Source organism: Paenibacillus sp. DMB5 (assembly GCF_001517085.1).
Classification (GTDB): Bacteria; Bacillota; Bacilli; order Paenibacillales; family Paenibacillaceae; genus Paenibacillus_AQ.
In genome coordinates this window covers 57,672-101,111 of the sequence record NZ_LRAC01000125.1, presented here as the reverse complement: position 1 = coordinate 101,111, position 43,440 = coordinate 57,672, and the positions used below count along the sequence as shown (strand labels likewise).

The following is a 43,440-nucleotide window of genomic DNA, read 5'->3' as shown; positions in this document are numbered from 1 at the left end:
CCGGATGGCAGCCTCCGCCCCAGCGCCTCCCGTCCCCGCTCCCCGCTACTAAGCCGTAAAAATCCCCGTGCCACTCTTCACGCGCCGCGCCTCGATGACCTCCTCATAGTCCCTGATGAGCCGGTCAAAAATCTCATCCCATGAGCGGCTGAGCGCCAGCCGCCGCCCCTCCCGGCCCATCGCCAGGCGCAGCTCCGGCTGTTCTGCAAGCCGGCAGATGGCTTCGGCCATCGCCTCCGGCTGCTGTGGGCTAAGCAGGATGCCGCTCCGGCCGGGGGCGACCAGCTCGCTTGGGCCGCCTGCATCTGCGGCGATTACCGGCAGGCCGGAGGCCATGGCCTCCAGCACGACGTTGCCGAAGGTTTCCGTGCTGGACGGAAACACGAACAGGTCGCCGGAGGCATACAGCTCTGCCAGCTCCCCGCCATGCCGGCTGCCGGCGAAGCTGACACTCTGGGGAGCGTCAGCCCGCAGCTCCGGCAGCAGCGGACCATCGCCCACGACGAGCAGATGGACGGCAGCGGCAACGGATTCCGGCAGCTGGCGCATGGCCGCCATGAGCGTGGGCAGATCTTTTTCCGGAGCCACCCGTCCTACATAGAGCAGGAGCAGCGGAGCTTCAATCCCGTAACGCTCCCGCACATCAGCTGAGCGTTTTGCCGGATCGTACAGCACGCAGTCCACCCCTCTCGACCATTGCCGCAGGCCGGACAAGCCGTGTGCCCGCAGGACGCCTGCTGTCTCCTGAGAGGGGACAAGCACTGCATCGCAGGTGCGGTGAAACCATTTCATGTATTTCCAGTAGAGCGGAATCAGCCCCCGCATCCGGTAATAGTGTAAATAACGGTCGAAATGGGTGTGGTAGGAGGCGATGTGCGGGAGGCTGTGCTTTTGGGCGTACCGCAGCCCGCATAGGCCGAGGTTAAAGGGAGTGGCCATATGAAGCAGGTCGGGACGGAAAGAACGCAGCTCTTGCTGAATCGATGATATACCCGTCAGCGCCAAACGGCATTCCGGATACAGGAAGAAGGGGATACTGGAGATTTTACGCACCGGATCATCGCATTCTTCCTCTGAGGCCGATGTCGGGGTGAACAGCAAATGTTCGATTCCGCGGCGGTGCAGATGGCCGGTCAGACGGTGAAGCGTACGGGCGACGCCGTTGGTCTGCGGAAGATAAGTGTCTGTAAACAGGGCAAGACGCATAATATCCCCTCCAGAGCTCTGATTGCCCTGATCATAACAGGTGAATATTTGAGCGGAGTCAGCGGAATGTTAAGGCTTTTTTCGGGATATGCCGGCATGTCCCCGCACTTTACGCTCCGTTGATACAAATCAGCATAACCGCAAATACTCGTCCACTATAGTTATTTAAAAAATAAACTATAGGAGTGACAACGACTTGAAAAGATCAGGCACAACCTTACTCTCTCTGCTGCTTGCAGCAGAAATCGCACTTGTTCCCGCCTGGAGCGCGGCCCCTGCAGCGGCGGCTGCAGGACAGCTGACGGGCACTCCGTATAATGCTGACGGCACTTATAATGTAAATGTTCCTCATATTATTGTGAATCAGGTTTATGGCGGAGGCGATGCAGATACTACCGGCGGCTATTTTTCAAACGGCTATATTGAGCTGTATAATCCTTTGGACACTGATGTTGACCTGAACGGCTGGTCGCTGCAATACTCCGATCCGGCAATGAACGGGGCATGGAGCAGGCTGGAGCTAAGCGGCACTATCAAGGCACACTCCTCTTACCTCATTACCGACAGAAAAAATAACCCCACCTTCCAGAGCGACATCAGCGCCAAAGGAGATCAGGCGTGGGGCGGACTTCTTTTCAATAATAAAGGCATGAAGGTTGTGCTGCTGAGCAATACGGACCTGCTGACTGCAGTCAACCCGTTCGCGAGCAAAACGGCGGCTTATGTGGACATGATCGGTACAGCAGGAAATGACAAAGGCTCCGTCATCGACGGCTACGAAGGAGATTATCCGACCGGTAAGGAGGAGGGAACCTCCAAGCAGAAGTCCGTGCGCCGTGCAGACTTTACCGATACGGACAACAATAAAAGCGATCTGAAGCAGATCGGCTTCGACAATCTGGATGCAGCGGGCATGAATCTGATGAAGCCGCACAGCAGCGCAGACGGAGCGTGGGGCATCAAAGCACCGGCCCTCGGCGTAGCAACCACCGAACTGCCAGCGGCGGCAGCAGGCACACCGTATACGGTTGCGCTGTCGGTGTACGGCGGCGTTCAGCCGTATTCCTTCACTGCAGACGGGCTGCCGGAAGGCCTTAAGCTTGATGCAGCAACCGGTACGATCAGCGGGACTCCGCTGGCGGCAGGCACATCAACTGTGAGCTATACCGTATATGACAGCGCCGCAACGCCTGCCAAAGTTACAGGCATCCTCAAGCTGGAAGTGGGCAAGCCTGCTGCTGATCCCAAACAGGACCTACTCAGCATTACCAAAATAGGAGGCTATTCCGTAGGCACGACGAATAAGGACGGCGGTGTAGCCGAGATTGTCAGATACAACCGGGATAACGGTAAGTTTTATCTGGTTAACGGGTCAACGCAGCCTGCGACTGTAGATGTGGTTAACCTCAAAGACGGCGCTCATCCGGAAAAAGAGTCCAGCATCAACGTAGAGGCACTGTCCGAGACAGGCGGCTTTGTTTACGGTGATTTGACCAGTGTGGACATTAATACGGCAACCAAGCGGATTGCTGTAGCGGTGCAGGAAGCCGATGCCATGAAGAACGGCAAGGTGCTTGTACTCGATTATGACGGCAAGCTGCTGGAAACCTTTGAGGCCGGGGTTCAGCCGGACATGGTTAAATATACGGCAGACGGCCGGTATATCCTGACTGCTGATGAGGCAGAGCCGCGCACGCTGGCCGGCGATCCTGAAGGCAGCGTGACTATTATCGATACTGTGACCAAAGCGGTTAACCAGGTGAAGTTCGGTAACCCTGCAGTTATTGATGACCTTGTGCACATCCGCGGGGCTGTAGACCCGGAGACGAAGCTGATTACCGGTGAAGGCGCCAAAGAAGACGCTGTGCGTGACCTGGAACCGGAATTTATCGAGCTGTCCGAAGACCAGAAAACGGCCTACGTCAGTCTTCAGGAGAATAACGCAATCGCAACTGTTGATATTGCCTCCGGCAAGCTGCTGTCGGTTAAGGGTCTGGGGGTCAAGAACCTGAATGATCCGGGCAATGCGCTCGACCTGCTGAACGACAGCAAGATCCAGCTGGAGAAAGTACCGTTCTACGGCGTATATATGCCGGATGGAATCAGCCAGTACACGGTTAACGGCAAAACCTATTTGTTCACGGCCAACGAAGGCGATGCAACGGAATGGGACAGCAAGGAGAATGCCAGCACCATCGGTAAAATGAAAGGCTCGCTCAATCCGGACTCGGATGCCGCAGGGTTCCTGGCCGGATCCACTAAGTATGACGGTGTTGAAGTGATGTCGGATATGGGGCATGACGGCATTTATCTGTACGGCGGCCGTTCCTTCTCCATCTGGGATGCTGCAGACCTGAAGCAGGTGTATGACAGCGGCAGCGATTTCGAGCAGATTACGGCTGAACGTCTGCCGGCTTACTTCAATGCCAGCAACAGCAACACTACCCTGGACAGCCGCAGCAGCAAAAAGGGGCCTGAGCCGGAATATGTAAAAATCGGCAAGGTAGGCAAGAAGGCGCTGGCCTTTATCGGGCTGGAGCGGATCGGCGGTCTGATGACCTACGATGTGACTAGTCCGGAGCAGCCGGAGTTTGTGAACTATATTAATACACGCGAGTTTACGCCGAAGAACAATCTGGCGACAGATACCGGACCGGAAGGAATCGAGTTCATTGCGGCAGCAGACAGCCCGACCGGCCTGCCATTAGTACTGGTCGCCAATGAGGTCGGCGGAACGGTTGCCATCTACCAGCTGAATGTGACTAAGGTAACCCTGGACAAGGCCGAGTTGTCCCTGCAGGCCGGCAGTTCAGCAGCAGTGCTTACAGCAGCAGTGCAGCCTGCGGGTGAAGGAACGAAAGAGCTGGTTTGGAGTTCTTCCAATACAGCAGTAGCTACAGTAGATCAGACAGGCAAGGTCACACCGCTGACAGCGGGAACAGCCGTAATCTCTGTATACAGTGCAGACGGCTATGGTCTGGCTGAAGCTAAGGTGACTGTGCAGGCTGCAGAACCCGTAATCACCCAGCCGGGCTCAAGCCCTTCGGGCGGATCAACTGCAGTGGTGACCACACCGGCTGCAGGAGTGAGTACTTCTGACGGTAAGGCAATTCTGGAAATCAAAGCAGCAGCGGATGCGGCGGGCAATCCATCGTATCCGGTCAGCGCAGCAGAGGTAACAGCAGCCCTTGAGGCGCTGAAGAGCTCCGCTGCGGACGAACTGGTATTCCGCACGGCTGCAGGGAATACTGCAGGGTCGGCGACGCTCAATATTCCTGCGGCAGCCTGGACCGAGATTACCGGCAGCACAGCGCAGACAGTAACCTTTGCAAGCGGAACCGGCACAGTTTCTCTGGACCGTGCCGCTGTCTCGGCCATCCAGACTGCAGCTGCAGGTGAAGCGGTCAGCCTGACGATTGCTGCTGCAAATCTCACAACCGGCTCAAGCCTGATCGGCAGCCGTCCGGTAGTGAGCCTTGAGGTCAAGACCGGCAGTCGGAGCGTTTCCAGCTTTGGCACAGGCGGAGCGGTGGTAAGTGTTCCTTATACACTCGCCGCTGGAGAAGACGCCGCTGCTGTAGTTGCTTATTATGTGTCACCAGCGGGTGAGCTGAAGGTGCTGCCGGCCAGCAGCTATAATGCGGGAACCGGCCAGCTGACCTTCCAGACATCGCATTTCTCGGTATATGCTGTCGGCTATAACAAACCGGCCTTTAGTGATACAGCATCCAGCTATGCGAAGGATTCCATTACCTATCTGGCAGCACGGGGCATCATTACTGGTATCTCTGCAGATCAGTTTGGCCTGAAAAGCAGGCTGAGCCGCGGAGACGCAGCGCTGCTGCTGGCCCGTCTGGCCGGTGCTGAGCTTGGCAATTCAGCCTCCGGCAGCTTTACTGATGTGCAGGCGGATGATTATTTCGCTGCTGCGGTCAGCTGGGCCAGCGCTAACGGAATAGTGAACGGTACAGGCGACGGCAAATTTACGCCAGAGGCCGATGTTTCACGGGAGCAGCTGGCGGTGATGATTGTCCGTCTGGCTGAAGCGATGAACTGGAGCCTGCCGGTGAACGGCGGTGCAGCGGCAGGCTTCGCTGATCAGGCGTCGATCAGCAGCTACGCACAGGAAGCTGCAACAGCAGTCCGGCAAGCCGGCATCCTGTCCGGCCAGGCAGCGGCGGACGGCAAGGTTAACTTTGCCCCGCAGGCGCCGGCAACCCGTGAAGAAACAGCACAGCTGCTGGCTAAACTGTTGAAAGCTGTGCAGTAGAAATACTGATTAGTATGGAGCATTCCGCGCCGCAAATAGCCGGAGAAAGCGGCTGGACAATTTATGCGGCGCGGATACTTTAAATTTTATTATTCTGCAAAACGACATGCTATAATAGAGGGCAGCACCCCCAAAAATCCATGTATGAGGTGATCAGCGAATGGGATTTCAGGCAGGCCAGCTGTTTATTAATTTGCCCGTTGCCAATCTGCAGAGGTCGGTTGAATTTTTTACGGCAATAGGGTTTGAGTTTAATCCGCAATTTACGGATGAGAACGCGACCTGTATGATCATTAACGGAAATACGTATGCAATGCTGCTGACACGGGAGTATTTCGGCACGTTTACGGACAAGACAATCATTGACTCTGCTGCCCATGCAGAGGTCATTACATGCTTCTCCGCAGCCAGCAGGGAGCAGGTGGACGAGCTGGTGCAGAAGGCGCTGGATGCCGGCGGCAAGCCGTTCAATGCTCCGGTTGATCACGGCTTCATGTATAATTGGAGCTTCCAGGACCTGGACGGGCATCTGTGGGAAGTTGTGTATATGGATGAGAGTGCTGCTCAGTAAAAGGTTCAATAATAGAGAAGTATTCAGGCAGGTGCCCTCGCGGTGCTTGCCTTTTTGTGTGGCTGCAAACCCCGGTGTTTACAGTATTGCAACAGATTCTTTACACTCCACATACATAACCCCGCAGACCCGTTAATATCCAGCTTCTACAATGAGTGCGTGGGAAAAATTACATACATAACGAAATGACCAAAGGTTTAATAGAAGGGATGATTGGTTTGAAAAGAAGTGTGCTGCACTTATCCATGAAATGGAAGCTGATTCTAAGTTTTACTGCGATTTCGCTGATCTTTTTAGGAGTTGCGCTGCTTCAGGGACAGAAGATTAGCCAGGTGGAGCTATCGATGGAACGCCAGAAGTCGGAGATGGAAAAAAGAATCACCGTTTCGACCATCACCCAGCTGCTGCAGGAGCTGAACAGTCTGGAGACCTCGCTTGCCGAATCAAGTGACCTGGAGCTGGCAGAGCCGTTTATGGACAAGCAGCAGCAGCTTGACGAAGCTGTGGCCAAGGTAGATTTTGATAAAGAAACCGCCGCGTGGAAGGATCTGCAGCTGCTGAAGTCCGCAATCAAAATGTATACCGGCCATGTCGGTAAGCTGATAGAAACGCTGGAGGATCCAAGCCTTGACCCGCTTACGGTGCTTGAGGAGATTGACGGTCTGCATACAAATGCGCTGGCTGTTCATCAGCAGCTGCTCAACATTAACACCTCGCTCTACAAGGCTGCAGCGGATAATGCCGACCAGGCACAGGCAGATTCCTTCAGACTGCTGGAGCACACTGTATCGATTGTTTATTATGCCGCTGGTGCAGTAGTCCTGTTCATGCTTGTACTTGCTGTGCTGCTGACACGCTCATTCCTTGCTCCGGTAGGCAGGCTGCAGCACGCACTGCGCAATATCGCTGAAGGGGATCTCCGCCAGCAGATCAATTCCCCGTATAATGATGAGCTGGGACGGCTGAGCTTCCATTTTGACCATATGGTGAGCAGAGTGCGTGATATGCTGCGCCAGACGGTTCAGGTTGCTTCGACACTGGCGGATTATTCACGGTCCTTTCAGGAATCCTCCACGGTTACGGCAAATACAAATCAGGAAATTGTCAGAACCATTCAGGAGATTTCGATAGGTGCAGACCAGCAGGCGGTTCAGTCTGAACAGAGCGCGCTGCTGCTGCGGGAGCTCGAACGGGAAGTGGCGGAGATTACCGACTATACCGACAAAATGCTGGCGACCAGCGGCAGTGCTGATCATAATGCACGCAAAGGCTCCGAGACGGTCGGAGAGCTGCAGCGGATTTCGCAACGCTCCCGCTCTTCTATCAGCAGAGTGTATGAAGCACTGGAGAAGCTGGTAGAGCAGTCAGGTGATATTTCTCGGATTACTAACTCCATTACAGAAATCTCCAAGCAGACGAACATTCTCTCGCTGAATGCGGCGATTGAGGCGGCGCGGGCCGGGGCTGCAGGCAAAGGGTTCGCTGTCATTGCTGACGAAGTCCGCCACCTGTCGGTGCAGACCAGCGATTCTTCGATTCTGATCAGCCGGATTATCGGAGAGCTGCAGGAGAGCATGGCCGGATTTCAGGAGTATATGCTGGATACGAAAAAAAGCCTGGAGGAGCAGGATTCCCAGGTTGCGGAAACGCTGGCTTCTTTCCAGGCCATTGACGATCGATTGCCGGTATCAGCCGGCAGATTACTCTGATTCACGGAAAAGTGGAGGAGACGCGGCGGATTAATTCCCGGCTGGGCGAATCGATCCATTCCGTAGCCTCCGTTGCCGAGCAGACAGCGGCAGGGGTTCAGGAAGTGAATGCATCGAGCACCCAGCAGGATCAGGCCATTCACGATATTGCCCGGCAGGCACTGGAAATCAGCGAGCTTTCACAGCGGCTGTTCCGGGAGATCAATGTGTTCAAGATCGGTCAGGAGGAGGACGCCAAGCCTCACGGCGGGCAGCTGCTGATTATTGAGGAAGCCCGCAGCAGCAAGGACAACGCAGACGAAGCTCCGTTACTGGCGATCGCGGAGTGACGCGTGCAGCGAAGCCGCCAGCTCAGGCAGCCAGCCGGTAAGCGGCAGGAAGACGAAGCCCGCAGTGCGGGCTTTTGCTGTATCCATATGCCAGGACTCGGTTATGCCAAACGGGGACATATCACTTTCTTCGGTCCTGCTTGGTGTTATTGCCTGTACGCCTGTAACGGCTTCGATCAGGGAGATGATCTCCTGAATGGTCATTGCCCCGTCCGAGCAGGCGTTTACAGGTCCGGTGAGCGGGGAGAAGCCGACCCAATACAGGAAGTCTGCAGCCTCATCGGACCGGATAAAAGAGATCAGAGCTTCAGGATTCGGAATACCGACAGGCTTGCCTTCCATGATGTGTTCAATATGGAAATGCAGTCTGCGCGTGTAATCATCCGTTCCGAGCACAATCGGAAAACGGACCGCCGCCGCAGGAAAGGCCGTCTGGTTCAGCAGAATGGCTTCGGCCAGCCGTTTGCCCTCCTGGTAGCTGAAGTTTTCCTTGGGACCGAGGGTGACAGGATAATGTGCCGGGTCAAAATCGGCTTCACACAGCATTTGCTGGCTTGGATCATATACGGACAGGCTGGAGGTCAAAACATACCGGCCTGCCGTATCTGCGAAAATCCTGGCTGCCGCCGCAGCATCGTCCGGCGAGTAACAGATGTTGTCGTAGACGACATCGTAGTGCCGGCCGCGAACGGCCGCAGCCAGCGCCTGCGCATCAGAGCGGTCGGCGGTCAGCCGGATCACCCGCTCACCAAAGTTATCTTCTGTCTGTCCTCTGGTTAAAATCGTTACCTGTGTATCTTCGTCCTCCAGCAGCCGCTGTACCAGCCGTTTGCCGAAAAACCTCGTTCCTCCGAGTACAAGTATGCTCCTCATCATTTCCCTCCTTGGTAAAATCGAATTGCCATGCAGATTCCTTGAGTCCGCTGGCCAGTTTATTGGGCCTGGATCAGTTAAGCCGCCATCATCAGCACGCTGCCGTACCTTCCTGTACGATCAGCAGCAGTGCGGACGGTATTGTGCCGGGCCCGGACAGTGCTGATGCCGGCTGCCATTGTAATCCCGGCAGCATTCTCCCGGCGCAGCAGTTCCAGCATTACGGGAAGCTGGCCCTGCTCGTAGGCTTCCGCCAGCGCGCTCAGCAGCCGCCGGAAATCGCTGTCTTCGGGCCGGGCCGGCCCATCCGCTGTCAGCTCCATGCGCACAGCTGCGAGAGCCTGCCGGGCCCGGTACAGTGCGGCTTTGACCGCTCCTTCCGTGGTGTCTAGCTGATCAGCCGTTTCCTGTGCCGGGTAGCCAAATACATCCCGCATCAGAAATACCGACAGCTGGAGCGGCGGCAAATATTTCAACAAGGCGTGGAAGGCCGTTTCGAGTTCCGTCAGGCTAAGGGGCTCCTGCTCCGCAGCAGCATCTGCCGGCTGAATTACGCGCTCTGTTGCACGGTTAAGCGCAGCTTTGCGCCGCAGGCTGTCAATCCATGTATGTTTGGCAATCCGCAGCAGTAGTGCCTGCTGATTGGGGCTTGCAGACCACCCACTGTAGCCCAGCGCCTTGGTCCAGGTGTCCTGGGCCAGATCCTCAGCCTCATGCACGGAGCGGGTGAGCGCCAGGCAATAGCGGTTCAAGGCTGCATCAAGCGGCTGCAGGCGTTCTTCAGCTGCGGTATCCGTTAGATCATGTTCATCAACGATTAACATGCTCGTTCATCTCCTTTTCGGCAATCCTTACCCCATGTTTAGTTCCCTCTATTATATAAGCGAATATCTACAGATAAAAGGTACGCTGCCTGCAGCATTTTATTTGCGGGGTGATTTCCGTATCTTTTTCCGGCATTCATTCGATTACAGGGTATTACTCAATAGAAATTTCAAGGAGGTATGAAGGATGAGTGTTATCCCTTATGTAGTTGAGCAGACGGGCAGAGGTGAGCGTTCCTATGATATTTATTCGCGGCTATTGAAGGACCGGATTGTATTTGTGGGGGCGGCGATAGATGATCAGCTGGCCAACAGCATCATTGCCCAGCTGCTGTATCTGGCGGCCGAGGACCCGGAGAAGGATATTCAGATGTTCATTAACAGTCCAGGCGGTTCGACTACCGCCGGGTTCGGTATTTATGATACGATGCAGGTAATCAAACCGCAGGTCAGTACGATCTGCACGGGGTTTGCGGCTTCCTTCGGTTCATTGCTGCTCCTGGCCGGAGCTCCCGGCAAAAGATTTGCGCTGCCAAACAGCGAGATCATGATCCATCAGCCGCATGGCGGTGCGCAGGGCCAGGCCAGTGACATTGCCATCAGCGCCAGACGGATTCTGCAGATCAGGGAGAAAATCGTCAAGATTACTGCAGAGCGGACCGGCCAGCCGGCAGAGCGGGTCGAGCGGGATATGGACCGTGATTTTTTCATGACAGCGGAGGAAGCGCTCCATTACGGCATTATCGACAAGGTGATTTCAAGTTTATAACCAAAGGAGCTGACGTACATGCTGAAGGAATTGCTGGGACAGAAGGTGGCGGTACATTTTCTGGACGGAACAAGTGTGAGGGAGGGCGTGCTGGAGGAGCTTGACGAACGTTTTGTAAAATACCGGACGGAGTATCAGCTGCTCTATATTCCTCTCACTTCCATCCGTGCAGTAGCGCTTGAAACCAAGGAACGGGAACGGCCGCGGGTCGGATTCGGGCAATAGACATTCGTTACACCGGTAACATGGGGTTCCGGAGAAGGACTTAATAACCCAAAGATTATCCTTATGCCGTAAGGGCACAGGGATAGTCTTTTTTTGTACTGACAGGATTCCATTGATAATCATTATCAATTATACTGAGAGGAAAGAAATGCTACTGATGGTGGTGAGCGTCGATGATACAAGAGAAGATGATGATTGAGCAGGCGGGTCAGCCGGCTGACTGGGACGGGCTGGCCTTCCGGCTGTTGTCGGTTCAAGTGCTGAAGGGGAGCGACGAGGTGCATTTGCCCCAGCAGCTTGTCTTATCCTATGCACTGATTATAGTAACCGGCGGTACGGTGCAGCTGCTGGCGGACACCGGGCTGCTGGAGCTAACAGCAGGCTCGGTCAGTCTTTGTCTTCCAGGGCAGACCTTCGGAGCTGTGGAGCAGTCAGGGAGTCTGGAGATGTATGTGTTTTATTTTAACGTCTATCAGTACGGTGCAGCGGACGAGGGAAGCCGTCTCCTCAAGGATGCGCAGCTGCTTCCGCAGACCAGCCTGCTGGCACAGATTCCGATGCCGTTTATATTGACAGTATGCAATGAGCTGGCGCAGAAGGAGGAAATGGAGCAGCGCAAGGTCAGCTTCCGGGCGCAGATTGCTTTTCAGGAGCTGCTCTACAGTATCCGTGTAAGCGGCCGGCAGCGTCCCAGGGATACGAATTATGCGCTGGAGCAAGCAAAGAAATACATAGAAGAGCATTTCACCCGGGATTTGACCTCACAGTCACTGGCCCAGGCTGCCGAATTCAGCCCCAAATATTTCAACGATCTTTTTAAAAGGAAATACGGCAAAAGCGCCCTGGATTATGCCACCGAGCTGAGGCTCCAGCAGGCCAAACGCCTGATGGCGGAGAGCGGCGCCAAGCTGAGGGAAATCGCCCATCAGGTCGGGTACGCTGACGAATTCTACTTCAGCCGCAAGTTCAAAAAGATGATCGGAGTGCCTCCGGCAGTCTACATGAAGAGCCGCCGCCGCAAGCTGGTAGCCTACTCCTCCTCGCTGCTGGGGCAGCTGCTTCCATTGAATCTGATGCCGTATGCGGCGGCACTTCATCCCAAGTGGACGGAGTATTATTACCGGAACTACCGCAATGAAATTCCCGTACATATCAGCGCGTACCGCAGCAACCAGGACTGGCAGGCCAATCTGGAGGTGCTGCGGCAGGTTTCCGCCGATCTCATTCTGGCTGAGGATTCGCTGCAGGCGGAGGAGAAGGCGGCGCTTGAGCAGCTTGCACCGGTCCATTATCTGTCATCCGAGCCGGCTGACTGGCGCAGCCCCTTTCTGGAGCTGGCAGAGCTGCTGGGGGAATCCTGGCAGGCAGAGCAATGGCTGGCCGCCTTCGACTGGGAGGCGGGGCAGGTCAGGGAACAGCTGCATGCGCAGATCGGCAGTGAATCGGTGGTGGTTATCCGGATGCTGCATAATAAGCTGTACCTGCATTGCAGCCGCAGCATGGCCAGCATGATCTACCGGGAGCTGCAGCTGAAGCCTGCTTATGAAGCCGGAGGGGAAATCTACAATATTCCGGTGACTCCGCAGGAGATTGCAGCGATCGGTGCCGACCATCTGCTGATGCTGATCCGCAGGGAGAGTGACACGCTGAATGAATGGAGCCGGCTGCAAAATGATCCGCAGTGGCTGAAGATCGCGGCTGTGCAGCGTCACCGGGTGCATTTTCTGGCCTCCGATCCCTGGCGTGAACAGTCTGCTTATGCCCAGCTGCGGATGATCAGGGAAACCAGGCAGCTGTTCCTTGGCCAATCGTCCATACATGTTCCGTAATTTGTCCATGGAGCACCGGCTGGCGTCCCGCTATAATCGGTAATGATAATCATTATCATATTTGAGAATGTTAAAAGAGTGGGATGAGATGAAACGAGCGGCCGGATTGAAAGCAGCCTTCCTGCTGGTGCTGGGGGTTGTCCTAATTGTTATTGTCAGTGTGTTATCAGTGCTCTACGGTTCCAAAGACATAAGCTACATAACGGTATGGAATGCACTGGTGCATTTCGACCCGGATAATATTGACCACCAGATTATCCTTACTTCACGAATCCCCAGAGTTGCCGGAGCACTGCTGATCGGCGCCTTCCTGGCGGTATCAGGGGCCCTCATGCAGGGGATGACCCGGAATTATCTGGCCTCACCTGCTATTATGGGGGTCAGCGACGGCTCCGTCTTCGCGATTACCCTGTGTATGGTGTTTCTGCCGGGCACGTCATCCATGACGATGATTCTGTATTCGCTGGCCGGTTCTGCACTGGGCGCTGCGCTCGTGTTCGGAATATCCAGGCTGGTACCCGGCGGTGCTTCTCCGCTGACTATGGCCGTCCTCGGCACAATCATCGGTACCTTCCTTGGCGGTGTGTCCCAGGCGCTGTCGGTTTATTTTCAGGTGTCGCAGGATATCAGCTTCTGGTATAACGCAAGGCTGCATATGATGGACCCGGCGGTGATCAAGCTCGCTATTCCGTTTGCGGTTGTAGGGCTGACGCTGGGCATGCTCATGTCCCGGCCCGTTACCATGCTGTCGCTTGGTGAAGAAACAGCCGCAGGGCTGGGGCTCAAGGTGACAGCAGTCAAGGGTCTGACGATGCTGAGTGTTGTCCTTCTGACAGGCATCTCGGTGGCCATTGCCGGCAAAATCGCCTTTGTCGGCCTGATTATCCCGCACATTACGCGGCTGCTAATCGGGCAGGATTACCGCAAAATCGTTCCGTTTGCCGCGTTTTTCGGGGCACTGTTCCTGGCGGCATGCGACCTGATCAGCCGGTTCATTAATTATCCGTTCGAAACACCGGTCGGCGTGGTCACAGCACTATTCGGGGTACCGTTCTTCCTGTATCTTGTGAAGACGAGAGGGGGCAGCCAGACATGACTAAGCCTTCTCTTGCACCGAAGTCCAAGCAGCGGAGATTTTGGCCGCTGTTCCTTGTGCTCAGCCTGCTGACGCTGGCCGGAATATATGTCAGTCTGACCAACGGGACGTTTGATCTTACCGTTAAAGATGTGTTCCGCACGCTGCTGCGGATTAATCCTGTAGAGGATTATGATCTTGTGATCTTTGAATTCCGCCTGCCGCGCATCGTGCTCGGTGCGCTCGTCGGCTTCGGGCTCGGCATCGCCGGTACCGTCCTTCAGGGAATCTCCCGCAATACGCTGGCGGATCCGGGTATTCTGGGTATTCACGCCGCCGCCGGAGCATTCGTGGTATTGTTTATGTTCTTTACTGCAGGCACTATGCAGGCCCCTGCCTGGCTGTCGATCATGTCTATGCCGATGTTCGGCTTCATCGGCGGACTGGTCGCGGTTGTGCTGCTGTTCCTGTTCGCGAGGCAGCACGGCGAGTTCCATCCGCAGCAGCTGATTCTGGTCGGGATTGCACTGGCCTCGGGCTTCGGGGCGGTTACACTGTACATCTCGCTCAAGATGGACCCGCAAAATTTCGAGATGGCCACCGTCTGGCTGGCCGGAAGCCTCAATAATGCGAACTGGCGGCAGATTCTGTCCACGCTGCCATGGCTGATTATCCTGACGCCAATCATCTGGCGGAGGGGGAGAGTGCTTGACCTGATGCAGCTTCACGAAGTAAGTGTTAAGGGATTGGGTGTTGCAGCCGGCCGTGAAAGACAGATCCTGCTGCTCTGTTGCGTCGGGCTGGTCAGTGCCTGTGTCTCTGTATCAGGCAGCATCGGCTTTGTCGGGCTGATTGCCCCGCATATCGCAAGACGCCTGATCGGCAATACTTACCGGTACATTGTTCCTTTATGCGGCATGATCGGAATGCTGATGGTGGTGCTGGCCGATTTCATCGGCAAAACCGTATTTGCACCGTCGCAGCTGCCGGTTGGAATCGTTATCTCTATTATAGGCGTACCTTATTTCATCCTGCTGCTGTTCAAGGCACGTGTGAAATAAGATTACAAGCAGAGTCCAGGACGCTGAGCTTCAGCGCGCCGGGGCTCTTTTTTTTAAATATAGCAGAAGCCGTTAAGAAGGTATTGGATTCCTGCTGTTACACATACTACTATTGCAGAATAATGCAGATAACGGCGAAATGGCGCGAAGGGCGGACTTGAAGCAGTTAGCAGACAAACCAAAACGGGTAAGGTTAATTGATGCGCCTGAAGCCGGAGGTGAGCTTGCTGTTTGGTTGTAAAATAAATTCGTATGAAGAAAGGCGCTGCTGTGATACAATAGCCTAGTTGTCCTTCTTGCCGGATATGATGTTCGGATGAGCTGCTTCTTTTGACAGGATATGTTTATAAATCTTAGAAAAATGAAGCATGAGCGTGTATTTACATGCGTTCAGGAGTATTAACAGGATAATCGCAAGATTTTACAGACTATGCATCAATTTTTGTCGTTTTTTATTGATTTATTGCTGTGCTTTATGTATAATCAGCCTTGTTGATTTTTCATAGGATGTAGCCTGCCCAAGCTTGATGAAACGAAACGACTGACAACGAAACGAATCCAGAGCAGCAAGGCTAATAACTAATAACTTAAGCAAATTTAGGGGGTTATTAATTGTGGGAAAAGCGTTAATTATTGGCGCTGGCGGTGTAGCAAGCGTTGTTGTTCATAAATGCTGCCAGAACCCGGATGTATTCGAAGAAATCTGTATTGCCAGCCGTACGGTGTCGAAATGTGATGCTCTTAAGGAGAAACTGGATGGCGGCCAGACGAAGATTTCTACGGCTCAGCTTGATGCGGACAACACGGAAGAAGTTATTGAACTGATCAAGAGCTTCCAGCCGGATGTCGTGATTAATGTGGCTCTCCCATACCAGGATCTGACGATCATGGATGCTTGCCTGGCTACCGGAGTGCATTATGTAGATACAGCTAACTACGAACCGCAGGATACTGCGAAATTTGAGTATTCCTGGCAGTGGGCGTACAAGGAAAGATTTGAGAAGGCCGGAATTACGGCGCTGCTCGGCAGCGGCTTTGACCCGGGCGTAACCGGTGTGTTCACCGCTTATGCGCAAAAACATTACTTTGATGAAATTCACACGATTGATATCGTTGATGCGAACGCCGGCGACCACGGTTACCCGTTTGCTACCAACTTCAATCCTGAAATCAATATCCGCGAAATTACCGCTAACGGACGCTACTTTGAGAACGGCGAGTGGATTGAAACGGCTCCGCTGTCCGAGAAGAAAGTCTACGATCTCCCGGAGATCGGCCCTAAGGATATTTACCTGCTGTATCATGAAGAGCTGGAATCCCTGGCCAAGAATATTAAAGGCGTGAAGAAAATCCGCTTCTGGATGACCTTCTCGCAGAACTACCTGACTCACCTGAAGGTGCTGGAGAATGTCGGCATGACTTCGATCGAGCCGATTATGTATGAAGGCAAAGAGATTATTCCTTTGCAGTTCCTGAAGGCAATCCTGCCTGACCCGGCTTCCCTGGGACCAAGAACCAAGGGTAAAACCAACATTGGCTGTATCATTCAGGGTACTAAGGACGGCCAGCCGAAAACCTATTATGTCTACAATGTCTGCGATCACGAAGAATGCTACAGAGAAGTGGGCTCCCAGGCCATTTCCTACACAACCGGCGTTCCTGCCATGATCGGGGCTATGATGATTATCAAGGGTATCTGGAACAAGCCGGGCGTACACAACATCGAAGAGTTCGATCCGGATCCGTTCATGGATGCACTTAACAAACACGGGCTGCCTTGGCAAGAAGACTTCTCGCCAACGCTGCTGGACTAGGGCGTAAGGCAATGAAAGAAATCGATATCGACATCAGCTCGCTGCCGTCACCTGCCTATCTTGTCGATGAGCGGCTGCTCAAGAAGAACCTGGAGACCCTGAATTACGTGCAGGAGCGCACCGGTGCCAAGATTCTTCTGGCGCAAAAAGGATTCTCCATGCACGCTCTGTATCCGCTTGTCGGCAAGTACCTGCATGGCGTCACTTCCAGCTCCCTGTTCGAGGCCCGTCTGGGCTTCGAGGAGATGGGCAAGGAAGTGCATGTCTATGCGCCGGCCTACATGGAACGTGAATTCGATGAGCTGCTTGGCTATACCGACCACATAGTGTTCAACTCGTTTGACCAGTGGAACCGGTTCAAGGACCGCGTGCAGAATGCCGGCAAGCCAATCAGCTGCGGAATCCGTGTAAATCCGGAATACTCCGAGATTGAAGTGCCGCTCTATGATCCTTGCTACAACTACTCCCGTATGGGCGTAACCCTGCCGAACTTCCGTCCGGAAGAGCTTGACGGCATTGAAGGGCTGCACTTCCATACGATGTGTGAGCAGAACTCCGATACACTGGAGCGTACGCTCAAGGTTGTAGAGGAGAAGTTCGGGCAGTATCTGCACGGGATGAAATGGCTCAACTTCGGAGGCGGCCATCATATTACCCGTGACGATTATGACCTGGAGACACTGATCAAGTGTATCCTGCATATGAAAGAAACCTATAACGTACAGATCTATCTGGAGCCGGGCGAAGCGGTAGCGCTGAACACCGGATATCTGGTAGCAACTGTGCTTGATACGATGCACAATGGCATGGATATTGCCATTCTCGACACTTCGGCTGAATGCCATATGCCTGATGTGCTCGCGATGCCTTACCGGCCGAACATCATCGGCTCCGGGCAGCCTGGAGAATATCCGTACACGTACAGACTCGGCGGCATGACCTGCCTGGCGGGTGATATTATCGGGGATTATTCCTTCCCGGAACCGCTCAAATACGGCGACAAGCTGGTCTTCCTCGACATGGCGATTTATTCCATGGTCAAGAACCATATGTTCAACGGCGTGAACCTGCCGGCCATTGCTTCTTACAATGACGAAGAAGGCCTGAAGATCATCCGCGAGTTTGAATACAGCGACTTCAGCGGCCGTTTGTCTTAATTCTTTTATAATAGAGTGCCCTGTAAGCTGGCTGTGGTTGGCTTGCAGGGCGCTTTTTTGATTTCTCGTGGATAGTAGATAGTGGATAGCTGCACTTTGTACACTTATTATGCTCATTTTCGCTGTTACCACGGCTTTAGCTGCACTTTATACAACTAAAAGCGGCTATTTTGGCTCTAATAGGCAAAATGGGGGATTTTAATTGCACAGACTGCAGTTAAAATGAAAAACCGCCTCTTTCCGCTCCGAATAGTTGCAGAAAGTGCAGTTATATCACCCCCTTGAAGCACTTTTTCAAAAAGGATGAAAAAACAGCCCCGCATCACCGCCTATTAGGCGGGACACGGGGCTGTTTTGAATGGAGACACTTTTGTTTAGATGCACTTTAGCTGCACCATAGCTACATCATAGCAAGACTGCATCATTTCATTGTAATCGCAATTTCCTCCTGCTGCGGCAGCCAGCTGACGGTGGCGCCGAGCTGCTCGCTGATAAAGCGCAGCGGGAGATAGATTGTACCGTTCACAATGAAGGGCGGTGTGGCGAGGGTGACTGTAGTACCGTTGACCGTTGTCTCCCCGCTAACGGTATTAATAGAGATAGAGAGAGACGGTTTACTTACGGCGGTTCGGGTGATGGTTACTATTTTCTCAACCTTGGAAGCTGTGCCGCCGTTACTGGTGGGAGTCGTCGTATGGTTCTCTTTATAGGCAACGATGGCTCCCAGCTTATCAAATAAAGACCGCAAGGGAACGAAGTTCTGGCCGCTGCGGGTAATTACACCATTTGTCAGATTAACCGGCTCCCCGTTCAGCGTTACAGAGATCGGCTTCTGCATAGGCACAGGCTGATCGAAATCGAAATCATAGTTGGCGTAGCCGAGCTGAGCGTTTTTGTTGACGCCCCAGCCCCAGAGGGTGCCGTCACTCTTTTGCATGATAATGTGGCGTCCGCCGTCCTGCATGGAGGTGATGTTGGATGTCAGTAATTTGAATACAGCATCTGCTGTGATGGTCTCTTCCCCGATAGAGGTCGTGTATACTTTGCCGTCAGCTGTCAGGGCAACGATAGAACGTTCCATAATATAGGCGTCCGTTACATTTTTGATTCCGGTGAAGCGCAGCGGTATCGTTTGCTCATGAAAGGTGGTGCCGTCGGAGCTGCCGGTAATCGTCATTCCCCGGAACCAGAGGTTAGCGCTATTGTCGATAGCAAGTGTGCTGCGCCCGTTGTCGTGAAGAATACGGATATCCTTCAGTCCGGTTACAGGTGCCGGATTCATCACACCGCTGGCGGCAACCGGATTATAAACCGACTCGACGGGCCAGGTCCAGACCGTGCCGTCTCCGGCAAGCGCAAAGTTATTTTCCAGCCGGATGATGCCGCTCAGCTTCCGGACAGACTGGAAGGATGCCAGCTGATCGGTTGAGGTCCAGACCGTCCCGTCCTGCTTCAGGAACAGGAATCTTGTCCAGGAGCCTTGCTCATTATCCTCAAAATAACCCCCGGCGGCAGTTACTCCGTCTATTCCGGCAACAGGGGAGAAGGAGACCTGTGTAGCACCGTCGTTCGGTAACGCTGCCTTATAAACCTCACCCTCTGCGTCTACAGCCAGATACGTACCCTGTACCATGGAAAGACCGGTCAGATTCGTCAATTCTGCCACCGGCAGCGTTTCAATGGCTAAGGTCTTGGTGTTGGTCTGCCATTGCCAGACGGAGTGATCCTGCTTAACAGCTAGCCCTCCGCCTCCAGCCAGGGTGAAGGAGGATTTAACCTCCGCAAGTCCCGGTACACGTGTAGGCACCGAGCGGCTGTCGCCCCAGACCCAGAGGCTGCCGTCTTTTTTGATCAGATGAGTACTTCCATAGGAGGCAATGCTTGAGATGGCAGAGGCTGTGTCTGCTGTGCGGGCATCTGCGGCAGCTGTTCCGGGTCCTGCACCGGATACACTTACAGAAGCAGCCAGTCCTACGATCAGGCCCAGAAGCTTTGACCATTTTTTCATTGTGGATACCCCCAACCTTAACGTATTTTTCTTATATAGGTAAATAAATGAAACTAATTCTTCTAGAATTAGACGCACACAAAACTTAAAAGTTGCTTCTGACCGCCCTAACCCGTATCATCTTCTTTGCAACAAAATATACCAATTGCACGTCATATGGTAAGATATAAGAAGTTTATTATACATAAATTTACAGATTGAGTGCGGAGGGTTCGGCTTGAATCTATTTTATATTGTTATGTTCTTATCATTATGGACTGTAGGAGGAGTATTCCTCATCTACAATCGTAAATCCAATCTATGGGTGGGTTTGACGCTGGTGACCGGGGGAATGGCCAGTTTTGCTTTTTCCATTCACCTGACCATTATGCCGTTTATTCTTCCCAGGTACATTCTACCGCCGGAATTAAGCACCGTGATCTATCAAATGAGTGTTGCGGCCATGACGATCTATTTCTATCTATTTCCTTATGCAGCTTGTATGGGGGCTTTATGGCTGGGTGCGATAAGCTCAATCAGGAACAGGGTTTGGCTATCCATAGCCCTTTTCATACCGGCCCTTCTTGTGCTGCTCCATCATCTGCTGTATGAACCATGGGCCAGCTTTGAGATCAGCCATTTCCGCCTGTGGGCAGGGTTATATTTCCTGCTTAGCTTTGTATTCTATGGAATAGCCTTCACACGTGAAAAAGAATTCTACTCCAAGAAGAGTAAGAAAAGGGTCGGCGTAACTTTTACACTCGGCACATTATTTGCGTTTGTAACTGATTTTGTAGGATTCCGTTCCCTGACGATGGGGGAGTGGAGCTTTGAACTGGAGAGTAACGGGGCATGGAAGTACAATGTTGTCGTGGTACTCGGTCTTCTGGGTGTCATTATATTTTATCTGGTGAAGAACGGCTTCATGGGTATTAAGCTTAGGATTGAACGTGAAAGAATGGACCTGTCCATGCGGGCGCTGACGATGGGGGTCTCCATTCTTAACCATTCCATCAAGAACGAAATTCAAAAAATCAATTACTTAACCGAAAAGACGGAAGGTTATATCCAGAGCGGCCAGTCAGACAAGTCTCTTCAGTCGCTTGAACAGATTCATCATGTGACGGCACACCTGCTGGATATGGTAGGGAGAATAAAGGATAAGGCCGATGATATTGTGCTCAGTGAAACACAAATGGGCATTAATGAACTGTTCACAGCGGTCCTGCAGCCGATGCAGCCGCTTCTGGAGAGCCGTTCAGTTCAGGTAACTATTCAGCAGGAGCAGGACGGGGAGCTCATCTGCGATACCCTGCATATCAAAGAGACACTGTCGAACCTCATTCAGAATGCTGTCGATGCGATGGAAGGCAAAGGCGGTATAATTTCATTGCGTACAGTGAGGTCCAAACGCTATTTACTGATTGAGGTTACTGATAACGGGAGCGGCATACCCAAGGATCAGCTGAGAAAGATCTTTGAACCCTTTTATACGACTAAAAAAAATGCCCATAATCATGGTCTCGGATTACCTTATTGCGTGTCGGTCATGCGCAAACATGGAGGCAGGCTTACTATTGAAAGTGCAGAACCGGGTAACGGGACAACGGTAATGCTGCATTTTCCGATACAGCGTTATATAGCACCGCCGGAGCGGAGCATGTTCGCTTCATCAACGCCTATGACTAAAACTGTCAATCGCTTCTGAAATAAGTGAGCTTATTCTTGATGCTCTTCAGCTGGGATTTGATGGTGTTGGTTGATTTATGAAGCTTATCTGAAATTTGCTGTTTGCTGAGGCCCTCTTTTCTCAGGTCAAAAACCTCACGCTCCATAGGGGACAGCTCCATCAGCTGGATCTCACTGCGCATAACACGGGCGGCATCTGCGTGGATCGTCGAACGGTCCTCGTAGGCTTCCCTGATGGCGCGCACGATATCTTTATAGCTTAGCTTGGTGATGTAATTGAGCGCACCGTATTGGAAGGATTTCATAATGATCTCCTTCTCGGTAAGTGAGGTAAGCATGATCACTTTGACTCCCTGCTCATAGAGCCTGGATAATATCTCTTTGGCGGCTTCCAGACCATCCAGATTGTTGCCGGTCAGATTAATGTCCATCAATATAATATCCAGAGAATGGGTAAAGGCCGCTTCAACCGCTTCTTCTTTCGTGCCGGCGACAGCAACAACCTCAATATCCGGCTCCTCCGCCAGATCAGCGCTTATATTGTGCTGCCAAAAGGGATCATCCTCCACTAACATGACACGTATACGATCCATTGGAATACCCTCCATCACTATATCTACAGGTTAGCAATAGTATAACAAAGGAATCTCCCGGGCTGGTAGGGTGATTTTTTTTCACCCTCGTGATTACAGGGGGGGGTGAAAAAAGTTCATCCTCCCCAATCCTTATGCAGCGCTATAAGCTATGGACTGTAAACGGCGGCTGTGCGCCGGAATACAGAGAGGAAACGGAGTGACCACAACATGAAAGCTGAGGCGGAAAAAATGTATGCCCCGCAGGGACCCAAGGGCTCCTGGCTGAGCGGGAATTTGATGGAATACCGGCAGGATCCTACGGGATTTCTGACAGACCTGCAAAAAGAATACGGAGGTGTGGCGCAAATCCGGTTCGGTCCTCAGAAAATGTACGTTATCTATGATCCGGACCTTCTAAAAGAGGTTCTGCTGACTAAGCATGAGCATTTTATTAAACTTAAGGCTTTTAAAGAGGCACGGCTTTTTGTCGGGGACGGGGTTGCTACCAGTACAGGAGCCAAGCACAAACGGGTAAGAAAGCTGATACAGCCGCATTTTACGAGAGCCCATATTCAGACCTATGCAGAGCAAATGGTGCAAACGGTGCGAAATGAGCTGGACCGCTGGATGCCGGGAGAACGCCGCATTCTGACGGAGGATGTCTCGAACATTACCTTTGCGGTTATTGCAAAAACCTTGTTCAGCCTGGAAGGCGGCGGATATACCGATTCGATCCGTGAGCCATATGAGCTGATTAACCGTATGTGCTCCGAGCGTATGCGTTCTTTGTTTCCGGTGCCGCTGTTCATCTCAACGGCCAAGAACCGTGCTTACAAAAAAGCGCTGTATGAACTGGACCAAGCCGTCTATACCATACTTCAGCAGCGGAAGGACAATCCCGGGCAAGGCGCAGGGGATCTGCTCTCCGTATTGCTTGCCGCAAAGGATGAGAACGGGGCGGGCATGACGGACCAGGAGCTGCGTGATGAGCTGATGATCATGTTCATCGCGGGGCATGAGACCTCGGCTAACGTACTTTCCTGGGCATTCACCTATATCCTGCAGCAGCCGGAGGTAGAAGAAAAGCTGTACGAGGAATGGGACCGGGTGCTGGGCGGGAGTGATCCTACAGATGCTACCTATATGCAGCTGACTTATACCCAGAATGTGCTTAGAGAGGCCATGCGGCTGCGCTCCCCGACCTTTTTTACCGGACGGTCGGCTACACAGGATGTGGAAATTGGACATTTTACGGTGAAGAAAGGGCAATCCATACTGTTCAGCCCCTATGCCATGCACCAGAACCCCGAATACTTTCCCGACCCGTTATCCTTTATTCCGGAACGGTTCGAGAATGATTTCCTGAAGAAGATTCCGCAGTTTGCCTATATTCCATTTGGAGGAGGGCCGCGGGGCTGTGTCGGAAATCATTTTGCGATGATGGAAATGGTGTTTGCCATGTGTATGATCGGTCAGCGTTACCGGCTGCAGCTGGCTCCGGCCCATCCTCCGATCGAAATGGAACCGCTGATGACCCTGCGTCCCAAGCGGGGCATTCAGGTCATTGTAAACAGCCGGTGAGGCTGATACACAAAATTTTAATTTTTTTACAATGATACTTATAGTCCGTCGACTCCAGTCCGGCATCTGGATTAACATGTAAATATAAATAAGAGAGTCAAAGGGTGCTGGTGAATGAATATTTTACAGGATTTTGGAATCCGGCTGAAAGAATTAAGGCTGCGCTCGAGTATGTCCCAGGATATGCTGGCTTCCAGGTCCGGGCTGGACCGGACTTATATAGGCAGCGTGGAGCGCGGGGAACGCAATGTGTCGCTTAAGAATATCGAAATTCTGTGCAATACGCTGGATGTGGATATAAGCTATTTTTTCGACGATGAACGGTTTTCCGTGCATTCCGCCTTTTTCAAGCAGGAGCTGGCAAGACCGCTCGAAGAACGGTTCAGCTACAGCCTGCTGATCGAAGAGAATCTGCTGGCCTGGAAAGTGACCGGAGCCCTGCATCCGGATGAGGTCAAACGGATCTGCCTGGATTTAAAAGCGGCCTGCCGTCAGCTTACGCCCGGCCAAGTCAAGCTGCTGATTGATAACAGCAAGATGATGACCAAGGGCCAGCCTATTGCTTTTCTGCACGAGGTCACGGAGATATGGGAAGAGCTTCAGCGGTGGTTCATTCCTTACTGCGAGCAAGTCATCGTTCTCTGCAACTCCAAATTCATGCAGAACCAGATGAACCGGCTGGCGAAACGGAGCGGGATCATTAAAGTGCAGAAGACGCTCTACGCTGAAGATAAACAATGGCTGGCTGCCGATGAGATGGAGCTTATCGATCTGCTTAAAAGGTATCTGGAAGCGTAGTTGCGCCGGGAGAATAAATCAAAGGTGACTGGAGTACAGACGGATGAAGGCGGCTGTACGCGCCTTTGCTTTGTGCAAATTCATATTATTAAGATTAGAATAATTGGAGATGAGAAAGACGCATGAACCATTTTTTATCGAATCATAGCAGGAATGTAACCGTTATGTTTTTGGTTTTACTGCTGCTGTCAAACAGCTTTTCCTTCTTTGAGGCACCTACAGGGAGTGCCATGGCAGCGGCCAGCTTCAAAGCCTCGGCAGCTCCAGCCTCCGCGACCATTGAAGCAGGGGCGAAAGCAACCGTGAACCTGAGCGTGACTTCATCAGAACATACCGAAGTGCTGCTGGATGTGGAGTTTTTTGATGCAGCACTGCAGAATGTCGGCAAGGTGTTCGTAGACCATATCAAGCTGGAAGCAGGTGTAGAGAGGACTGTGCCGCTGGTCTGGGATGTGCCGGCTAATCTTCCGGCAGGAGAGTATATCGTCAGTTTCGGGATTTTTGGAGCCGGCTGGAAAGGCGGGAACAGCAAGTGGTACCCGGGGGCAGCCAAGATCACCATCACACAGGGCCAGCCGCAAACCAGCTTCACGGCAGCAGCATCGGCTGCTCCCGGCGTCATCCACGTCGGTGAGCAAGTGGCGATTGAGGCCACGGTTACAGCAAATGTGTATTCGGATGCGCTTGCCGAGGTAAGGATTCTTCATTCCAGCGGGGTTTCCGTCCATCAGCAGGTGTTCAATAAGAATTTTCCTGTTAATCAGCCGGTAGTATTGTCGGTGAACTGGAGAGCACCGGAAGATGCTTTAACTGGAACCTACCATATAGAGGTAGCTGTGTATAGCCCGGATCGTTCTAAAACCTACACGGTTAATCCAGCTGCGGCACAGTTCACTGTAAGTTCCGTTAATGCCCCGCAGCTTCCTGCACCGTCTAATGTGAAGGCGGTATTGGCAGCTGACAGTGTCACAGTAACCTGGGATAAGGTTGCAGAGGCAGCCACTTATGAGGTGGAGGTGGACAGCGGTGGAATTCTGGAGGTGACAGGCACCTCTTGCGCTCATATCGGATTAAAGCCGGATACCATTCATACCTACAGAGTCAGGGCAAAAAAGGGCGCTGATACCGGGCCGTGGAGTACAGCAGTCAGCGTTAAAGTCCCTCCGGCCGCAACCGGGGTACATCCTTTTAAAGTTCTGACTGAAACAGGAACCAAACAAAGCACCTCCTCGATTACACCCAAAATCAAAGTCAAGAATAACAGCAAAACAGAGATCAGCCTGAAGGATATAAAAATCCGTTACTACTATACGGCCGACTTCACGAATGAAGAAGAAAAGTCCTTTAACCTGGGATTCTACAGCCTGGTGAAATGGAGAACGCTCGCGGCTGCTGACGTAATAACCCGGTTTGTCAAAATGCCGGTTCCCTCCGGGCAGGCCACGCATTACCTGGAGATCGGCTTCACAGAGCAGGCAGGCATGATTAAGCCGGCGGAAGAGCTTCTGTTCAGCGGCTGGATGAATAAGAGCGACTGGTCTGCGTTCAATCAATTGAATGATTACTCGTTCCTGAACACTTCTGCGGAAACAGAAAGTTTCAAAACGGTAGTCTATCTGGAAGGTGTGAGGGTATGGGGAACCGAGCCGGAGCTTCTGAACATCCCGCCTTTTCCAGATCCGGTGGAGTCTGAGGCTAAAGACACTTCGGTTACCTTAACCTGGTCAACCGTTCCGGGAGCAGAGGGCTATGAAGTTTATGCGGATGGAGTGATAACGGCTGTATCCGGCCATAAGTTTGTCTATGATTTTTTGAAGCCGGGAACACAGCATACATTCAAAATCAGGGCCATCAAAGGAGATACAACCAGCTTGTGGAGCTCGCTGTTCACCGTCAAGACAACCGGAGAGCAGCAGCTTCCGCAGCCTGTAGGCATCAGGGCAGAGAAGACCGGAACTTCAATTACGATCAGTTGGAAAGCCATGCAGGAGTCGGTTACCGGCTATGACATTGAGGTTGACGGTGCAGTTACACCAGCGGGGACTAATCTGGTCTACGCACACAGCGGATTAACACCGGCTTCGCTCCATACGTACCGGGTCAGGGCCAAAGACGGAAGTACGCTTGGACCTTGGAGTGACAGGATCAAAGTCAATACACTCCGTACTCCTGACGGTCCTTTCGGAGTTCAATTCCAGATTGATCCGTCCGCGGAAAGATCGCCGATCAGTCCTTATATTTACGGTTCAAATGAAGATCTGACTGGTACCGAGAATCTAACGGCACGCAGAGCCGGCGGCAACCGGTTCTCAGCCTACAACTGGGAGAACAACGCTTCGAACTCGGGCAGCGACGGAGGTTTCGTCAGTGACTCCTTTGTTCCGTGGTATTACGGAGGAATTCCGGTCTCGGAAAGTGAGAAATGGGAAATCCCCGGGAGTGCTGCGGTTGCCTTCCATCAGGAGTCACTGGAGAAGGGCGCATATACCCTTTGGACCCTGCCCATGGCGGGTTACGCAGCCAAAGATAAGGGGTCAAAAGTGACCCAGGCGGAAACGGCTCCTTCCAGCAGGTGGGTGGATGTAAAAGCGGCCAAAGGCAGCCCGTTCAGCCTAACCCCGGATTTGAATGACAATGCGGTGTATAACGATGAGCTGGTCAATATGCTTGTTTATGAGTTTGGCCCGGCCTCTTCTCCCACTGGTATCAAAGGCTATTCCATGGATAACGAGCCGGGACTCTGGAATCACACGCATGAATACATGCACCCTGAAATGACTAAAGGTGCCGAGGTTCTGAACAAATCCCTAGAGCTTGCCAAAGCGGTTAAAAATGTAGATCCATCCGCAGAAATGTTCGGTCCGGTCTCCTACGGGTTCAGTGACGCTTATATGGTGGATAACAAGCCGGAATGGAATGAGATCAAAGGAAACTACAGATGGTATCTCGACTATTATCTGGACAATATGGCGAGAGAATCGAGAAAAGAAGGCAAACGGCTGCTGGATGTGCTCGATATCCACTGGTATTCCGAGGAAATGGGAGGCGGAACCCGGATCACGAGTACAGCACTGGAGAAACACTCACTGGAGACACATAAAGTGCGTGTTCAAGCGCCGAGATCACTGTGGGATCCGAGTTATCTGGAAGATACATGGATCGGGGACTGGTTCAGTGCGTTCCTTCCAATCATTCCGTCCATGAAACATTCGATTAACACCTATAATCCGGGAACGAAAATGGCGATCACCGAGTACGACTTCGGCGGCAGTCATCATGTATCCGGCGGAATTGCACAGGCAGATGTGCTGGGTATATTCGGCAAGCAGGGCTTATACATGGCTAATTACTGGAATATGGCGGGTACCTCCAGACTGTCCCAAATCCCTTACCTGTCTTCAGGGTTCAAAATTTATAACAACTATGACGGCAATAACTCGAAGTTCGGGGATACAAGTGTGAAGGCCGACACCAATGACATTGAGAACAGCTCTATTTACAGCTCCGTTTTCAAAGACAGTGACAATAAGCTGCACATGATTGTAATGAACAAAAACTTTGATTATGAAATGAAAGCTTCCTTTTCCATAGGCGGGTCCATCCCTTACAAATCGGCAAAAGTGTGGGCATTCGACGAGAACAGTCCGCAGATTACCGAAAGAAACGGGGTCTCCCAAATAGAAGGCAACACCTTCACATTGACTATTCCTAAACTGACGGTAGCCCATATCGTACTGTCTGCAGACTGAGGCCGTGTACAAATTTTTCAGGGATCAAATCGAGAAAAATATAAATTTAATTCTTAAAGGAGCTAATATCATGTTTGGTAAAAAAATGCTTTCCGCTTGTGTATGTTCTGCACTGTTACTGTCTTTTGCCGCCGGGGGAGGTGCGATTGCGGCAGAGACTGCTGCATCGCCGGATGCCCTGGTCAAGAAATTTGAATTTCTTGACAAAGAATACGACCGCATTTCACTGGATACGGCTGGTACGCCGGACGGTATCCGTGACGGTCACCTGAGCCTGCTGATCGATGCCGGAGAAGGCACGGAGATCAAATCTATCACGATGAGAACAGCAGACGCACAAGGAAATGATGTGAATCACGGCATCTGGAAAACGTGGAGAGATTCTGCAGCCGATACTAGCTACCTGCTTGTAGTGGTTCAGGACGGTAAAACGATCAATTCCAAATTCCAAACGACCCTGGGCACCTTTAAAGGTGTAGCACAACTGGAGCTCTATGCTTCGGATAACAACGGAATGAAGGCGGGTGAATATTATTACCTGGAGATTGTCACAAGCAAAGGCATCGTGAAATCGCCGGTTACTCCCTATGCCGAGAATGCAACTTCCTACGCTCCTGTGGCTATCCGGGAATTCAGCTGGAAGGACCTTACTTCTGATCAGACGGGTATCGCCGAGTTCGGTCCTGACGGCAATCTTGACGCCCACTTTAAGCTGAAGCTTCATTTTGCACAGAAAACAGAGGTGTTGTCAGTCATCCTGCGCGGCACAGACAAAGACGGCAAACCAAGTGGAGGGATCTGGAGAACAAACAGGGCAGGAACCGGCTGGCTGCTAGGAATTACCCAAGGCAAAACAGTAGTGACACCAGGCTTTAAAAAGGATGAAAAAGAGCCTGTAGGGTCTTTTAGAGGAAGTGTGGACTTTGACCTGTATGCCGGTAATAACAGATCCATTAAAAACGGTGAGTATTATGTGGTAGAGGTAGAGACCAGCTTCGGAACGGTTATGACGAGTCCGGTGAAGTTCGGTGATCCGTCTTCCAATTATGTGAACAATGCTCCGCTTGGGTTCAAAACGATCGGACTTAAGCTGGATTCGGTTCAGGCCACCGTGGATGAAAAGAATTACACCCTGGAGGTTGCCCCGTTCAAGCAGGAAGGACGTACGATGGTCCCGATCCGCTTCATCGCAGAAGCACTGGGAGCGAAGGTGGACTGGAATCCGAAGGAAAGACGGGTAACCCTGACAAAGGAATCGACTAAGATTGAGCTGATTATCGATAAAAAAGAAGCTTATGTAAACGGAGTGGCTACCCAGCTTGATTCTCCGGCCATTATCCGGAAGAATGTTACGCTGCTACCCGTCCGCTTTGTCAGTGAGAATATGAAAATGAAAGTGTTCTTTGATGAAGGGGAAATTGTTATTACTGATGCAGCAACACAATAATTGAAATACAAAATGGGAGGGTAGAGTGTAATGAAAATCGGATTTGCCAGGGCCGTCAAAGAGAAGCTCGCTGCCCTGCTGGCCTTCACGATGCTGGCAACAGCTGCTATGCCCGGCACTGCGGCCGCGTCCACTGTGCCGGAGATTTCTCCGGCAGGACCTTCCGTTACTGATGCCGTGTATGATGCGGCCGGGGTTCCTGACCTTCTGGAATCGTTGAAAACAGAAACCGGTACGCCCGCATCGTGGAACCTGCTCAGCAGATTAAACCGGGGGCTCTCGTCCTTTATGTATCCTACGTTTGACATGCCGCTCACCGAGCTAAGCAGCGACGAGAGATACATGGCGTTCATGACCTATGATCCTGATGATGAGAAGGGTATAGGACGAAAAGCCGTATATATCCAGGACCGGAGTACGGCTGAATTCCAGCGGGTCCGGATGCCTGACTCCACCGGAACCGTTGTCTATTTCGATATGACCCCGGATGCCCGTTACGTCGTATACACCTATGCTGAAGAACTGCTAAGCGGAATCACCAAGGTGTATCTGTATGACAGAACGACTGATGAACTGGAAACCGTAAGCGGAGTAAGCGGCACGAACGAGCTCAGATACGATGATGGGGAATATGTCTCCATTAGTGCTGACGGGCGGTATGTAGCCTTTGACTCCGATGCGAAGCTTGTGCCCCAGGATATGAATGAAGAACGGGACGTGTATCTCTTCGACCGGGAGGGAAGCGGGGATAAGCTGAAACGGATCAGTGTACCGCTTGAGGAAGGCCTGAACACGGACAGCTGGGCTCCTTCCATTAGCGGGGATGGCAGCGCGATCGCTTTTGTCTCCAAAGCTAAACTCACTACAGAAGAGGAATTCACCGGTGCGGAAAGTGTGTACATGTACACTCTGGCAGATGGAACTGTGAAGCATATCTCCCCTGGCAGATCACCCTCTGTCAGCGGTGACGGAAGGATGATAGCTTTCACCACCTACCGGCAGAATCTGGTTCCCGGAGACAGCAACGGCAAAGATGATATCTATGTCTATGATAAAGCGGAAGACAACTTCCGCAGAGTCTCCCTGCAGGAGGACGGAAGTGAACATGGCAGGGACAGCAGGTATCCCTCGATCAGCCCGGATGGCGCTTATGTGGCCTATGAGGTGAGAAGGGACGATGCTTCAGATCCTGCTGAAAGTTATGTGGCGGGTATTCAGGATCTCAGTTCAGCGAAAATTGCTGTGCCGGATTCCCCTGTAAAGCTCGGTTCTACATCGATGCGTCCAACAGTCGGAAACGGCGGAACAACGGTTACCTTTTTCTCCTCTTACATGGAGCCACTCGGGGATACGGAGTTTGAATCCTTTGATTATTTTGTGGCCACAACCGGAACCGCCCCCCTATGGCCGGAAGGAAGCAGCATAGAGGCGACCGATATCGGCAAGGATCACATTACCGTAAGCTGGCCTGATGCTTCCGACGCGGAAGGTATCACGGGATACGCCCTGTATTTTAACGGAGCACGTTTTGCTTATATTCCTGCGGCCGAAGAAAAGACGTATACGCTGACCGATGTTCCCCAAGGGACAGATGACGAAGATCTGATTCAGGTGGAAGCCATTAACACCCGTTACCAGATGAGTATGGGAGGTCCAGCCTATACTTGGCTTAGAGAAGGAGGAGAGAATCCTCCCTCGGAAGAGGATCTGTACTTTGACTGGGTAGGAGAGCGCAGCAGTGAATGGGGCCCTCTTGAACAGGGAAGCACCATTGAGCTGTATGGCCAGGGACGCCGGCCGCGAGGCAACGGTTGAATGGACTTACAAGGAGTGGGAGGGAGATGAGCAAGTCCAAAAATCAGACTCTCTTCTATTAAAAGAATTAGCAGAAGCGCCGGGATTATACCGCGGGTCCTTTGCATTATCGCCGGATGTGACAGAGCTTACCGAAATGAGGCTGGTCCTGACCGGTGAAGGTAAGGCTGAAGAGATTGAAGCAGAGGACCTGCCCCTCGCTGTGGGAGGAAATCTGGATATTGAGTTCACCGGTGTTCCGCCGGAGGAATTGCAGGGAGCTATCTTCACCCTTTATCAGGCGGACACTGCAGAAAGATCCGTTACACTCACCGGAAATAAGCTGGAGCTTATTGAGGGATTGCAGCCTGATGAGGAAACGAGGATTGTCCTCTATACTCCGGATTACCAGTATGAGATGGCAAGGCTGGAAGGCGTGCTGGTTGAACCCGGCAGAACCGCTTCCATCCAGATCCCGGTTACGCTGCCTGCACAGCTGCGGGTGAAGGTGCTTGATTCCTACGGCAAGCCGGTCCCCAATATACCGGTGAATCTCTGGGATTCTGAACATAAGCTGGTGGACGTACCACAACCGGGAATGACGGGGCAACGGGGTGGCGTAATGGGCTCCTGCAGAATCAGACCCTGACTGCCGAGCTGGATCTGGAGGATGTTGAATATGAGCTTGCTCCCGGTACGCCCTTAAACATTACGCTGGATAAAGGGGATAATGAATTATTGATAGGTCTCGTTTCTCCTGACCGCGGAAAGCTGGAGATTACAGTGCGCGATCCGGAGAACAAGCCGGTGTATGATTCTACCGTTATTGCCACCCAGAATTACAAAGGCAAGCCGATTGTCACCAGCGGACGTACCAGTTTTGACGGCAAAGTGAAATTGGATTTGTATGCAGGCGAGGCGACGCTTGAAGCTATCCAGTCTTCGTATCAGCTCAGCTCCGGGCTGCTCAAAGCTAATGTAAAGGCCGAGGCAACGACAACCATGGAAATTCCCATGAAGCAGCCGGAGAATTACGTCGTCAACCTGAACGTATACAAAAAGGCACTGGACACGGAATGGATCGGGCCGCTCAACATGAACGATGAATTTATCTGGACAACAGTGGCCATTAAGCCGGATGGTGCCTGGGTCAAAGGCTACTTCTCCAATTCTTATACGCTTGCCGGAAAGCCCGGCAGCGAGGTAGAGGCTTGCCTGGAAGGCAACATCTACGGGTTTGTGAGAGGCTGCGGAAGTGCCATCATGGATGAAAAATCCAACGCCGAGATTGAGGTCCGTCTGGAGGAAAAGGGAGCCCGGATTCAGGGTGAGGTGGAGATCGGGCGCGACCTGATGTATAGCGGCTCTATCTATGAAATCACTCCTAACGGAGGCAAGAAATGGGTTGCAGAAGCGCGGGATGATCAGCTTCAGAGTTATCCGTTCAACGTGAATATCCCCAAAGGCGGGACCTTCCGGATGGAAATTCTCAAAATTATTCGCAGCACGGGTCACCAGAACCAATATGAGTATGCAACCGTTGAATTTACCGTTGAAGAGAATCAAATTAAGGATCTGGGCAAGATTACCTTCAGCCCGTCCAGTCATTTTATGAATCAATCCGGAAATTACCTGACAGCCCAGCCTGCACGCGCAATTCCGGGAAGTACAATCGTGATGAAGGCCGCATATCGAAACCATTCAAACCAAACGGCCGAGGATGCGGTTCTCCTGCTTGAGATTCCGGAGGATATGGCACTTGTTACCGACTCTCTCGGGAATATGGCAGTAACAGGCGGAGCTGGAGAAGCCACGCTGGAAGAAGGCATACTGCGTGTTCCTCTGGGGGATTTGGCTAATGGAAGCAGCGGTACAGTATCATATAAACTTCAGGTGGCGCCATCTTTCAATAAAGCCAGTATATCCACCGCTGCGAGAATTCGGGCAACCCTGAATTCAGAGAGCGTTGAAGAAACGATCGGCACGGTGCACCTGGATACGCCGAGAGTTACGCTGGATGCACCGGACAAAATCTCCGACCCCGATATGCAGGCCGTACTAAGCGGTTATGCGCCGGCGGGAAGCACTGTGCATATCTATGACACCGAGGTGCGGATCGCCGGAGCGGTGGCTAATGCCTCAGGGATCTGGAAGACCCCCGTAACCCTTGTCGATATGGGGAACCAAAGTATGCATGCTTTATGGGCCGAAACTGAAATGAATGCCGTAAAGCTGCAGTCTGAAAAAGTCTATGCTGAGTATGATGTGAATTTCCCTAAGCTGACGCGGGTCGCCTATTCCCAGGCGCCGAACGGCAGATGGATATCGCTTGAGGTAGGCAAGAATATACCGGATCTGCCTTATACTGTCGTCCCTGGACATCCGTTTCTGTTCGATCTGGAATTTACACAGCCGGATCAGGTAGAGAACGTTAGAGTCTACATGGACGGACAGGATGGGGAATCTGTTCCCGCAGTGAGAGAAGGAGCCTTGTTCCGGGCTACTGTACCGACAACACAGAATGCTCTGGGTGCTATTTATGTGGATTATGATGTGAAGAATCAGCAGCGTACTTACGACGGCACGATACCGGACATCGAGCAAATCCGCGCATCACTGCCTCTGAAGATGAGAGATTTCGAAGTAGTATCAATGAAGAAATTTGAACTGGCAGACGGTAAATACTCCGGAGAGGCGGTTCTGAGTTTTCCGCAGCTTCAGGATGCCAGATTGAGTTTTTCGATCACAGTTGATCCCGATTCCGGGTATGTTCCAACAGCTGAGGAGCAAGAGCTTGCAAGGCGCTCGGGTATCCCCGCTGTGCAGAAAACCTATGAGGCTGCAGAAACCGAGACTTCTATGACTCTTAAGTTCGGGGGATATATCCCAAGCAGTCTTTTATCAGGGGAACAAGGGAATTTAAGAGGCATAAATACTATGATTCCTTTGCCCAATCTGGAAGAATGGGAGCACACCGCTGAATATTTTATGGAGATAAAAGCGGATGTCGATGAGGTCGACGGCCAACTCAATGATATCAAAGGTCAATACGAAGATTACATGGAGTATGCCGGGAAAATCAACAAGATCATGCATAATGTCGAATCCAGCGGCATGGATTGCCTGGACGAAATGCCTACAACAGCTAAAGAAGCCGGCAAAGCATTAGCTGCTGTAATTCTCGGCGAGGTAGCTAAAACTGCCATGAGTGCAGGAACCGGTGTGATGGCATTGACTGGAATAGGTGGATTCATAGCAGGTGAGGTCACAAGTATTGCAAGTGACGCTATCGATAGCTATGTGGACGAACAAATCGATAAAGTCGGCTCAGGCTACAATGAATGCAAAGATGACGAAGATGAAAAGATGAAGAAGAAGAAAGGCATAAAGGTAGCCAGCCCCAAATGGATTTATGACCCTAGCGGCTTTGTGTATGAAGCGGTAGTGAGCAATCCGCTTGAAGGCGTAACGGCAACTGTGCTCTATCTGGACACGAATTCCGGAGCGTGGAAAGTCTGGAAGGCTGAAGAGTATGAGCAGGTGAATCCGCAATTAACGGATGAAGCCGGCAAATACGGCTGGGATGTCCCGCCGGGTAAATGGAAAGTGATATGGACCAAGGCGGGCTATGAAACGCTGTCAAGTAACGAGCTAGATGTTCCGCCGCCGCATACCGAAGTGAATGCGGGTCTGATCTCCCGGGCGGCCCCTCAGGTGTCCACCGTACAAGGGGTGACTTATGAGGGTGGAAGCTATCTTGATATTACGTTCTCCAAATACCTTAAAGTGACCGATCTGCCGCAGGGAGCGGTGATCCTCACCGATGCGGATTTGAACAGCTTGGAGGGTACGGCTGAGTTTATTCAGGTGGAGAAGAGTGCGGCCGACCCGGATGTATCCTTGTCGCGTACCGTACGTTTTATACCCGAAACTGACTTATCGCTTGATGGGGTATACAGCGTGAAATTAGGAAAGAATTCTTTCACCAGTTATGCAAATGCCAAGATGCTGGATAAAGATGCAGGTCCGCATCCGGTATTGATGAAAGAGCTTGATGTGGAAGGACCGGCTGCAGTAAAAGCAACTATGGAAAGCGGAGGACGGATGATCCGGATCTTGTATAATGAGCCGATTCAGTCCGCCGCGGATGCTGCGAAGTTTGAGCTGAATGGCAGAGCCGGTATCATTACATCGGCTGTAGCCACAACGAAACAGGGCAGCAGTGAATCCTCAGAGCTGCTGCTGACACTCAGCGATGCTGTTCTGGAAGCGTCTGAGCTGGAAATCCTTGCGGGAGCTGTGAAGGATAAAGAAGGGAATTTGTCAGGAGAAGGCACCTTGGCAATAACCCCTGATGTGAATCCGAATCTGATCGGTCTGAGTGTTGGAAGCGGGACTCTTACGCCGGCATTCGATCCGGCACAAACCGAGTATACACTGGAACTTCCGGCAGGCACGAAGAGTCTGGAGATTACTGCCGCAGCTGCAGACGCTGCAGCAAAGCTTACCATCGGTTCGGAACCGGCGGTTAGCGGAATGACGAAAAACCTGACCCTGCCTGAGGACGGAATCATAGAGGTATCCGTGGATCTTGGCAGCGGAACAACAGCGAAGACCTACCGTATTCATGTAAGTGTCGCTGGCGGAGGTGAACCGACGCGACTCCAAGTGCGACGGCGACACCGACGCCGATGCCAAGCGCGACGGCGACACCAACGCCGACGGCGAGTGCGACGGCGACACCGGCACCAACGGCGAGTGCGATGGCGACACCGGCGCCAACGGCAAGTGCAACAGCGACGCCGGCGCCGACGGCAAGTGCAAGTGCGACACCGGTGCCGACGTCAAGTGGTAACCCGGCCCCAACGGCAAGTCCAACTGCTGCTCCGGGCGGGGAGCCGAAAGATCCTCTCGATGTAGGGGAAGGCGCGAGAATTTCCAGAAAGACAACACCTGATGGAAAAACGACAGTTTACGTCGATATCAGCGCCGATGCCATTTCAGAAGCACTGAAAGACGGCCGGAAGGCTAAAGAGCTTTACTTTGAACTAAAAGATCATCAGGCAGACGGGGTCATTCTGCAGGTACCGGCTCAAGGCATGCTGCTATTAAAAAATGCAGCGGCCACCCTGCAGGTGAAAACGGTGCTGATCAATGTGAAAATCAATGCCGCTGCAGCTCTGCAAGGGACATCTTTGGCAGAGGGTGCCAAGTATAGGCTGGTTATTGTGAAGACGGGCGACACGCTCCCGGCAGCAGCCGAAGCAGCAGGCAAACCGGCTACACCAATGAAGGTGCTTACTCCGCCGGTAATGGTACATGCAGAAACGGTCAGCAATGATCTGGCAGCACCGATTCCGCTTACTGCAGCGAAGAAGGCTCTGCAGGGTGAATTTGTATCCCTGTCTGAGAAAAAGGAGCTTGTTGACATTTACCGGTACGATGCAGCAGCATCACGCTGGGTGTATGTGAAGAGCACCCCGAACGCCAATGGAACAGGGCTACTGTTCGACATTAATACTAAGGGGCCTTATGCCGCACTAGTAATCATGCACCGCCGTTTTGCCGACACCGCAGGACATTGGGCAGAGCAGGATATTGATTGGATGGTTCGCCGCTTGTTGGTGAACGGAATCTCGGAAACTGCGTTTAAGCCCGATGATTTCATTACCCGTGCGGAGTTCACTGCTATGCTTGTCAGAGCCTTGAATCTGCCGGAGAGTGACAACGGGTCCGGCAACGGGTTTGCGGATGTGAATCCATCTTCCTGGTACGGTAAAGCTGTGCAAACTGCAGTATCCAAAGGTCTCATTAAAGGATGGAGCAGTAATCTTTTTGGACCGGATAAGAGAATTACCCGCGAAGAAATGGCAGTCATGATCGGCCGCGCCTATCCGCTGTTTGAAGCCGGAAATGCATCCGCGGCAGACCTGAGCTTGCTCGGAAAATATTCCGACAGCAGCAGCATTCACAGCTGGGCGAAGAATGATGTGGCCTTGGTATTAAATGAAGGAATTATGAAAGGCATGACAGACAGTACCTTTGAGCCGGAAGGCAACACCACCCGAGCCCAGGCTGCGGTTGTGCTCAAACGGTTACTGAGCAAATTCGAGGAATAGGCCGTTGTAAGAACCAACAGACCCGTATCCGCTTATGTTTAAGCGGGTACGGGTTCTTTTTGCAGCAGCAGCACAAAATGCCTAAAATTCATACACTCACAAAAAGCCCAGCTGTGATACAATGGTTGAGTCTGTTTTTTTGAGGATACCTATATTACAGTTTCACCCGGCTTGGTCCGTATCTGAGGAGGAAATCAGCGTTAATGAAACATGCACCTTTTATTGCAGTAGAGGGCCCTATCGGGGCCGGTAAGACTACCCTTGCTACCATGCTGGCGGCTGAGCTTGAGCTTCCGGTAATTAAAGAGATTGTTGAAGAGAATCCGTTCCTGGACAAGTTCTATCAGAATATGGATGACTGGAGCTTTCAGCTCGAAATGTTCTTTCTATGTAACAGGTACAAGCAGCTGGAAGACACCGTAACCGAGTACATAGTGAAAGGGAAACCGGTTATCTCGGATTATCATATTTATAAGAATCTGATTTTTAGCGAACGGACGCTGAAGGGCACGAAGCGGGACAAATACCGTGAAATTTATCATGTGCTCACCGATGATCTGCCGAAGCCGGACATCATTCTATATATCAGGGCGGATCTGGATACACTGCTGGCAAGAATCGCCAAGCGTGCCCGTCCGTTCGAGGAGGAAATTTCCAAGGCTTATCTGCAGCAGCTGATCGAGGATTACGACGATGCCATGGCCCAGCTGGCGGTCCGCGAGCCGTCGACGACGATCGTTACTATTGACGGGAATAAGGTTGATTTTGTGGAAAATCAGGAGGATTACCACACCATCGCCGCACAATTAAAGGAGCTTATGAAATGAACAGATACAACATTCCGGAGAACGCGATTATTACCGTAGCCGGAACGGTGGGGGTCGGCAAATCGACGCTGACCGGAGCGCTGGCGGAGCGGCTGAACTTCCAGACCTCGCTGGAGCAGGTTGACCACAACCCTTACCTGGAGAAGTTCTATCATGATTTTGAGCGGTGGAGCTTCCATCTGCAGATTTACTTCCTTGCGGAGCGGTTCAAGGAGCAGAAAAAGATGTTCGAGCTGGGCGGCGGCTTTGTGCAGGACCGTTCGATTTATGAGGACACCGGGATTTTTGCTAAAATGCATGCCGATCAAGGCACCATGTCCAAGACCGACTATGACACATATACCAGTCTGTATGAGGCGATGGTGATGACGCCATATTTTCCGCATCCTGACGTGCTGATCTGTATCGGAAGGCAGCCTGCCGTCGATCCTCACCCGGATCAAATGACGACGCGCGCGAGATGGAAATCCAGACGGATGTCTCCTACTGGGAGCATATGCACGGACGTTATTCCCAGTGGATCAATGAGTTCAGCGCCTGTCCGGTGCTGCGCCTGAATATCGACGACTATGATGTAAAAGACCCGGCTTCAATGTCCGCGATTCTGGAGCAGGTGGGCAAGGCGATTAACCGGGGTGCGGTGGCGAAGTAATATTTTATATAGAGGATAGAGGGGAAGCCAACCGGGAGCGGTTGGCTTTTTTAATTGGAATGAACTGGAGCATATGTTTCGATAAAAACAGGTCGGTGTTCACAAATTGCAAAAAAATTTTCAGCTTGGGCGGTAGTCACTGTCCGGGCTTTTTAATTTGTACAGGCCCATAAAATCAGCCCGGAAATAAATAAAAAGTCGAATAAACAAAAATATTTTCTAGAAAAAAGAAAAAAATACGCACTTTCATGCAATTTACCCCCTTTTAACCCCTCTGAAACAGTATTTTGTCGAGATTTGTTAAGAGTTTGTTTAGAGCTCCCTGCTAGAATGGATTTCAGATATGAAAAAATAGGTATTAAGAAGCTAGTTATTCTTGTCCGTCGTAAGGGAGCCGAAAGGAGAGAGCGTGCAGACACAAGGTAAAGAGACTAAACACCAACTATTCTTGTAGGACGGCGGACTTAGAATGATGAAACAATAAGGGGGAGCATCGAATTGCTGATGAGCAGGAAAGCGAAGAAATACACCGCATTAAGTCTGACGATTATTATGCTGCTGTCTTTGATACCTGATATGTGGACAGGGCGGGTGCAGGCTGCGGCGAAGGACCTTGAAGTGGTCTTTAAGAGCGGGGCGCGTATAGGAAATCTGTCCTATTCTGCCACCAATACATTTATTAACTTCTATAACAACCAGGTAGAAGGGTTTGTGCAGACCGAAACTGATAAAGATGCTCAATATGATTGGGCGGGCGGAAATATTTATGCAGGGGTTAACGATAATAAAGCAACTGTGACCTTCGAGGTGCGTGTAGCCGATAATCCTATTTTGCGGGAAATGGCCAAAAGCGGTCATGCCGAGATGCACACAGGATTTGCTGTTTTAAGACGACACTCTGGGCTCACATGGACACGTCGTTCCGAAATCATAATAACCATTGACGGAACGGAAATCATCAGAGAAAGAACTGGAAGCAGCCAGGTTTACAATAAGTCTGCTTCCGCTATTATCACTCCTAATTCAGTTATTAATATATGGGTTATGGGTGAAGGCGATGATGATGGTGAGGCGGCAGGAGTACGCGGCTTCTACCTCAATTTCGAGGACATGCAACGCCCAGTGCTAAAAGACTACACCTTCACCGGCAACGGTGCAACCCGTGAGAATACAACGATTAACCAGACTGAGCTGTATGTGAAAAAGAGCGAAAATGTAACGGTCGCCTACAATTTCACAGAGCCGGTTAAGCCGACCTCGCTGGTAGCCAGCAACTCTGACTTTTTCCTCCGGCATCCGTTGTTTATGAATCCGGCGGGAACCGGACTTCCCGGGGCTGGGCAGATGCAGTATCTGGACAACATCACGTACAGCTCCTCCAATCTGAGTACGCTGAATAATTCGATCGCCTTTTCCTACAGCCCGAACGAATACTCCCAGAGCGGAAACCTTCCGGTGGAGCCGAAGATTGCAGGGACAACCCCGAACAATCCTCCAATGGAACAGACCATGCAGGAGAAATTCACGGCAGCCGGACTTGCGGATGCGGCGGGAAATATGGCAACAATCAGCTTTCCGAATGCCGGCAGCCCGGCGAGCTTGAAGAATGTACAGGGGGTTACAGTCGATCCTTTCAATTACAAGAGCGGGGGCTACCGGGTCATTGTCGATGCGGTTCGGCCGAAGTATACCAAGGTCGGTAACGGCATCCAGCCGGAGATTCTGACCGGGGTAACGCTTAATGAAGGCGATATTATTGATTTTACGGTTCAAATGACCGAAGAAGCTGTTGTGAAAAAAGACTGGACCACTGAGCAGACCTTCCTGCGCTTCAATAACGGCATGAAGGCTTATTATACCGGCGGTTCCAATACAAAGAACTGGACGTTCCGGATGACGGTGCCTGGCGGTACGGCGGTAGAGGCGCCGCTGCTCAAAGTCATTGCGCTTTCCAATGATGCCAAGGGCGACAATACCGACATCAACGTTATTCAGGACTATGCAGGTAACCTGCTGTTCCAGCCGGCCAACTTTGACGGCGAGCATGTGGACGGCGACACGTCGCTGGTGAACTCCAAGATCGACTGGGCTAACCTGTCCATCGACAACACGCTGCCAATTATCGGCTACCGTTATGAAACCGGCGGAGGCAGCAATACGACTTATCAGAAAAAAGGAAAAGTTACGATAGATGCCAACGATCCTGCGGTCAAAGTTCCAAGTCTGGATCCGATTGCTGCAGACCGCGGCCTTGACAGACCAAGCCGGGGGATTTACCGTCCGTCGAATATGACGGGCTCGGCTTCTCCGTCGGTCGGCCTGGTGTACTACCTGTGGAGCCAGAATCCGGCAGATCCATTCGCATCTGTAGCAGATGAAAATTATGCAGCGCTCAAACGTTTCGCACTGTCAGCGAAGCAGCCTTCAGAGGAGCTGTATCCGGGTAAATTCCAGGATATCAAGCTTCAGGTTGCCAATAACAAAACCAACCTGCTGGCACCTCCGGCAGAAGCCTTTACTTCCGAGAACAGCGGAGAGTGGTATCTGCACACATGGACTGCAGACATGACCTGGGATTCGGCGAGAGAGTTGAAGCAGTATGAGCTGAAGCAAGAATATGTCAGAAAGCATGATGAGCAGTACAAGGCCTGGCTTGCAGAGGCTCCGGGCACTGAAGATGAGAAAATTCTGTATGCCGACAACAAGGCACTGGTTGCTGTTGGACAATACGGCGACACAAATGTATGGGAGCTGGACTACTTCAAGAAGGACGACTCCAACTGGACTCATAACGTAGGTATCCTGAAGCTGGATAATCAGGTTCCTTCCATTGCCAATGGTACTCCGAGTAACGACAACTCTAGCAGTGTTGAGATTACAGCCCTTGTATCTGATCCGCACAGCGGAATCGATACCGTGAAGTACCAGTGGGTTAAAGACGGCAATCAGCCGGCGGATGTGGACTGGAAGCCAGCCAACTACAATGGCACAACAGTAACCCAGTCAACCTACGAGGATGTTTTTGAGGATGGCAGCTACTGGCTCTACCTTAAGGCGGCTGATAAAGCCGGCAACGAAATTACGGATGTGGCTTACAGCAAGACGGTCACTGTGAATTCACAGGACAGCATGCCTGCCGAATTCACACCGCCGTCCAACCCTAACTATGTACAGAGTCATGATGTAATGTTCAGCATTGGGGGCATTACACCGGACTTTGTCGGATATGCCATTACCGGCAGCTCCAATCATCCGGCTGGTGACAGTGAATTTACGGCACTGGAGCCGGTAGAAATGACGGGGAAAAAATCGCTTCTGGAAGCATCGCCATCCCCTTCACCGTCTTCATCAGCTGAAGCGGGCAGCGGCGGAGCAGAAGCAACGCCAACACCGACACCTGCTCCAGGTGAAGGCAGCGGAGGAAGCGGACCGGAAATTACTCCGGCACCAACACCCGCAGCCGATCCGGCTGTAGAACCGGCGGTCGGCGCAGTGGTTGGACCGGCGGCAATGATGAAGCTGCTGTCCGTTGGCCTGCTCAATGCAGGCAGCTTCAAGCAAGTGGCTGTCAATACACTGGAGGCTACACCTGAGCCTCAAGCTTCTGCTACACCGGCAGCAACTGCCGTGCCAACTGTGGCACCAACTGCAGAACCGGAAATCGGATCCGAAGCTACAGCTGCACCTTCAGCTGGTGCCCAGCCGGAAGCAGGTTCTGACAAGGCAGTAGCGCTGCTGGCGGCAGAAGAGCCTGAGAAGATCACTTATCTGATCCCGGCCGATGCTACCAAGAACGGTGTGCAGTATGTGCATTTAATTGTGAAGCAGGGCGACAAGGCGTATTACTACTCCAAAGCCTATTATTTCGATAACGAGCCGTCATCAGTAACCTACAGCAAGAACGGCGTTAATTATCCGCTACCTAAGCAGTCGCTGAGTGTTACTGTTTCTGAGCTGTACAGCAAGACAGGCGCGAAAACGAAATACCAATGGGTCAAAGCGGATGCTCCTGCACCGGATGCAGTTTCCCAGGGATGGACAGACCTTCCGCTTGGCGGAGCCGTTGAAATTACCGGCAAGGATCTGAAGCCGGGTGAGGTAGCCGATTACACCCTGTATGTGTGGTCCGTTGACGGAGCAGGCAACAGTGTCGTCTCCCACACGCCTGAAAGCTTCAAGGTTTCGGCAAGCGGAGATAAAGATGCACCTCCGGCAGCTGCCGAGTCTGCACTCCTGTACCTGTCCGGTGACGAGGAAGACGGTTATACCGCCATTGTGAAGCTGAGCCTCGACACAGAGGATAAAGCAGGCTATGAATATTCCATATCTCCGGATAACGGAGCCAGCTGGGTGAACTGGAAGCCTTACACAAACTTTGTTTCGGTTAAGGTTCCTACAGGTAATCCTGCATTCCTGGAGGTTATGGTGAAATACAGAACGCCGGGCGGCAAGATCAGCGACGCTGCCAAGCTGAAAATACCGGCCCAGATGCCGGAAGATGCTCCGGTAT

At 52.1% G+C, this 43,440-nt stretch carries 27 protein-coding genes and 1 pseudogene (1 of these 28 cut by a window edge); 23 read left to right on the top strand and 5 right to left on the bottom strand.

What is annotated here, in order from left to right:
• Window positions 1-48 precede the first annotated feature (48 nt).
• On the bottom strand, window positions 49-1,206 hold the full coding sequence (locus AWJ19_RS16805) for a glycosyltransferase family 1 protein (RefSeq protein WP_068725425.1): 1,158 nt from the start codon (window positions 1,204-1,206) through the stop codon (window positions 49-51).
• Between the two features lie 196 nt (window positions 1,207-1,402).
• On the opposite strand from AWJ19_RS16805, the gene AWJ19_RS16800 reads away from it, so the two are divergent.
• From AWJ19_RS16800 to AWJ19_RS16785, 4 genes are all read left to right on the top strand, one after another.
• Window positions 1,403-5,476 carry a choice-of-anchor I family protein gene (locus AWJ19_RS16800; protein WP_068725423.1) on the top strand — a complete coding sequence of 1,358 codons (4,074 nt, stop codon included), beginning with the start codon at window positions 1,403-1,405 and terminating at the stop codon, window positions 5,474-5,476.
• Window positions 5,477-5,636: 160 nt separating this feature from the next.
• Complete coding sequence (locus tag AWJ19_RS16795) at window positions 5,637-6,047, top strand: VOC family protein (RefSeq protein WP_068725421.1); 411 nt, start codon at window positions 5,637-5,639, stop codon at window positions 6,045-6,047.
• Between the two features lie 218 nt (window positions 6,048-6,265).
• Window positions 6,266-7,756, top strand: a complete 1,491-nt coding sequence (locus tag AWJ19_RS16790) for a methyl-accepting chemotaxis protein (RefSeq protein ID WP_068725419.1) — start codon at window positions 6,266-6,268, stop codon at window positions 7,754-7,756.
• A gap of 11 nt (window positions 7,757-7,767) precedes the next feature.
• Window positions 7,768-8,085: a hypothetical protein gene (locus AWJ19_RS16785; protein ID WP_068725418.1), complete on the top strand. Its 318-nt coding sequence runs from the start codon at window positions 7,768-7,770 to the stop codon at window positions 8,083-8,085.
• Here AWJ19_RS16785 and AWJ19_RS16780 read toward each other — a convergent pair.
• Window positions 8,065-8,958 carry an NAD-dependent epimerase/dehydratase family protein gene (locus AWJ19_RS16780; RefSeq protein ID WP_068725416.1) on the bottom strand — a complete coding sequence of 298 codons (894 nt, stop codon included), beginning with the start codon at window positions 8,956-8,958 and terminating at the stop codon, window positions 8,065-8,067. The genes AWJ19_RS16785 and AWJ19_RS16780 overlap by 21 nt on opposite strands.
• Before the next feature lie 77 nt (window positions 8,959-9,035).
• Entirely contained in the window at window positions 9,036-9,782 is a 747-nt protein-coding gene (locus AWJ19_RS16775; protein ID WP_068725414.1) for a sigma-70 family RNA polymerase sigma factor, read from the bottom strand.
• A gap of 187 nt (window positions 9,783-9,969) precedes the next feature.
• Here AWJ19_RS16775 and clpP point away from each other — a divergent pair, with 187 nt between their 5' ends.
• The 7 genes from clpP to nspC all read left to right on the top strand — a co-directional run bounded on the left by clpP (window position 9,970) and on the right by nspC (window position 17,712).
• Window positions 9,970-10,551: an ATP-dependent Clp endopeptidase proteolytic subunit ClpP gene (gene clpP, locus AWJ19_RS16770; protein ID WP_068725413.1), complete on the top strand. Its 582-nt coding sequence runs from the start codon at window positions 9,970-9,972 to the stop codon at window positions 10,549-10,551.
• Window positions 10,552-10,569: 18 nt separating this feature from the next.
• Window positions 10,570-10,776, top strand: coding sequence for a hypothetical protein (locus AWJ19_RS16765; protein WP_068725411.1), 207 nt, complete (start codon window positions 10,570-10,572; stop codon window positions 10,774-10,776).
• 173 nt (window positions 10,777-10,949) lie between these two features.
• Window positions 10,950-12,605 (top strand): AraC family transcriptional regulator, encoded by a 1,656-nt coding sequence (locus AWJ19_RS16760; RefSeq protein WP_068725409.1) that lies wholly within the window; start codon window positions 10,950-10,952, stop codon window positions 12,603-12,605.
• Window positions 12,606-12,693: 88 nt separating this feature from the next.
• Entirely contained in the window at window positions 12,694-13,701 is a 1,008-nt protein-coding gene (locus AWJ19_RS16755) for an iron ABC transporter permease (protein WP_068725407.1), read from the top strand.
• Entirely contained in the window at window positions 13,698-14,741 is a 1,044-nt protein-coding gene (locus AWJ19_RS16750; RefSeq protein ID WP_068725406.1) for an iron ABC transporter permease, read from the top strand. The genes AWJ19_RS16755 and AWJ19_RS16750 overlap by 4 nt, the downstream gene beginning before the upstream one ends.
• A 614-nt stretch (window positions 14,742-15,355) precedes the next feature.
• On the top strand, window positions 15,356-16,555 hold the full coding sequence (locus tag AWJ19_RS16745; RefSeq protein ID WP_068725404.1) for a saccharopine dehydrogenase family protein: 1,200 nt from the start codon (window positions 15,356-15,358) through the stop codon (window positions 16,553-16,555).
• Between the two features lie 11 nt (window positions 16,556-16,566).
• A complete protein-coding gene (gene nspC / locus AWJ19_RS16740; protein WP_068725402.1) occupies window positions 16,567-17,712 on the top strand; it encodes a carboxynorspermidine decarboxylase in 1,146 nt (381 codons plus the stop codon).
• A gap of 421 nt (window positions 17,713-18,133) precedes the next feature.
• On the opposite strand, the gene AWJ19_RS16735 is transcribed toward nspC, so the two are convergent.
• Window positions 18,134-19,720, bottom strand: coding sequence for a stalk domain-containing protein (locus AWJ19_RS16735; RefSeq protein WP_082707953.1), 1,587 nt, complete (start codon window positions 19,718-19,720; stop codon window positions 18,134-18,136).
• Between the two features lie 217 nt (window positions 19,721-19,937).
• Between AWJ19_RS16735 and AWJ19_RS16730 the strand changes: the two genes are divergently transcribed.
• Window positions 19,938-21,407 (top strand): HAMP domain-containing sensor histidine kinase, encoded by a 1,470-nt coding sequence (locus AWJ19_RS16730; RefSeq protein ID WP_082707952.1) that lies wholly within the window; start codon window positions 19,938-19,940, stop codon window positions 21,405-21,407.
• On the opposite strand, the gene AWJ19_RS16725 is transcribed toward AWJ19_RS16730, so the two are convergent.
• Window positions 21,394-21,981: a response regulator transcription factor gene (locus AWJ19_RS16725; RefSeq protein ID WP_068725399.1), complete on the bottom strand. Its 588-nt coding sequence runs from the start codon at window positions 21,979-21,981 to the stop codon at window positions 21,394-21,396. The genes AWJ19_RS16730 and AWJ19_RS16725 overlap by 14 nt on opposite strands.
• Before the next feature lie 210 nt (window positions 21,982-22,191).
• Between AWJ19_RS16725 and AWJ19_RS16720 the strand changes: the two genes are divergently transcribed.
• From AWJ19_RS16720 to AWJ19_RS16670, 11 genes and pseudogenes are all read left to right on the top strand, one after another.
• On the top strand, window positions 22,192-23,544 hold the full coding sequence (locus AWJ19_RS16720) for a cytochrome P450 (protein ID WP_082707950.1): 1,353 nt from the start codon (window positions 22,192-22,194) through the stop codon (window positions 23,542-23,544).
• 114 nt (window positions 23,545-23,658) lie between these two features.
• Window positions 23,659-24,342, top strand: coding sequence for a helix-turn-helix transcriptional regulator (locus AWJ19_RS16715; protein ID WP_068725397.1), 684 nt, complete (start codon window positions 23,659-23,661; stop codon window positions 24,340-24,342).
• Between the two features lie 164 nt (window positions 24,343-24,506).
• The gene (locus tag AWJ19_RS16710) at window positions 24,507-28,091 is read left to right on the top strand and encodes a glycoside hydrolase family 44 protein (protein ID WP_068725395.1); all 3,585 of its coding nucleotides are present in this window, start codon (window positions 24,507-24,509) and stop codon (window positions 28,089-28,091) included.
• 70 nt (window positions 28,092-28,161) lie between these two features.
• Window positions 28,162-29,538, top strand: a complete 1,377-nt coding sequence (locus AWJ19_RS16705; protein ID WP_068725393.1) for a copper amine oxidase N-terminal domain-containing protein — start codon at window positions 28,162-28,164, stop codon at window positions 29,536-29,538.
• A gap of 30 nt (window positions 29,539-29,568) precedes the next feature.
• Complete coding sequence (locus AWJ19_RS16700) at window positions 29,569-31,353, top strand: PD40 domain-containing protein (RefSeq protein ID WP_068725392.1); 1,785 nt, start codon at window positions 29,569-29,571, stop codon at window positions 31,351-31,353.
• Window positions 31,319-31,981: a hypothetical protein gene (locus AWJ19_RS16695; protein ID WP_068725390.1), complete on the top strand. Its 663-nt coding sequence runs from the start codon at window positions 31,319-31,321 to the stop codon at window positions 31,979-31,981. Before AWJ19_RS16700 ends, AWJ19_RS16695 begins: the two co-directional genes overlap by 35 nt.
• Before the next feature lie 89 nt (window positions 31,982-32,070).
• On the top strand, window positions 32,071-36,252 hold the full coding sequence (locus tag AWJ19_RS16690) for a cadherin-like beta sandwich domain-containing protein (RefSeq protein WP_068725388.1): 4,182 nt from the start codon (window positions 32,071-32,073) through the stop codon (window positions 36,250-36,252).
• On the top strand, window positions 36,168-37,451 hold the full coding sequence (locus AWJ19_RS16685; protein ID WP_068725386.1) for an S-layer homology domain-containing protein: 1,284 nt from the start codon (window positions 36,168-36,170) through the stop codon (window positions 37,449-37,451). The genes AWJ19_RS16690 and AWJ19_RS16685 overlap by 85 nt, the downstream gene beginning before the upstream one ends.
• Before the next feature lie 203 nt (window positions 37,452-37,654).
• A complete protein-coding gene (locus tag AWJ19_RS16680; RefSeq protein WP_068725385.1) occupies window positions 37,655-38,278 on the top strand; it encodes a deoxynucleoside kinase in 624 nt (207 codons plus the stop codon).
• Window positions 38,275-38,930: pseudogene (locus tag AWJ19_RS16675) on the top strand (deoxynucleoside kinase). Before AWJ19_RS16680 ends, AWJ19_RS16675 begins: the two are co-directional and overlap by 4 nt.
• A 498-nt stretch (window positions 38,931-39,428) precedes the next feature.
• Window positions 39,429-43,440, top strand: partial view of a hypothetical protein gene (locus AWJ19_RS16670; protein WP_068725383.1) — the 5' portion only. The gene runs 1,652 nt beyond the window's last position; the window shows 4,012 of its 5,664 coding nt (coding positions 1-4,012); the start codon lies at window positions 39,429-39,431; its stop codon lies off the right edge, out of view.

Coding starts and splice junctions, on each gene's coding strand:
- AWJ19_RS16805 (WP_068725425.1), bottom strand. CDS start 1,206: ATGCGTCTTGCCCTGTTTACAGACACTTATCTTCCGCAGACCAACGGC.
- AWJ19_RS16795 (WP_068725421.1), top strand. CDS start 5,637: ATGGGATTTCAGGCAGGCCAGCTGTTTATTAATTTGCCCGTTGCCAAT.
- AWJ19_RS16780 (WP_068725416.1), bottom strand. CDS start 8,958: ATGAGGAGCATACTTGTACTCGGAGGAACGAGGTTTTTCGGCAAACGG.
- AWJ19_RS16775 (WP_068725414.1), bottom strand. CDS start 9,782: ATGTTAATCGTTGATGAACATGATCTAACGGATACCGCAGCTGAAGAA.
- clpP (WP_068725413.1), top strand. CDS start 9,970: ATGAGTGTTATCCCTTATGTAGTTGAGCAGACGGGCAGAGGTGAGCGT.
- AWJ19_RS16765 (WP_068725411.1), top strand. CDS start 10,570: ATGCTGAAGGAATTGCTGGGACAGAAGGTGGCGGTACATTTTCTGGAC.
- AWJ19_RS16760 (WP_068725409.1), top strand. CDS start 10,950: ATGATACAAGAGAAGATGATGATTGAGCAGGCGGGTCAGCCGGCTGAC.
- AWJ19_RS16755 (WP_068725407.1), top strand. CDS start 12,694: ATGAAACGAGCGGCCGGATTGAAAGCAGCCTTCCTGCTGGTGCTGGGG.
- AWJ19_RS16750 (WP_068725406.1), top strand. CDS start 13,698: ATGACTAAGCCTTCTCTTGCACCGAAGTCCAAGCAGCGGAGATTTTGG.
- nspC (WP_068725402.1), top strand. CDS start 16,567: ATGAAAGAAATCGATATCGACATCAGCTCGCTGCCGTCACCTGCCTAT.
- AWJ19_RS16735 (WP_082707953.1), bottom strand. CDS start 19,720: ATGAAAAAATGGTCAAAGCTTCTGGGCCTGATCGTAGGACTGGCTGCT.
- AWJ19_RS16725 (WP_068725399.1), bottom strand. CDS start 21,981: ATGGATCGTATACGTGTCATGTTAGTGGAGGATGATCCCTTTTGGCAG.
- AWJ19_RS16720 (WP_082707950.1), top strand. CDS start 22,192: ATGAAAGCTGAGGCGGAAAAAATGTATGCCCCGCAGGGACCCAAGGGC.
- AWJ19_RS16715 (WP_068725397.1), top strand. CDS start 23,659: ATGAATATTTTACAGGATTTTGGAATCCGGCTGAAAGAATTAAGGCTG.
- AWJ19_RS16710 (WP_068725395.1), top strand. CDS start 24,507: ATGTTTTTGGTTTTACTGCTGCTGTCAAACAGCTTTTCCTTCTTTGAG.
- AWJ19_RS16705 (WP_068725393.1), top strand. CDS start 28,162: ATGTTTGGTAAAAAAATGCTTTCCGCTTGTGTATGTTCTGCACTGTTA.
- AWJ19_RS16700 (WP_068725392.1), top strand. CDS start 29,569: ATGAAAATCGGATTTGCCAGGGCCGTCAAAGAGAAGCTCGCTGCCCTG.
- AWJ19_RS16695 (WP_068725390.1), top strand. CDS start 31,319: ATGGCCAGGGACGCCGGCCGCGAGGCAACGGTTGAATGGACTTACAAG.
- AWJ19_RS16680 (WP_068725385.1), top strand. CDS start 37,655: ATGAAACATGCACCTTTTATTGCAGTAGAGGGCCCTATCGGGGCCGGT.